The sequence below is a fragment of the Advenella kashmirensis W13003 genome (assembly GCF_000506985.1).
In the GTDB taxonomy this organism is placed as follows: domain Bacteria; phylum Pseudomonadota; class Gammaproteobacteria; order Burkholderiales; family Burkholderiaceae_B; genus Advenella; species Advenella kashmirensis_A.
In genome coordinates, this window is sequence record NZ_KI650979.1 from 1,989,448 (window position 1) to 2,043,621 (window position 54,174).

Annotated in this window: 62 protein-coding genes, 1 tRNA gene and 1 riboswitch; of the genes, 35 read left to right on the forward strand and 28 right to left on the reverse strand. The window is 56.7% G+C overall.

Annotated elements, in window-relative coordinates; genetic code table 11:
• Positions 1-147 precede the first annotated feature (147 nt).
• The 16 genes from W822_RS33025 to tatC all read left to right on the forward strand — a co-directional run bounded on the left by W822_RS33025 (position 148) and on the right by tatC (position 11,418).
• Positions 148-756 (forward strand): MlaC/ttg2D family ABC transporter substrate-binding protein, encoded by a 609-nt coding sequence (locus tag W822_RS33025; RefSeq protein WP_024004901.1) that lies wholly within the window; start codon positions 148-150, stop codon positions 754-756.
• Between the two features lie 67 nt (positions 757-823).
• Positions 824-1,621 (forward strand): ABC transporter ATP-binding protein, encoded by a 798-nt coding sequence (locus tag W822_RS33030; protein ID WP_024004902.1) that lies wholly within the window; start codon positions 824-826, stop codon positions 1,619-1,621.
• On the forward strand, positions 1,621-2,406 hold the full coding sequence (locus W822_RS33035; RefSeq protein WP_031242565.1) for an ABC transporter permease: 786 nt from the start codon (positions 1,621-1,623) through the stop codon (positions 2,404-2,406). Before W822_RS33030 ends, W822_RS33035 begins: the two co-directional genes overlap by 1 nt.
• Positions 2,407-2,408: 2 nt before the next feature.
• Complete coding sequence (locus W822_RS33040; protein ID WP_024004904.1) at positions 2,409-2,651, forward strand: BolA family protein; 243 nt, start codon at positions 2,409-2,411, stop codon at positions 2,649-2,651.
• Positions 2,644-3,900, forward strand: coding sequence for a UDP-N-acetylglucosamine 1-carboxyvinyltransferase (gene murA, locus W822_RS33045; protein WP_024004905.1), 1,257 nt, complete (start codon positions 2,644-2,646; stop codon positions 3,898-3,900). The genes W822_RS33040 and murA overlap by 8 nt, the downstream gene beginning before the upstream one ends.
• Positions 3,901-3,905: 5 nt before the next feature.
• Positions 3,906-4,574: an ATP phosphoribosyltransferase gene (hisG, locus tag W822_RS33050; RefSeq protein ID WP_024004906.1), complete on the forward strand. Its 669-nt coding sequence runs from the start codon at positions 3,906-3,908 to the stop codon at positions 4,572-4,574.
• 9 nt (positions 4,575-4,583) lie between these two features.
• On the forward strand, positions 4,584-5,894 hold the full coding sequence (hisD, locus tag W822_RS33055) for a histidinol dehydrogenase (RefSeq protein ID WP_024004907.1): 1,311 nt from the start codon (positions 4,584-4,586) through the stop codon (positions 5,892-5,894).
• Between the two features lie 9 nt (positions 5,895-5,903).
• Positions 5,904-6,491: an imidazoleglycerol-phosphate dehydratase HisB gene (gene hisB / locus W822_RS33060; protein ID WP_024004908.1), complete on the forward strand. Its 588-nt coding sequence runs from the start codon at positions 5,904-5,906 to the stop codon at positions 6,489-6,491.
• Positions 6,492-6,507: 16 nt separating this feature from the next.
• Positions 6,508-7,191 (forward strand): imidazole glycerol phosphate synthase subunit HisH, encoded by a 684-nt coding sequence (hisH, locus tag W822_RS33065; protein WP_024004909.1) that lies wholly within the window; start codon positions 6,508-6,510, stop codon positions 7,189-7,191.
• Between the two features lie 96 nt (positions 7,192-7,287).
• Positions 7,288-8,040: a 1-(5-phosphoribosyl)-5-[(5-phosphoribosylamino)methylideneamino]imidazole-4-carboxamide isomerase gene (gene hisA, locus W822_RS33070; RefSeq protein WP_024004910.1), complete on the forward strand. Its 753-nt coding sequence runs from the start codon at positions 7,288-7,290 to the stop codon at positions 8,038-8,040.
• Complete coding sequence (gene hisF, locus W822_RS33075; RefSeq protein ID WP_024004911.1) at positions 8,037-8,840, forward strand: imidazole glycerol phosphate synthase subunit HisF; 804 nt, start codon at positions 8,037-8,039, stop codon at positions 8,838-8,840. The genes hisA and hisF overlap by 4 nt, the downstream gene beginning before the upstream one ends.
• Entirely contained in the window at positions 8,837-9,229 is a 393-nt protein-coding gene (gene hisI / locus W822_RS33080) for a phosphoribosyl-AMP cyclohydrolase (protein ID WP_024004912.1), read from the forward strand. Before hisF ends, hisI begins: the two co-directional genes overlap by 4 nt.
• Complete coding sequence (locus W822_RS33085; RefSeq protein WP_024004913.1) at positions 9,226-9,612, forward strand: phosphoribosyl-ATP diphosphatase; 387 nt, start codon at positions 9,226-9,228, stop codon at positions 9,610-9,612. Before hisI ends, W822_RS33085 begins: the two co-directional genes overlap by 4 nt.
• A 90-nt stretch (positions 9,613-9,702) precedes the next feature.
• Positions 9,703-9,981: a Sec-independent protein translocase subunit TatA gene (tatA, locus tag W822_RS33090; protein WP_024004914.1), complete on the forward strand. Its 279-nt coding sequence runs from the start codon at positions 9,703-9,705 to the stop codon at positions 9,979-9,981.
• A 67-nt stretch (positions 9,982-10,048) separates the two neighbouring features.
• Entirely contained in the window at positions 10,049-10,633 is a 585-nt protein-coding gene (tatB, locus tag W822_RS33095) for a Sec-independent protein translocase protein TatB (protein WP_024004915.1), read from the forward strand.
• A complete protein-coding gene (gene tatC, locus W822_RS33100) occupies positions 10,633-11,418 on the forward strand; it encodes a twin-arginine translocase subunit TatC (protein WP_024004916.1) in 786 nt (261 codons plus the stop codon). Before tatB ends, tatC begins: the two co-directional genes overlap by 1 nt.
• 266 nt (positions 11,419-11,684) lie before the next feature.
• Here tatC and W822_RS33105 read toward each other — a convergent pair whose 3' ends face one another.
• Positions 11,685-12,836 carry a S1C family serine protease gene (locus tag W822_RS33105; protein WP_024004917.1) on the reverse strand — a complete coding sequence of 384 codons (1,152 nt, stop codon included), beginning with the start codon at positions 12,834-12,836 and terminating at the stop codon, positions 11,685-11,687.
• Between the two features lie 11 nt (positions 12,837-12,847).
• On the opposite strand from W822_RS33105, the gene W822_RS33110 reads away from it, so the two are divergent.
• Positions 12,848-13,633 carry a Nif3-like dinuclear metal center hexameric protein gene (locus tag W822_RS33110; RefSeq protein WP_024004918.1) on the forward strand — a complete coding sequence of 262 codons (786 nt, stop codon included), beginning with the start codon at positions 12,848-12,850 and terminating at the stop codon, positions 13,631-13,633.
• A gap of 148 nt (positions 13,634-13,781) precedes the next feature.
• On the opposite strand, the gene mscL is transcribed toward W822_RS33110, so the two are convergent.
• A complete protein-coding gene (gene mscL, locus W822_RS33115) occupies positions 13,782-14,237 on the reverse strand; it encodes a large conductance mechanosensitive channel protein MscL (RefSeq protein ID WP_024004919.1) in 456 nt (151 codons plus the stop codon).
• 120 nt (positions 14,238-14,357) lie between these two features.
• Between mscL and petA the strand changes: the two genes are divergently transcribed.
• The 6 genes from petA to W822_RS33145 all read left to right on the forward strand — a co-directional run bounded on the left by petA (position 14,358) and on the right by W822_RS33145 (position 18,822).
• Positions 14,358-14,999: a ubiquinol-cytochrome c reductase iron-sulfur subunit gene (gene petA, locus W822_RS33120; RefSeq protein ID WP_024004920.1), complete on the forward strand. Its 642-nt coding sequence runs from the start codon at positions 14,358-14,360 to the stop codon at positions 14,997-14,999.
• 51 nt (positions 15,000-15,050) lie between these two features.
• Positions 15,051-16,436, forward strand: coding sequence for a cytochrome b (locus tag W822_RS33125; protein ID WP_024004921.1), 1,386 nt, complete (start codon positions 15,051-15,053; stop codon positions 16,434-16,436).
• Between the two features lie 22 nt (positions 16,437-16,458).
• Positions 16,459-17,310, forward strand: a complete 852-nt coding sequence (locus W822_RS33130; RefSeq protein WP_024004922.1) for a cytochrome c1 — start codon at positions 16,459-16,461, stop codon at positions 17,308-17,310.
• Positions 17,311-17,449: 139 nt separating this feature from the next.
• On the forward strand, positions 17,450-18,061 hold the full coding sequence (locus W822_RS33135) for a glutathione S-transferase N-terminal domain-containing protein (protein WP_014749335.1): 612 nt from the start codon (positions 17,450-17,452) through the stop codon (positions 18,059-18,061).
• Between the two features lie 44 nt (positions 18,062-18,105).
• Positions 18,106-18,531 (forward strand): ClpXP protease specificity-enhancing factor, encoded by a 426-nt coding sequence (locus W822_RS33140; protein WP_024004923.1) that lies wholly within the window; start codon positions 18,106-18,108, stop codon positions 18,529-18,531.
• A gap of 215 nt (positions 18,532-18,746) precedes the next feature.
• Positions 18,747-18,822: transfer RNA gene (locus W822_RS33145), tRNA-Thr, on the forward strand.
• A gap of 96 nt (positions 18,823-18,918) precedes the next feature.
• Here W822_RS33145 and W822_RS33150 read toward each other — a convergent pair.
• The gene (locus tag W822_RS33150; protein WP_024004924.1) at positions 18,919-19,497 is read right to left on the reverse strand and encodes a cob(I)yrinic acid a,c-diamide adenosyltransferase; all 579 of its coding nucleotides are present in this window, start codon (positions 19,495-19,497) and stop codon (positions 18,919-18,921) included.
• A gap of 146 nt (positions 19,498-19,643) precedes the next feature.
• On the opposite strand from W822_RS33150, the gene W822_RS33155 reads away from it, so the two are divergent.
• Positions 19,644-19,937 (forward strand): copper-binding protein, encoded by a 294-nt coding sequence (locus W822_RS33155; RefSeq protein ID WP_034280131.1) that lies wholly within the window; start codon positions 19,644-19,646, stop codon positions 19,935-19,937.
• A gap of 137 nt (positions 19,938-20,074) precedes the next feature.
• Here W822_RS33155 and hslU read toward each other — a convergent pair whose 3' ends face one another.
• The 5 genes from hslU to W822_RS33180 form a co-directional block, all read right to left on the reverse strand.
• Positions 20,075-21,406, reverse strand: a complete 1,332-nt coding sequence (gene hslU, locus W822_RS33160) for an ATP-dependent protease ATPase subunit HslU (protein WP_024004926.1) — start codon at positions 21,404-21,406, stop codon at positions 20,075-20,077.
• Between the two features lie 14 nt (positions 21,407-21,420).
• On the reverse strand, positions 21,421-21,954 hold the full coding sequence (gene hslV, locus W822_RS33165) for an ATP-dependent protease subunit HslV (RefSeq protein ID WP_024004927.1): 534 nt from the start codon (positions 21,952-21,954) through the stop codon (positions 21,421-21,423).
• Between the two features lie 72 nt (positions 21,955-22,026).
• Entirely contained in the window at positions 22,027-22,476 is a 450-nt protein-coding gene (dksA, locus tag W822_RS33170; protein WP_024004928.1) for an RNA polymerase-binding protein DksA, read from the reverse strand.
• Positions 22,477-22,578: 102 nt separating this feature from the next.
• Positions 22,579-23,703, reverse strand: coding sequence for a CobW family GTP-binding protein (locus W822_RS33175; RefSeq protein WP_024004929.1), 1,125 nt, complete (start codon positions 23,701-23,703; stop codon positions 22,579-22,581).
• A gap of 235 nt (positions 23,704-23,938) precedes the next feature.
• Complete coding sequence (locus W822_RS33180) at positions 23,939-24,460, reverse strand: Fur family transcriptional regulator (RefSeq protein ID WP_024004930.1); 522 nt, start codon at positions 24,458-24,460, stop codon at positions 23,939-23,941.
• A gap of 158 nt (positions 24,461-24,618) precedes the next feature.
• Here W822_RS33180 and W822_RS33185 point away from each other — a divergent pair, with 158 nt between their 5' ends.
• From W822_RS33185 to W822_RS33195, 3 genes are read left to right on the forward strand one after another with little or no spacing between them, the layout of a single operon-like run.
• Complete coding sequence (locus W822_RS33185) at positions 24,619-24,918, forward strand: hypothetical protein (RefSeq protein WP_024004931.1); 300 nt, start codon at positions 24,619-24,621, stop codon at positions 24,916-24,918.
• 44 nt (positions 24,919-24,962) lie between these two features.
• Positions 24,963-25,739, forward strand: coding sequence for a metal ABC transporter ATP-binding protein (locus tag W822_RS33190; RefSeq protein WP_024004932.1), 777 nt, complete (start codon positions 24,963-24,965; stop codon positions 25,737-25,739).
• A complete protein-coding gene (locus tag W822_RS33195; RefSeq protein WP_031242576.1) occupies positions 25,739-26,596 on the forward strand; it encodes a metal ABC transporter permease in 858 nt (285 codons plus the stop codon). Before W822_RS33190 ends, W822_RS33195 begins: the two co-directional genes overlap by 1 nt.
• A gap of 60 nt (positions 26,597-26,656) precedes the next feature.
• On the opposite strand, the gene xerC is transcribed toward W822_RS33195, so the two are convergent.
• From xerC to W822_RS33215, 4 genes are all read right to left on the reverse strand, one after another.
• Complete coding sequence (xerC, locus tag W822_RS33200; protein WP_024004934.1) at positions 26,657-27,625, reverse strand: tyrosine recombinase XerC; 969 nt, start codon at positions 27,623-27,625, stop codon at positions 26,657-26,659.
• A 53-nt stretch (positions 27,626-27,678) separates the two neighbouring features.
• A complete protein-coding gene (locus W822_RS33205; RefSeq protein ID WP_024004935.1) occupies positions 27,679-28,341 on the reverse strand; it encodes a DUF484 family protein in 663 nt (220 codons plus the stop codon).
• A gap of 13 nt (positions 28,342-28,354) precedes the next feature.
• On the reverse strand, positions 28,355-29,245 hold the full coding sequence (gene dapF / locus W822_RS33210; protein WP_024004936.1) for a diaminopimelate epimerase: 891 nt from the start codon (positions 29,243-29,245) through the stop codon (positions 28,355-28,357).
• A gap of 79 nt (positions 29,246-29,324) precedes the next feature.
• The gene (locus W822_RS33215) at positions 29,325-30,206 is read right to left on the reverse strand and encodes a lysophospholipid acyltransferase family protein (protein WP_024004937.1); all 882 of its coding nucleotides are present in this window, start codon (positions 30,204-30,206) and stop codon (positions 29,325-29,327) included.
• Between the two features lie 551 nt (positions 30,207-30,757).
• Here W822_RS33215 and W822_RS33220 point away from each other — a divergent pair.
• The 5 genes from W822_RS33220 (at position 30,758) to metF (ending at position 36,355) form a co-directional block, all read left to right on the forward strand.
• Complete coding sequence (locus W822_RS33220; RefSeq protein ID WP_301280272.1) at positions 30,758-31,651, forward strand: PhzF family phenazine biosynthesis protein; 894 nt, start codon at positions 30,758-30,760, stop codon at positions 31,649-31,651.
• Positions 31,652-32,231: 580 nt separating this feature from the next.
• On the forward strand, positions 32,232-33,398 hold the full coding sequence (gene metK, locus W822_RS33225) for a methionine adenosyltransferase (RefSeq protein ID WP_024004940.1): 1,167 nt from the start codon (positions 32,232-32,234) through the stop codon (positions 33,396-33,398).
• Between the two features lie 13 nt (positions 33,399-33,411).
• A riboswitch (S-adenosyl-L-homocysteine riboswitch) is annotated at positions 33,412-33,493 on the forward strand.
• Positions 33,494-33,561: 68 nt separating this feature from the next.
• Complete coding sequence (ahcY, locus tag W822_RS33230) at positions 33,562-34,956, forward strand: adenosylhomocysteinase (protein ID WP_437177144.1); 1,395 nt, start codon at positions 33,562-33,564, stop codon at positions 34,954-34,956.
• Positions 34,957-35,172: 216 nt separating this feature from the next.
• On the forward strand, positions 35,173-35,508 hold the full coding sequence (locus W822_RS33235) for a phage holin family protein (protein WP_024004942.1): 336 nt from the start codon (positions 35,173-35,175) through the stop codon (positions 35,506-35,508).
• 4 nt (positions 35,509-35,512) lie between these two features.
• Entirely contained in the window at positions 35,513-36,355 is an 843-nt protein-coding gene (gene metF / locus W822_RS33240) for a methylenetetrahydrofolate reductase [NAD(P)H] (RefSeq protein ID WP_024004943.1), read from the forward strand.
• Positions 36,356-36,410: 55 nt separating this feature from the next.
• On the opposite strand, the gene W822_RS33245 is transcribed toward metF, so the two are convergent.
• A complete protein-coding gene (locus W822_RS33245; protein WP_172642776.1) occupies positions 36,411-37,034 on the reverse strand; it encodes a 5-formyltetrahydrofolate cyclo-ligase in 624 nt (207 codons plus the stop codon).
• Positions 37,035-37,085: 51 nt separating this feature from the next.
• Between W822_RS33245 and W822_RS33250 the strand changes: the two genes are divergently transcribed.
• Entirely contained in the window at positions 37,086-39,155 is a 2,070-nt protein-coding gene (locus W822_RS33250) for a lytic transglycosylase domain-containing protein (RefSeq protein ID WP_024004945.1), read from the forward strand.
• Positions 39,155-40,324 carry a tRNA nucleotidyltransferase/poly(A) polymerase-related protein gene (locus W822_RS33255; protein WP_024004946.1) on the forward strand — a complete coding sequence of 390 codons (1,170 nt, stop codon included), beginning with the start codon at positions 39,155-39,157 and terminating at the stop codon, positions 40,322-40,324. Before W822_RS33250 ends, W822_RS33255 begins: the two co-directional genes overlap by 1 nt.
• Positions 40,325-40,332: 8 nt before the next feature.
• Here W822_RS33255 and W822_RS0123490 read toward each other — a convergent pair whose 3' ends face one another.
• Entirely contained in the window at positions 40,333-40,923 is a 591-nt protein-coding gene (locus W822_RS0123490; RefSeq protein WP_031242582.1) for a UbiX family flavin prenyltransferase, read from the reverse strand.
• Positions 40,924-41,106: 183 nt separating this feature from the next.
• Between W822_RS0123490 and W822_RS0123495 the strand changes: the two genes are divergently transcribed.
• Positions 41,107-41,721 carry a TIGR02444 family protein gene (locus W822_RS0123495; RefSeq protein ID WP_024004947.1) on the forward strand — a complete coding sequence of 205 codons (615 nt, stop codon included), beginning with the start codon at positions 41,107-41,109 and terminating at the stop codon, positions 41,719-41,721.
• Here W822_RS0123495 and W822_RS33260 read toward each other — a convergent pair.
• From W822_RS33260 to rpe, 14 genes are all read right to left on the reverse strand, one after another.
• Positions 41,702-42,073, reverse strand: a complete 372-nt coding sequence (locus tag W822_RS33260; RefSeq protein WP_024004948.1) for a DUF4870 family protein — start codon at positions 42,071-42,073, stop codon at positions 41,702-41,704. The genes W822_RS0123495 and W822_RS33260 overlap by 20 nt on opposite strands.
• Before the next feature lie 152 nt (positions 42,074-42,225).
• Complete coding sequence (locus tag W822_RS33265; protein ID WP_024004949.1) at positions 42,226-42,528, reverse strand: type II toxin-antitoxin system RelE/ParE family toxin; 303 nt, start codon at positions 42,526-42,528, stop codon at positions 42,226-42,228.
• Positions 42,529-42,537: 9 nt separating this feature from the next.
• The gene (locus W822_RS33270; RefSeq protein WP_024004950.1) at positions 42,538-42,792 is read right to left on the reverse strand and encodes a type II toxin-antitoxin system ParD family antitoxin; all 255 of its coding nucleotides are present in this window, start codon (positions 42,790-42,792) and stop codon (positions 42,538-42,540) included.
• Between the two features lie 155 nt (positions 42,793-42,947).
• A complete protein-coding gene (locus W822_RS33275; RefSeq protein WP_024004951.1) occupies positions 42,948-43,217 on the reverse strand; it encodes a hypothetical protein in 270 nt (89 codons plus the stop codon).
• 122 nt (positions 43,218-43,339) lie between these two features.
• The gene (locus W822_RS33280; protein ID WP_024004952.1) at positions 43,340-44,314 is read right to left on the reverse strand and encodes a cation diffusion facilitator family transporter; all 975 of its coding nucleotides are present in this window, start codon (positions 44,312-44,314) and stop codon (positions 43,340-43,342) included.
• Between the two features lie 178 nt (positions 44,315-44,492).
• Positions 44,493-45,770: a class I SAM-dependent methyltransferase gene (locus W822_RS33285; RefSeq protein WP_024004953.1), complete on the reverse strand. Its 1,278-nt coding sequence runs from the start codon at positions 45,768-45,770 to the stop codon at positions 44,493-44,495.
• 40 nt (positions 45,771-45,810) lie between these two features.
• Positions 45,811-47,451: a DEAD/DEAH box helicase gene (locus tag W822_RS33290; RefSeq protein WP_024004954.1), complete on the reverse strand. Its 1,641-nt coding sequence runs from the start codon at positions 47,449-47,451 to the stop codon at positions 45,811-45,813.
• A gap of 452 nt (positions 47,452-47,903) precedes the next feature.
• On the reverse strand, positions 47,904-48,443 hold the full coding sequence (locus W822_RS45820) for an HIT family protein (protein ID WP_024004956.1): 540 nt from the start codon (positions 48,441-48,443) through the stop codon (positions 47,904-47,906).
• 30 nt (positions 48,444-48,473) lie between these two features.
• Entirely contained in the window at positions 48,474-49,268 is a 795-nt protein-coding gene (gene trpC, locus W822_RS33300; protein WP_024004957.1) for an indole-3-glycerol phosphate synthase TrpC, read from the reverse strand.
• Positions 49,265-50,296: an anthranilate phosphoribosyltransferase gene (gene trpD, locus W822_RS33305; protein ID WP_024004958.1), complete on the reverse strand. Its 1,032-nt coding sequence runs from the start codon at positions 50,294-50,296 to the stop codon at positions 49,265-49,267. The genes trpC and trpD overlap by 4 nt, the downstream gene beginning before the upstream one ends.
• A complete protein-coding gene (locus W822_RS33310; protein WP_024004959.1) occupies positions 50,293-50,862 on the reverse strand; it encodes an aminodeoxychorismate/anthranilate synthase component II in 570 nt (189 codons plus the stop codon). The genes trpD and W822_RS33310 overlap by 4 nt, the downstream gene beginning before the upstream one ends.
• 9 nt (positions 50,863-50,871) lie before the next feature.
• Positions 50,872-52,392 carry an anthranilate synthase component I gene (gene trpE / locus W822_RS33315; protein ID WP_024004960.1) on the reverse strand — a complete coding sequence of 507 codons (1,521 nt, stop codon included), beginning with the start codon at positions 52,390-52,392 and terminating at the stop codon, positions 50,872-50,874.
• 316 nt (positions 52,393-52,708) lie between these two features.
• On the reverse strand, positions 52,709-53,401 hold the full coding sequence (locus W822_RS33320; protein WP_024004961.1) for a phosphoglycolate phosphatase: 693 nt from the start codon (positions 53,399-53,401) through the stop codon (positions 52,709-52,711).
• Positions 53,398-54,093 (reverse strand): ribulose-phosphate 3-epimerase, encoded by a 696-nt coding sequence (rpe, locus tag W822_RS33325; protein ID WP_024004962.1) that lies wholly within the window; start codon positions 54,091-54,093, stop codon positions 53,398-53,400. Before rpe ends, W822_RS33320 begins: the two co-directional genes overlap by 4 nt.
• Positions 54,094-54,174 lie beyond the last annotated feature (81 nt).

The window sequence follows — 54,174 nt, forward strand, 5'->3', positions numbered from 1 at the left end:
CCCATTCCTTTCAGGCTGTTTCATTCGGCAGGTTCTTTTACTCTTGCTGACATTTCCCGTGTATTCTCGGAAATACAATGAGTCCATTGGGCAGAAACGGGGGCGTCCGCACTGCCGCGTTACAGATCAGAAAGAAGGAGATCACGTATGAAATTCGCAGGTATTCTCAAGACCAGCCAGGTTGCCATAATGGCCGGCTTCCTTTCGGCTGGTGCCATGCAGGCTGCGGTAGCTGCCCAGGACCCGAATCAGTTCGTCGAAAAAATTGCCAACGACACCTTGCAGGCCGTCAACCAGAACAATGCAGCCAAAAGTGGTGATATCGGCGCCATTAACGGTATTGTGACCCAGTACCTGATGCCGCACATCAATATGGAAAAAACCACCCGCCTGGCCGTCGGTCAGCCCTGGCGCCAGGCGACACCAGAGCAGCGCTCCGCCCTGGTCAACGGTTTCAAGCAGACGCTGCTGCGCACATATAGCGGTGCGTTCCGCAATGTGACGCCCAGCACGACCATCACCATGCAGCCATTCCGTGGCAACGCCAATGCCAGCGATGTGGTTGTGCGCTCCACCATTACGGCCGGCCAGGGTCCGGTTTCTGTGGACTACCGCCTGGAAAAATCCGGCAACGGCTGGAAGATCTACGATCTGAACGTGGAAAATATCTGGCTGATCCAGAATTACCGCAACCAGTTTGCCGGACAGATTTCGCAAGGCGGTATTGATGGGCTGATCAAAGCACTCAATCGCTGATTGCACAGGTGTTTGGGCTATAATCAAATGCTTGCTTCATTGGTGAAGCAAGCATTTTTTTATATTCATGTCAGCCGTCCACGTCCAACATCTCTCCAAAGTCTATCACAGTGCCCACAGCGCCGGCTGGCGGCGTTTTCTGCCATCGCGGGCCCCTGCAGCGCGCGAGCCGTTCCGGGCGCTCAACGATGTCAGTTTCACCGTGCAGGAAGGCGAGTTCTTCGGCCTGCTCGGTCCCAACGGCGCCGGCAAGACTACACTGATTTCCCTGCTGGCCGGGTTGTCTCGGCCTACCCAGGGCACAGCCAGTATTTGCGGTTTCGATGTCGCTACCCAGTACAAAGAGGCGCGCCGTTCGCTGGGCGTTGTGCCGCAGGAACTGGTCTACGACCCGTTTTTCACGGTCCGTGAGACCCTCAGAATTCAATCGGGTTACTTCGGTATTCACCGTAACGACGACTGGATCGACGAAATTCTGTTCAATCTGGGCCTGTCCGATAAGGCCGACGCCAATATGCGGGCCCTGTCCGGCGGTATGAAACGCCGGGTACTGGTGGCCCAGGCGCTGGTGCATCGGCCGCCCGTCATCATTCTGGACGAACCCACTGCGGGCGTTGATGTAGACTTGCGTCGCAGCTTGTGGGACTTTATTGTGCGCCTGAACAAAAGCGGCCACACGATCATGCTGACGACCCACTATCTGGAAGAGGCCGAGGCCCTGTGCAACCGGATCGCGCTGCTCAAGCGCGGCCAGATTATCGCCCTGGATACCACGCAGGCGCTTATGGCCCGCGTAGGCGGACAGGACCTGGAAGAGGCATTTGTGCACATCATGCACAATGGCCTGCAGGAGGTTGCTGCATAATGAACGCCCTGCAAAAAGACATCAAATTCGGTTCGGGCTTTCCGACCCTGCTGTACAAGGAACTGTTGCGCTTCTGGAAGGTCGCTGCCCAGACGGTGGCTGCGCCCGTCATCACGGCCATGCTGTACCTGCTCGTCTTTGCGCATGTGCTGGAAGATCGCGTCAGAATGTACGATGCGGTTCCGTACACCGCGTTTCTGATTCCGGGGCTCATGATGATGAGCATGCTGCAGAACGCGTTCGCCAATCCCTCGTCGTCACTCATACAAAGCCGCATCACCGGTAATCTGGTGTTTGTATTGCTGCCGCCCCTGTCCCATTACGAATTTTTTGCGGCCTATGTGATTGCCGCCGTGCTGCGAGGCTTGTGCGTCGGATTGGGTATCTGGATCGTGGCCTCGTTTTTCGTGCCCATGTGGCCGGCCAGTGTGCTGTGGGTGCTGGTATTCGCGGTGCTGTCCTGTTGCATCCTGGCGGTGCTGGGCATTATTGCCGGTCTGTGGTCGGAAAAGTTCGACCAGCTGGCGGCCTTCCAGAATTTCCTGATCATGCCCGCTACGTTTTTGTCTGGCGTGTTCTACTCCATTCATTCATTGCCGGCTTTCTGGCAATCGGTCTCGCATTGGAACCCCGTTTTCTATATGATTGACGGATTCCGTTACGGCTTTTTCGAAGTATCGGATGTCTCGCCCTGGCACAGTGTTGCCGTGGTTGCGGCGTTTTTTGTGTTGCTCTCTGCCTGTGCCCTGCGGTTGCTGTCGCGGGGATATAAACTCCGGACATAACTATGTTACCTACTCCTCAACAGATTCAGGACTATATCGAATCGCACCTGCCTTGTGAGCATATCGAAGTAAGCGGCGACGGCTCGCATTTCGAGGCGCTGATTGTCAGCGCCGCGTTCGAAGGCAAACGCCTGATTGCCCGGCATCAGGTGGTTTACGCGGCGCTGGGCGACCGGATGAAAGAGGAAATTCACGCGCTTTCCATGAAGACACTGACACCCGACGAGTACCGCAAGCATGGATAAACTGAAAATCATCGGCGGGCGCCGCCTGAACGGGGAGATTACCGTGTCAGGCGCCAAGAATGCGGCATTGCCGATTCTGTGCGCCGCACTGCTGACCAGCGATCCGGTGACCCTGCGCAATGTCCCGCAACTGAATGACATCAGCACTACGCTGCGCCTGCTTGCCGACCTGGGTGTCAAAACCCGGCAGGAAGAGGGCGGCGTTGTCCATTTGCAGGCGGATCAGATCACCAATCTGGAAGCGTCCTATGAACTGGTCAAGACCATGAGGGCGTCCATTCTTGTGCTGGGACCGTTGCTGACCCGCTTCGGTCAGGCCAAGGTCAGTCTGCCGGGCGGATGCTCCATTGGACAGCGGCCGGTGGATCAGCATATCAAGGGTCTGACGGCGCTGGGCGCAGAGATCACGGTGGAACATGGGTTTGTCGTGGCCAATGCCACGCGCCTGCAGGGAGCGCCCATTGTGACCGATATGGTGACGGTAGGCGGAACCGAACAGTTCCTGATGGCTGCGGCGCTGGCCAAGGGACAGACGGTGCTGGAAAATGCCGCCCGCGAACCCGAGGTGGTGGATCTGGCCGAAATGCTGATTTCCATGGGCGCCCGCATATCCGGTCATGGCACGGATCGTATTATTATCGATGGTGTGGACAGCCTGCATGGTACCGATTACACGGTGGTGCCGGATCGGATCGAAGCCGGTTCTTTCCTGTGCGCTGTGGGCGCCACGGGCGGCGACATCATGCTGCGTAATGCGGCACCTGATACCATGGGCGCCACCCTCGACAAACTGATCGATGCCGGCCTGACGATCGAGACCGGCGCCGACTGGATCCGCGCCTCCATGCAGGGTCGGCCCCGGGCAGTGGGTTTCCGGACCCGCGAATACCCCGGATTTCCGACAGACATGCAGGCTCAGCTGCTGGCCATGAATACTGTTGCCGAAGGCACGGCCGTCGTTGCAGAAAATATCTTCGAAAACCGCTACATGCACGTTCCCGAATTAATGCGGATGGGCGCCGATATCGAACTTGACGGCCATACGGCGGTCGTCAACGGCGTCGAGCAACTGATGGGTGCCCAGGTCATGGCGACCGACTTGCGGGCCTCGGCCAGCCTTGTCATTGCCGGCCTGGCGGCCAAGGGCGAAACACTCATCGACCGGATCTATCATCTGGATCGCGGTTACGAAAAAATGGAAGACAAGCTGCAGGCGGTCGGCGCCGATATTCAGCGACTGCGGAGCTGATACATATGACACAGACGACTCAATTGACGATGGCCCTGTCCAAGGGGCGTATTTTTGAAGAAACGCTGCCGCTGCTGGAGCAGGCCGGCATCGTCGTGACCGAGCATCCAGAACAGTCGCGCAAGCTCATTTTGCCCACCAGCCGCGATGATTTGCGGATCCTGATCGTGCGCGCATCGGATGTGCCTACGTATGTCCAATACGGGGCGGCTGATTTCGGTATCGCCGGCAAGGATGTGCTGTACGAATATGGCAAGGAGCATCCCGGCGGCCTCTATCAGCCTATCGATCTGAATATCGCCCGCTGTCGTCTGGCCGTGGCGGTTCGCGATGGTTTTGATTACGAAGCCGCCGTGCGCCAGGGCGCGCGTTTGCGCGTGGCGACCAAGTACGTCAATGTGGCGCGCGAGCATTTTGCCCGCAAGGGTGTCTATGTTGATATCATTAAGCTTTATGGCTCCATGGAGCTGGCACCGCTGGTGGGGCTGGCCGATGCCATCGTCGATGTGGTTTCAACCGGCGGTACCCTGCGTGCCAATGGCCTGGTACCGGTCGAAGACGTGATGCCTGTGTCTTCCCGGCTGATTGTCAACCAGGCAGCACTCAAGACGCGTGCCGCTGTACTGCAACCCATCCTGGATGCCTTTGAGCGTGCGACGCCCACGCAGGAATAAATTCACACCATGAAACCTGTCATTAACCGACTGGACGCCCGCGACGACGGGTTCCCCGCGACGCTGCGCCGGCTGCTGGCCTTCGAGGCCGGCGAGGATGCGCATATTGAGCAGGCTGTGGCCGGGATTCTGCAGAACGTGCGCGAGCGCGGCGATGCGGCCGTACTTGAATACACCGCCGAATTTGATCGTTTGCAGGCGGCCACCATGCAGGACCTGGAGATCACGCCTGACGAATGCGCGGCTGCGCTGTCGGCATTGGAGCCTGCACGCCGCACTGCCCTGGAGGCCGCCGCCCATCGCGTGCGCATCTACCATGAGCGGCAGCGTACCGAATCCTGGCAATACGAAGAGGCTGACGGCACAGTGCTGGGTCAGAAAATCACCCCCATGGATCGCGTGGGCCTGTACGTGCCGGGCGGCAAGGCGGCCTATCCGTCGTCCGTGCTGATGAACGCGATTCCGGCCAAAGTGGCTGGCGTGGCCGAAGTCATCATGGTGACACCCACGCCCGACGGCGTACGCAATCCTTTGGTACTGGCCGCTGCGGCTGTCGCCGGTGTTGATCGCGTGGTGGCGATCGGTGGCGCGCAGGCGGTGGGTGCGCTGGCCTATGGCACTGAGAGCATCGCCGCCGTCGATAAAATTGTCGGGCCTGGCAATGCCTATGTGGCTGCGGCCAAGCGCAGGGTCTTCGGTACGGTCGGTATCGATATGGTGGCCGGCCCCAGTGAAATTCTGATCATCTGTGATGGCTCAACGCCAGCCGACTGGATTGCCATGGACCTGTTTTCACAGGCCGAACACGACGAACTGGCCCAGGCTATTCTGCTGTGTCCCGATGCGGATTTTCTGGAGCAGGTACAAGCCTCGATCGAGCGCCTGCTGCCGACCATGCCGCGCGCCGACATTCTCAGAAAGAGTCTGGCCGATCGCGGTGCGCTGATCCATGTACGTGATCTGGATGAAGCGGTCGCCATTGCCAACGATATTGCACCCGAGCATCTGGAAATTTCAACTGAAAACGCCTCCGAACTGGCTGCGCAAATCCGGCATGCCGGGGCGATTTTCCTGGGGCGTTTTTCCTCCGAGGCACTGGGTGACTATTGCGCCGGGCCCAATCATGTGCTGCCGACGGCGCGCACGGCCCGTTTTTCCTCACCGCTTGGTGTTTACGATTTTCAGAAACGCAGCAGTATTATCCAGGTGTCCCGTGCAGGAGCGATTACACTAGGGGCGATTGCTGCCGAACTGGCGGATGGCGAAGGCCTTCCGGCGCACGCACAAAGTGCGCGTTACCGCCTGAACTCCAAGACCTGACAACGAGCTATGCGAACCGCTGACATTACCCGAAATACCAACGAAACCCGTATTGCGGTTTCCCTGAACCTGGATGGCACTGGCAAACAGTCCATTGATACCGGTGTACCGTTTCTGGACCATATGATTGACCAGATTGCGCGTCACGGCCTGATTGATCTTGATGTCAAATGTGATGGCGACGTGCACATTGATGACCATCATACGGTGGAAGATGTAGGCATCGCGCTGGGGCAGGCCATCGCCAAGGCCGTCGGCGACAAAAAGGGCATTACCCGCTACGGGCATTCCTATGTCCCGCTGGACGAAGCCCTGTCGCGCGTCGTCATTGATTTTTCCGGTCGTCCCGGCCTGGAATATCATATCCCATTTACGCGTTCACATGTCGGGCGTTTTGACGTAGATCTGACCCAGGAGTTTTTCCAGGGATTCGTCAACCATGCGCTGGTCACACTGCATATCGATAATTTACGTGGCACCAATTCGCACCACCAGGCCGAAACGGTTTTCAAGGCCTTCGGACGGGCGTTGCGCATGGCGCTTACCCTTGATCCACGCAGCGAAGGCATGATTCCTTCTACCAAAGGCGTGCTGTAATGCCTGGAATGCGTTTATGAGCAGCAAAATTGCCATTGTCGATTACGGAATGGGGAATCTGCATTCGGTAGAACGTGCATTGCGTCATGCGGCCGGCGAGGCCGATGTTTATCTGGCTTCCGATGTCGCGGCAATTGAAAAAGCCGACCGTATCGTTTTCCCCGGCCAGGGCGCGATGCCCGATTGCATGCGCAATCTGCAGCGCTCGGGTCTGCTGGAGGCGGTGCTGCGCGCCGCAGACAGCAAACCTCTGCTGGGCGTGTGCGTGGGCGAACAGATGCTGATGCAGCGCAGTGAAGAAGGCGATGTGCCGTGCCTGGGTATTTTCCCTGGCACGGTGCGCAAATTTGCCGGTCCGCAATTTGCCGTGAACCTGCAGGAGCAGTCCGATACGGCGATGGCCGTTGTGCAGCACGAGGCGCGACCACTCAAAGTGCCACATATGGGCTGGAGCCGCGTCAAGCAGGCCCGGCCGCACGCGTTATGGGAGGGTATTCCCGATAATGCGTATTTTTATTTCGTGCATAGTTACTATGTGGAGCCGATGGACGCGACGTTGTCGGTCGGGGAAACCCTGTACGGCGTCAACTTTACCTGTGCGGTTGCGCGCGAAAATATCTTTGCGGTACAGTTTCATCCGGAGAAAAGTGCTGAAATCGGCTTGCGTCTTTACCGGAATTTTGTAAACTGGAATATCTGACCACAAGGTCTTGGCAGTTGGGTGAACATTGAAAGCACGCCAGCGCGTTCAATGTTTCAATATTAATGCAATTTTTATTTTGATAATCTGACCGTTATGCTGCTCATACCAGCCATTGATTTAAAGGACGGACGCTGTGTCCGCCTGCGCCAGGGCGATTTGAAGGACGCCACCATTTTTTCCGAAGATCCGGTCACTGTTGCGGAGCAATGGTTTGATCAGGGCGCCAGGCGACTGCATCTGGTCGATCTGAACGGCGCGGTTGCCGGCAAACCCAAAAACGAAGACGTGATAAAAGCGATTGTACGGGCGGTCGGCGACGACATTCCGGTACAGATCGGCGGTGGCATCCGTGACCTGGACACTATCGAACGTTATCTGGATTTCGGCATTGAGTACATTATTATCGGAACAGCAGCCGTCAAGGACCCCGGTTTTCTGCAGGACGCCTGCAGTGCTTTTCCCGGCAATATCATCGTCGGCCTGGACGCCAAAGACGGCAAAGTCGCCACCGATGGCTGGAGCAAGCTGACCCGGCATGACGTGCTGGACCTGGGGCGCAAATTTGAAGACTACGGCGTCGAATCCATTATTTATACCGATATCGGGCGCGATGGCATGCTGACCGGCGTTAACGTCGAAGCGACCGTACGACTGGCGCAACACGTGAAAATTCCGGTCATTGCCTCGGGCGGCGTCACCAATCTGGGTGATATCGAAGCCTTGTGTGCGGTCGAGCAGGAAGGCGTTGAAGGCGTTATTCTGGGACGCAGCATTTACGAAGGCACGCTGGACTTTCAGTCAGCACAGGATCTGGCAGACGAACTGAACGGGGACGACGAGGAGTGACGCAATCAACGGCGCCCGTACACACCCTGACCACCCGGGTCATCCCCTGCCTTGATGTGACTGCGGGTCGCGTAGTCAAGGGTGTCAATTTTGTCGAGTTGCGCGATGCCGGCGATCCGGTGGAAATCGCCCGGCGTTACAACGAACAGGGAGCCGATGAACTCACTTTTCTGGATATCACGGCGACCAGCGATGGCAAAGATTTGACGCTATCGATGATTGAACAGGTTGCTTCCGAAGTATTCATTCCGCTTACGGTGGGCGGCGGTGTTCGCGCCCTGGCTGATGTGCAGCGCCTCCTGAATGCAGGAGCCGACAAGGTCTCCATCAATAGCGCCGCGGTGAACGAGCCCGAGCTGGTGCGCGCCTGTGCCGATTATTATGGCTCGCAGTGTATCGTGGTGGCGGTTGATGCACGGCGCGTTTCGGCGCCCGGAGAGGCGCTGCGCTGGGAGGTTTTTACTCACGGCGGACGCAAGCCAACCGGCATTGATGCGGTGGCCTGGGCCGTGCGCATGGCCCGTTATGGCGCCGGCGAACTTCTGATTACCAGCATGGACCAGGACGGCACGCAGGCCGGGTTCGACCTGCAGCTGACTCGCACCATTTCCGATGCCGTGGCCGTGCCCGTGATCGCCTCCGGCGGGGTGGGCAATCTGCAGCATTTGTGCGACGGCGTCAACGAAGGGCGCGCCAGTGCGGTACTGGCCGCCAGCATTTTCCATTATGGCGACTACAGTATCGCGCAGGCCAAAGCCTATATGGCTGAGCACGGCATACAGGTCAGGAATACACAATGAACTGGATAGACGAAGTGGTATTTGACGCGGACGGTCTGGTCCCGGCGATCGCGCAGGATGGGCAAAGCGGCCGTATCCTGATGGTTGCCTGGATGAACCGCGAGGCGCTGCAGGAAACCGTTGATACGCACAGGGCCGTTTACTGGTCCCGTTCGCGCAAGCGCCTGTGGCGCAAGGGCGAAGAGTCGGGCAACACCCAGCAGGTGAGCGCGGTACGGCTCGATTGCGATGGCGATGTGATCCTGCTGACTGTCGAGCAGGCTGGTGGTGTAGCCTGCCATACCGGACGTGAAAGCTGTTTTTTTCGGGAATTGGCGCAGGCAGACGGGCTGGCCGAATGGAAAGTGACCGATGCGGTCCTGAAAGATCCGGAGACCATGTACAAATGACACAGGATACGTCACCCGAACGGTCATCGGCCACCATTCTGGCGCGTCTTGCCGATGTGCTGGAAACACGCACACCGGCGGCCGGCGGTGATCCGCAATCGTCATACACGGCCAAATTGCTGGCGCGCGGGCCTGATGCCTTTTTGAAAAAAATCGGCGAAGAAGCGACAGAACTGGTGATGGCCGCCAAAGATGGCGTGCCCGAACGCATTGTCTCTGAAACAGCAGACTTGTGGTTTCATTGCCTTGTCACACTGACCCATTATGGTTTGCGTCCGGAGGCCGTTCTGGCTGAACTGGCGCGTCGCGAAGGGTTGTCGGGTCTTGAAGAAAAAGCCGCCAGACCGCCCGAAAATGACACGACCTCCGCTCACAAGGCATGACTGATATCATAGTCATGATATTTCCCTATTGAATCATCAATTAATTGGTATAGTATGCGTATTCACGCAAACTGATTTCAGGAGTAAAACATGGGCAGTTTAAGTATCTGGCACTGGTTGATCGTACTGGTCATCATTGCCCTCATTTTCGGTACCAAAAAGCTGCGCAACGTGGGTGAAGATCTGGGTGGCGCCGTCAAAGGGTTTAAAAAAGGCATCAAGGATGCCAATGAAGAGGTCGACGCTTCCAAAGAGCAGGATCCGCTTAACCGCAAAGTCGCCGACACTCCGAATCCCACACGTCCCGACACGGTCGTTCGTCCTGATCAGGACACGATTGACGTCCAGGCGCGCGACAAATCCGAGTAACCCTGGCGTGCCTCCGGTTGGGACAGCCTGTGGCCTGTTCCGCCGATTTTCTTGAAAAGTTGCAAGCATGTTTGGTCTAAGTTTCGGAGAGCTGTTCATCATTGGTGTGGTGGGGCTGATTGTGATCGGTCCCGAACGCCTGCCGACGGTCGCCCGTACGCTGGGTCATCTGGTTGGCCGGGCGCAGCGCTATGTCAGTGACGTTAAAAGCGACATACAGCGTGAAATGGATATCCAGGAAATTGCAAAAATAAAAGACGAAATGCAATCGGCCGTCAGCGACGTCAAGTCGTCTGTGGAAGATACGGCGAGCGCCTTGCGCAACCCCGTCAATGCGCTTCGGGATGATCTGGAGCGAACCGGCCAGTCTGTGCGCGACAGCGTCAGCGGCGAAACGGCGACTTCACAGCCGGATGCCGTGCAAGTGCCGGCAGCTGCAGAGGCTGGTTCGACACCAGCAGAAGCTGACCCAAAACCGACAGTGAAACCGGCTGAGCCTGATCTGCCGCCTGCAGAATCTGTTTCGCAGCCCACAGAATCGGCTCCGAAATCAGCCGAGTCTGCTTCGAGCCTTGCCGGGGGTCCCGCTGCGAAACCTGCCGAGACTGATCGCCCAGCATCTGTTCCTACCCGTTCTGATAATCACAGCTGATGGCCAATCCCATTCTTCCTCCCGATCACGAGCAGGAAAGCCTGCCCGAGGACAGTTTCTTTTCTCATTTGATTGAGCTGCGTTCCCGCCTGATCAAGGCGCTGTTGTGCGTGATCGCGATTTTTGCCGTGCTGTGCATTTACCCTGGCACCGGGGCGGTTTATGATTTTGTCGCAAAGCCGATGATCGACTCGCTGCCTGCTGGCAACCGGATGATTGCAACTGGGGTGATTACGCCGTTCCTGGTGCCGCTGAAGGTCACGCTATTGCTGGCCTTTATGATCGGTTTGCCTTATGTGCTGTATCAGGCGTGGGCGTTCATTGCACCGGGCTTGTATCGTCACGAAAAACAGCTGGCCATGCCGCTGGTGCTCTCCAGTACGCTGCTGTTTTTCTTTGGCATGGCCTTTTGCTATTACGTCGTTTTCCATACGGTTTTCCATTTCATCGCGATGGTTTCGCCCGAGTCTATTAATTTTGCACCGGATATCGAAGCCTACCTGGGCTTTGTCATGACCATGTTCCTGGCATTTGGCGTGACCTTTGAGGTACCTATCGTTGTGGTGGTGCTTGTCAGCACCGGCATTGTTGCCGCAGATAAACTCAAGGCGATGCGCGGCTACGTGATTGTGGGGGCCTTTGTGGTGGCGGCGATCGTCACGCCTCCCGACGTCATGTCCCAGCTGCTGCTGGCCATTCCTCTCTGCCTGTTGTTTGAATTGGGCCTGTTTGCCGCGCGTTTTGTGAAGGTGCGTAATCTGGACCGGGAAGAGCCGCAGGAATAATTTTCTGAAGGTGCACAATCTGGAGCAGGACGAGCCATGGAGCCGGAAGATTAAAACAGGGCGGGTCGACCTTTGCAGGTCGCTGTGCTGATGTCCGGCTGCGGCGGGCATCTTTTTCAGTGCTCATCCGTTGTTTTGTGCCAGCTACACCACACCACATCACACCGCATCGCATCACGCCGACCGACCTAACCCAAGTCAGGCCATGTTGGGTCAGGATAGGACAAGACAACGGGCAGGCGTGTCATTATTGTTGATGTGCCCACTCAGTTGGTACGTGTCTGTTGCGGACGTTTTCCCAGAGTCACAATAAAGTCGTGAGTCTTGCCGCCGCGCAGGACGGTGAAGGTCACTTTGGACTGCGGCGCAAATTCGGCAATTTTATTCAGCAAATGATCGGTGCCGGCGATATCCTCGCCATTGGCCGAGAGCAGGATGTCACCGACCAGCAGACCCGCCTGTCCGGCCGGCCCGTTCGGAGCCAGTGTGGCAATGATCACGCCGTTGGTGTTTTTCAGATTGAAGGCCCGGGCCAGGTCGGTGGTGATATCCTGTGGTTCAATCCCCAGCCAGCCACGCGAGACGCTGCCGGTCTTGATGATTTCGTTCATGATGCGCATGGCGGTATCGGCGGGCGTGGCAAAGCCGATACCCAGGGAGCCGCCATCGGCCGATTCGGTGTAAATAGCGGTGTTGATACCGATCAGGTCACCGCGCGAATTGATCAATGCACCACCCGAATTGCCCGGGTTAATGGCGGCATCGGTCTGGATAAAATTCTCATAGGTGTTGATGCCCAATCCGGTGCGTCCCAGCGCTGAGACAATGCCCATGGTGGTGGTCTGGCCCACGCCGAAGGGATTGCCGATGGCCAGGACAATGTCGCCGATGCGCGGTGTATTTCCAGCGTTGTAATGAATGACCGGCAGGTCAGGCAGCTCCGCTTTCAGGACGGCCAGATCGGTATCGGGGTCGGAGCCAATCAGCTTGGCGGGGGCCTTGCGCCCGTCAGACAGGCCTATTTCAATGGAGTCGGCCGCCTCAATGACATGATAGTTGGTCAGGATATACCCTTTGTCCGAGGCAATCACACCCGAACCCAGGTTGGTGGGCCCCATTGTGTTCTGATCCTTGTTATCCTTGATGAACGGCTTGAGCGCGGGCACATCGGGCAGGTTCTTGAACGGCGATTCGATATTCTTGGTTGTGTAAATATTCACGACCGATGGGGTAGCCGCCGCGACAGCGGCAGCAAAGCTTAGGCTGTCGCTGGCCGTCACCGATGTGGTGACGGGCGCGACGCGGCCATCATTCCTGGTGGCGGGCGTCAGCCAGCCCGGGCGCAATGTTGTAATAGTAAATACCAGCGCCAGGCAGACAGTAACTGCCTGAGATAACAGTAACCAGAAACGATACATAGGAAGACGTGGTGAATAAGATTCTTGTACAGGATTTGCTGAGCTGGCTTGACCTGCAATTAAAACCAGCCCTCTTTCAGGATTATGCACCAAACGGGCTGCAGCTGCAGGGGAAGCCGGAAATAAAAAAGGTGATTACAGGTGTGACGGCATCGGCACGCTTGCTGGAAATCGCCGCAGAGCGGGACGCCGACGCGGTGCTGGTTCATCACGGATGGTTCTGGAAGGGTGAAAACCCCTGTATTGTCGGCAGCAAATTCGAACGGGTGGCGTTGGCAATAAGACACGGATTGAACGTGATTGGCTATCATCTGCCGCTGGATGCGCACCCGCAATGGGGCAACAATGCTCAACTGGCAAGGGTCCTGGGCCTGGTCCCCGATCGTGTCGACGATGGCAGCGGCCTGCCATCCGTGTTCGGCAGGGGCGGTCTGATCTGGTCCGGGCAATTGCCGCCGCAAGTGCAGACACTGTCCGATCTGGGCCATACAATCGAAGCGGTGATGGGGCGCAAGCCGTTGCTTATTGGCAACACGGACCGGCCCTTAAGGCGTATTGCCTGGTGTACTGGTGGCGCACAGGGCATGTTCGAAGAAGCCATTGACCGTGGCGTTGATGTTTACCTGACCGGCGAGGCGTCCGAGCAGGTCTACCATCAGGCGGTGGAATCGGGCGTCGCCTATGTGGGCGCAGGTCATCATGCGACTGAACGCTACGGCGTGCAGGCCCTGGGCGAAGCCATCGCGCAGCAGTTCGGTGTGAATGTGGAGTTTGTGGATATCGACAATCCGGTATAGGTCTCGCCTGCCTTGCTGCGTCATTGGCGGCAGGATGTCGCGCTTTTTCCTGGCGATGGCAAAAAAAAACAACATCGGCATCGGCGGATGTTGTTTTTTTACCATGTCATAGCGGACCGACGGCTGCAGGCGGCCGGCAAGGGAGACATCAAACCGTTGGTTTCTGGCGCAGCAGATCGCGGATTTCCCTGAGCAGGGCGACGTCGGCAGGATCGGCCTCGGCGGCTTGCTCTTTTTCTTTTTCAAACGTAGCGCGTGCTTTGGAGATCGCCTTGACCAGGCAGAAGATGACCAGCGCCAGCAGAAGAAAATTGATGAAGATCGTGAGGAAGTTGCCGTAGGCAAGCAGGTTGGCACCGGCTTTGCTCATGGCTTCGTAAGTGCGGGGGCCTGCATAGCCGTCCGGTTCAGACAATACGATGAATTTATTGGCAAAATCGACGGACCCTCCCAGGATGAAATTGACTATAGGCATGATCACGTCTTTGACGATGGAGTCAATAATTTTCCCGAACGCCGCGCCAATAATGACACCAACGGCCAGATCAATCATGTTACCTTTGATTGCAAACTCTTTGAACTCGTTTATAAAACCTTTACTCATGATTACGTCCTTTTTTCCACGCCCGGCACGGGCACCGGTATATAATAAACGGTTGCCAAATTATGTACACATAAAATATAGTAAATTTTAGTACCTTGAGTGTATCAACAAGGATGGATAATGAGTCAGGATTCAATACAGTATGACAATCAGGAGCCGGCATCACCAGCGGTGCTGCCTTCTGATCCGCAAAGACGCATGTGGCTGGGTACAGCCTGTGCAGTGGGTGGTGTAGCTGGAGTGGCAACTGCCGTTCCGTTTGTTGCGTCAATGAACCCGTCCGATCGGGCCAAGGCAGCGGGGGCTCCCGTCGAAATTTCCCTCAACGGTATCGCACCAGGTACCATGATCACCGCAGAGTGGCAGGGTAAACCGGTTTGGGTTATTCATCGCACACAGGCCATGATCGACGGCCTGACCAAAAATGACTCGCATCTGGCTGACCCCAAATCCGAACGTCCTGACTATACTCCTGATTTTGCCAAGAACGAAGGCCGTTCACGCAAACCTGAATGGTTCATCTGTGTTGGTATCTGTACTCACTTAGGCTGTTCTCCTTCGCCCCGTTTCGCCATCGGCGGTTCCGAGGGCATGGGCTCCGACTGGGAAGGCGGCTTTCTGTGCCCCTGCCATGGTTCCCATTTTGATCTGGCCGGCCGGGTATTCAAGAATCAGCCCGCGCCTGACAATCTTCTCATTCCCCCTTATTACTTCGTCGACGATAACACCGTTATGGTTGGCCTGGAAAAAGCGGAAGGCTGATCCAAATGATCCGTCTGATCTCTTGCCTAGTTAGAAAAGGAGCCCTGTAAAATGGCTGGCGAAAAAGTTGTAGAAACGACAGGATTGTTGGGTTGGGTGGATCGACGCTTCCCACTGACAACTCTGTGGAAGGCCCATCTGTCCGAATATTACGCACCCAAGAACTTCAACTTCTGGTATTTCTTCGGTTCATTGGCATTGCTGGTACTGGTCATTCAGATTGTGACCGGTATTTTCATGGTCATGCACTATAAGCCCGATGCCGCGCTGGCGTTTGCATCGGTTGAATACATCATGCGCGAAGTGCCTTATGGCTGGATTATCCGCTATATGCACTCGACCGGCGCCTCCATGTTCTTCGTGGTGGTCTACCTGCACATGTTGCGTGGCCTGTTCTATGGTTCATACCGCAAGCCACGCGAGCTGGTCTGGATCTTCGGCGTGGCCATTTTCCTCTGTCTGATGGCGGAAGCCTTCTTCGGCTATCTGCTGCCATGGGGTCAAATGTCGTTCTGGGGTGCCCAGGTTATTGTGAACCTGTTCTCAGCCATTCCTTATGTCGGTCCTGACCTGTCTATCTGGATTCGTGGCGATTTCGTTGTCTCTGACGCAACGCTCAACCGCTTTTTCGCTTTCCACGTGATCGCCATCCCGCTGGTGCTGATCGGCCTGGTCGCCGCTCACCTGATTGCGCTGCATGAAGTCGGATCGAACAACCCCGACGGTGTCGAGATCAAGGAAAAGAAAGACGCCAACGGTCGTCCGCTGGACGGCATTCCGTTCCATCCTTACTATTCCGTGCACGACCTAATGGGCGTGGTCGGTTTCCTTATCGTGTTTGCCGCAATCATGTTCTTTGCGCCGACCATGGGTGGTTACTTCCTGGAAGCGAACAACTTCGTGCCGGCTGATGCATTCAAAACACCGCCGCACATTGCGCCTGTCTGGTATTTCACGCCGTTCTATTCCATGCTGCGCGCCACGACCGACGAGTTCACCTGGGTCTTGGTTGCCCTGGCGCTCATTTTTGCGGTCGGCCTGTTGTTCAGCAAGAATCTGAAAGGCATCTGGAAAATCATTTTCCCTGTTATCCTGGTGCTGCTTGCTGTTGCCCTGCGTGTCTACGATGCCAAGTTCTGGGGTGTGGTCATCATGGGCGGTACCGTGGTCATTCTGGGTTTCCTGCCGTGGCTCGATCAGTCACCGGTCAAGTCCATCCGCTATCGTCCGGACTGGCACAAGCTGGTATATGCCGTATTCCTGATCGACTTCGTGATCCTGGGTATCATTGGTACCAAAGCGCCAAGTCCTGTTCTGAATATTATTTCTCAAGTGGGTACACTGATTTACTTGGCTTTCTTCCTGTTCATGCCAATCTGGAGCCGGCTGGGCACGTTCAAGAAAGTCCCCGATCGTGTGACCTTCCATCCCCACTAAGTTGAAAAATACAGGAACGAACATGTTTAAAAAGTTATTAGGCGCATTGTTACTGGCCGTCACGTTTGCCACTCCTGTCCTGGCCGCCGAAGGCGGCATGGAGTGGGATCGTGCGCCCGACCGTGTCAATCATCTGGCTTCACTGCAAAATGGTGCGAAGCTTTTCGTCAACTACTGTCTGAACTGTCACAGTGCCAGTTCCATGCGCTACAACAAGCTCACGGAACTGGGCCTGACCGAAGAGCAGATCAAGGAAAACCTCCTGTTTACAGGCGACAAGGTCGGCGAGCTCATGCATGTTGCCATGAGTCCTGCCGATGCCAAGGCCTGGTTTGGTGCAGCGCCGCCCGATCTGTCAGTCATCGCGCGTGCCAAGGCGGAAAACATGGGTATGAATGGTACAGACTATATCTATACGTACCTGCGTACCTTCTATCGTGATACTTCCCGTCCGCTGGGCTGGAATAACCTGGTGTTCCCGAACGTCGGTATGCCGCACGCTCTCTGGACGCTGCAAGGTCCGCGCGAGCTGACCACCGTCGATATCCACCCGGTTGAAAAAGACGGCAAGCAGGAATGGCACAAAATCACCACGAAAGTGGACTCCGAAGGCTTCAAGTCTGTTGTCAGCGAAGAGCCACTGCCTGAGTACCATGGCAGCGCATCGTCTCACTCGACATTGGCCTATCTGAATCCGGCCAATCAGGCCGAATACGATAATGACGTTGCCGACCTGACTGCGTTTCTGGGGTGGATGTCAGAACCTGAACAACTGCTTCGCAAGAAGCTGGGTGTCTGGGTTCTGCTGTTCCTCGGGCTGTTTTTTGTCGTAGCCTGGAGGCTGAACGCGTCTTACTGGAAACACGTCAAGTAAGCGTTACCGGCAGCAGACGGACCGCCCCGAAGCGTTCCCTTTGCTGCCGATATCAGAACCACTGTGATTCGGGTCAGTGCTTGTTGTATGATGGCACTGACCTTTTCTTTTTATATTTTTTTGCGGGAGACTGCACGCCATGATGGTGCTTTATTCTGGAACCACGTGTCCATTTTCTCAACGCTGCCGTTTCGTTCTGTACGAAAAGGGCATGGACTTTGAGGTTCGTGATATTGACCTGTTCAACAAGCCCGAGGATATCTCGGTCATGAACCCCTACGGTCGCGTGCCCATCCTGGTTGAGCGCGACCTGATTCTGTACGAATCCAATATTATCAATGAGTACATTGATGAGCGTTTCCCGCATCCGCAACTGATGCCGGCCGATCCGGTCATGCGCGCCCGTACCCGCCTGTTCCTGCACAATTTCGAGAAAGAGCTGTTTGTGCACGTGGGCGTGCTGGAAGATCGTTCTGCCCGCTCCGACGAGAAGAAGCTGGAAAATGCCCGTCGCATGATCCGCGATCGTCTGTCGCAACTGGCGCCGTTGCTGATCAAGAACCGCTACATGCTGGGCGAAGAGTTCTCCATGCTTGACGTGACGATGGCGCCGCTGCTGTGGCGTCTGGATCATTACGGTATTGAGTTGCCCAAAAACGCAGCGCCGATCCAGAAATACGCCGAACGCATCTTCTCGCGTCCGGCTTATATCGAGGCATTGACGCCATCTGAAAAGGTTATGCGCCGCTGATGCGCGACCGGGTAACAGCATCGCCACAGTCAAAAGGAAAGTGAATGGAAAAGCCATCTACCAAACCGTATCTGTTGCGTGCCTGGCATGAGTGGTGTACCGATGCCGGTTACACCCCTCACCTGGTCGTTCATGTAGATGCCGCCTGCCAGATTCCCCGTGAGTTCGTTCGCGATGAGCGCATTACGTTGAACGTGGGCGCCATGGCGACCAATCGGCTGGTCATGGGCAATGACTGGATCGAGTTCCAGGCGCGATTTGGCGGGGTGTCTCGTCAGATTTCCGTGCCGGTAGCCCGGGTCGAGGCAATTTACGCCCGTGAGACCCAGGAAGGGATGCAGTTCGAAGTCGAAGAATATGATCTGGCCGACAGCGCTGCTGCAGATGCTCATGATGGGCCTGCGCCTGACGACGACCCGCCACCGCCCGGGCCAAAGGAAAAAGCACCCTGGCTGAAGGTGGTGAAGTAGCAGTCGCGAAATAGTAGCAACGATGGCAGTGCAGAAATAGCAGTGCAGAAATAGGGGCGCCGGACTTGTCTGCCCCTTTTTCTTGTCTGGACGCTGCCTGAAGACCTCCGATGTAGCGGTTTTGCTGCAAAAACCAGACAGGAGCAGCGCTTTTTTGCGCGTGGCATCCTTAAAACTGGACTTTTGCAGTCAGGTTCACCTATAATCTTTCTTTCGCCGGTTTAGCTCAGTTGGTAGAGCAGCTGATTTGTAATCAGAAGGTCGAGGGTTCAACTCCTTTAACCGGCACCAGAATTCAAACGCCCCGTCTGTCATCCATACTCTTGGTATGGTGAGAGCGGGGCTTTTGTTTGGACGCCTGGTGGATATTCTTTGGGCGCTTTTTGCTCAGGGCTCTGACTGAGTATCGCTTGCGGTTTTGGCAGCGGCCTGCCAGAAAATATCGCTTTGTCCGGCATGCTGGTTCAGTTTGCGGGCGAGCACAAAGAGGCAGTCCGATAGCCGGTTCAGATAGTGGCGAGCTACGTCGCTGACCGGTTCAACGGCATTGAGCGCCACCACACTGCGTTCGGCCCGACGACACACGCTGCGGCACACATGGGCCTGTGCGGCCGGCGCACAACCCCCAGGCAAAATGAATTCACGCAACGCAGGCAGGGTCGCATTGTGAGCGTGCACAGCCTCTTCCAGCGTGGCCACATGCGGTTGCGCCAGCGCCGTATAGCCCGGCACACTGAGTTCTGCTCCCAGGTCGAACAAGCGGTGCTGCACCTGTTGCAGCAGTTGAGCGATATCCTGCGGCAGGGCCGCTGTCGCCACGAGCAGCCCAATCTGGCTGTTGAGTTCGTCCACGTCACCGATGGCCTGGATGCGCTCACTGTTTTTGGATACGCGGGAGCCATCGCCCAGACCCGTCGTGCCGTCGTCGCCGGTTTTAGTGATAATTGAAGTCAGTCTGTCGGTCATTAGGCTGGTCAAGGTTTGTTTTGTTGCAACAGCAGCTATGATACCGGCACTTGAAGCGCCGTGTAACCGCTGTGACCATATCTTTGTATTGTGTGCCGTCTTTTGTCCTAAAATGAAGCTCAATAGACGAGTTTATGGAGGTGCGCGTGAAAAAATCAATTGCGGCTGTGATATTGGGACTGGCTGCTGCCGTGGCGGTGACCGGTGTTGCTCAGGCTCAGGAAACCGGGCGTGGCAGCGGAGAGGTGCGGCGCATTCAACCGGATCAAGGGAAAATTGCCATCAAACAGGGCGCCATCAGTGACTTGAAGCTGCCCGCCATGACGCTGTCCTATCGTATTGATGCCAGCCTGCTAAAGAATATCAAGCCTGGCGATTCCGTCAGCTTTACCGCTGAGCGGGTGGGCAAGGAATATGTGATCAAGGAAATCAGTAATTAGCCAGGCTCGTACAGTGGATGTCGTACCGGGCGCGCCGTGACGGGCTGGCATGTAGACTTGTAGCTTATACCGACGTGGCGTGTAAAAAAAGGAGCGAGAATGTTTTCTCGCTCCTTTTGTTTTGACTGCGTTAATGCTTACAGCACGTAACGCGCCAGATCCTGGCTGCTGGCGGCTTCTTCCAGTTTGCTGTTGACATATTCAGCGTCAATCTGCACGACCTTGCCGCTGCTGGTCGTGGCGTCGAATGACAGGTCTTCCAGCAGTTTTTCCATCACGGTATACAAGCGACGTGCGCCGATATTCTCGGTGCGTTCGTTCACGTCGAACGCCAATTCGGCCAGGCGATGGATGCCCTCGGTGGTAAATTCCAGCACGACATCTTCGGTGGCCATCAGCGCGGTGTACTGTTTGGTCAGCGAGGCATCGGTATCGGACAGAATACGTACGAAATCGTCTGTGGTCAGTGAATCGAGCTCAACGCGGATGGGAAAGCGTCCCTGCAGTTCGGGAATCAGATCCGACGGGCGCGACAGGTGAAATGCGCCTGACGCAATGAACAGAATGTGATCCGTGCGCACCATGCCGTATTTGGTATTAACGGTCGTACCTTCTACCAATGGCAACAGATCGCGCTGGACACCCTGACGGGAGACATCGCCGCCGCCGTGTTCCTGGCGGGTGGCGATTTTGTCAATTTCGTCCAGAAAGACGATGCCCTGCTGTTCGGCATTTTTTACTGCAGCAGTACGGATTTCCTCTTCATTGACGCGTTTGGCTGCCTCTTCATCGACCAGCAGTTTGAAGGCATTCTTTACGGTCATTTTCGTGGCTTTTTTCTTATCACGACTCAGGCCGGCAAACATGCCCTTGAGCTGCTCGGTCATGTCCTCCATGCCGGGAGGCGCCATGATCTCCATATGCGGCATGGGCTGATTGACATCAATTTCGATTTCGGTGTCATCCAGCTGGCCTTCACGCAACTTTTTGCGGAAAGTCTGTCTGGCGGTATTTTCCTGGCGCAACGGTTCGCCATTGCTATCGCGCGGTGGGGCGATCAGCACATCAAGAATGCGATCTTCAGCAGCATCTTCGGCCTGGGTGCGCACGCGGCGTGTTTCAAGCTCCCGGGTCTGTTTGATCGAGATCTCGACCAGGTCGCGGATAATGGTGTCCACATCGCGGCCGACGTAGCCCACTTCGGTAAACTTGGTCGCTTCGATCTTGATGAAAGGCGCGTTGGCCAGTTTGGCCAGGCGCCGGGCGATCTCGGTTTTACCCACACCGGTAGGGCCGATCATCAGAATATTCTTGGGGTGGATTTCATGGCGCAGGGGCTCAGGCACCTGCTGGCGACGCCAGCGGTTGCGCAGGGCAACCGCGACGGATTTTTTTGCCTTGTTCTGACCGACAATGTTCTTGTCCAGTTCAGAGACGATTTCTTTTGGGGTCATGACACTCGCTGACATACTGATCTTTCCGGTTAGAGAGTTTCAACAATGTGGTTGCTGTTTGTGTAAATACACAGGTCGCCCGCGATTTCCAGCGACTTCTTGACGATGGTTTCGGGAGGCAGGTCGGTGTTCTGCAGCAGTGCCAGCGCGGCAGACTGCGCGTAGGCGCCGCCGGAGCCGATGGCGGCGATGCCGTTCTCGGGTTCCAGCACATCGCCGTTGCCGGTCAGAATAAGGGTGTGTTCGCTGTCTGCGACGATCAGCATGGCCTCCAGGCGGCGTAGCACGCGATCGGTACGCCAGTCGCGTGTGAGTTCGACGGCGGCGCGCATCAGGTTGCCCTGATGTTTTTCGAGCTTGGCCTCGAAGCGTTCCTGAAGGGTAAATGCGTCGGCGGTGGCGCCAGCGAAGCCGGCCAGAATTTTGTCGTGGTACAAGCGGCGGATTTTACGTGCCGTGCCTTTGATGACAATATTGCCCAGAGTGACCTGACCATCGCCGCCGAGCGCGACCTGATTGCCGCGCCGGACGCAGACGATGGTAGTAGCGTGAAATTGTTCCATAGAGCCTTCCTGTAGTTTCCCTAGGTAGATAAGGGCAGTACAGGAAGATTTCAAGGAATGGGTCTGACTTTATTAATCTCCGTACATTTTCTGGCGCTTTTCACGCCGTTCCTGCGCTTCCAGCGACAGGGTGGCAGTGGGGCGGGCCAGCAGGCGACGCAGGCCGATAGGCTCACCGGTTTCTTCGCACCAGCCATAGTCACGCGAATCGATATGGGCTAGCGACTGCTGGACTTTTTTCAGCAACTTGCGTTCGCGATCGCGTGTGCGCAATTCCAGGGCATGCTCTTCTTCAATCGTGGCACGATCGGCCGGATCGGGTACGAACTGGGTTTCTCGCAGATTCTCGGTTGTGACCCCTGCATTATTGATGATTTCGTCTTCCAGACGCTTTAAGCGGTCGCGGAAAAACGCCAGTTGCTCATCGTTCATGTAGTCAGATTCGGGCATGGCGAGCAGTTGCTCTTCGGTCAGAAGAGGGGCGTCCGTAGTTGCATCTGTTTTTTTAGCTGCCTTAGCCATAAAACACTCCAATATATCACGTCAATAATGTTGAACAAAAGCGCAGCATATAACTGAAACAGACTGGTTAAACGCCACGCAATATGATGCTTTCAGTGCCCTTTATTTTTGTACCAGGCACTGGTTCAGCCCGTTAAGGATGACATCTTTGGGCAGCTTGCGTCCGATAAACACCATGGTGTTAGAAGGTTTTTCCTTCGCTCCCCACGGTTTGCCGGGTTCTGCGCCCATCAGCATATGTACACCCTGAAAAATCATGCGCTGACGCATGCCTTTCATATAAAGAATGCCTTTGTAACGATACAGGTCTGGACCGAATACCTGGACGACGCCGCTCAGAAATTCCTCGAGGCGTTCGGGAATGAACGGTTTGTCAGACTTGAACACAAAGGCGCCGATTTCGTCGTCGTGGTGAGCATGATGATGATCGTGGTGATCATGGCCGTGATGGTGTCCATCATGTCCATGGTCGTGACCGTGATCATGCCCATGGTCGTGACCATGTCCGTGATCGTGATCGTGATCGTGGGCCGCGTCGGGGTGCTCTTCCTTCAGAAATTCCGGATCAATGTCCAGAATGGTGTTCAGGTTGAAGCCGCTGACGTCCAGCACCTTGTTGATCTCAACCTCACCAAAATGCACCGGCAGAATTTCTGCGCGCGGGTTCATGCGAATCAGGCGATGGCGCAATGCCTCGTATTCCTGATCGGTAACCAGGTCTTTTTTGGACACCAGGATCCGGTCGGCAAATCCAACCTGTTTCTGTGCTTCCGGCTGGGTGTCTAGCGTGTCCATGCCGTGCTTGGCATCGACTACGGCAATCACGGCATCCAGGCGATAGAAAGCCGCCACGCTGTCGTCCATGAAGAAGGTCTGGCAGACAGGCCCTGGGTTGGCAACGCCGGTGGTTTCAATAATCACGCGCTCGAAACTGAGTTCGCCGCTCTGACGGCGGTTTTTCAGGTCGGTCAGGGTGTTGAGCAGGTCGCCGCGAATGGTGCAGCAGACGCAGCCGTTGGACAGCTCGATAATCTGCTCGTCGCTATCCTGCACCAGGAGTTCGTTGTCGATGCTTTCCGGCCCGAATTCGTTTTCAATGACGGCGATGCGATTGCCGTGGTGTTCGGTCAGAATACGTTTCAGAAGTGTCGTTTTGCCTGCCCCCAGAAAGCCCGTGAGGACAGTGACAGGGATCATTTTATCTGCTTGTGCTTGCGTTTGTGTCATAGCGTTCAAACGTCTTACCGGCAACAGAAACCGGCCGGTTCCAAAAAGACGTTTCTTAAGTCAATCGCAGGATTACATCATAGCTTTGCGAATGTGGCAAACGTTAATTGCCCGGCGTTGAAAATAAACGCATTTACTGGGGATAAACCCTAAGATCTTGATTTGTGTCATGAAATTTTCACTACTGTGTGTCTGCGCACGAAGGGTGGCGGCACCATCGTGGTGCGCCGGCTGTTCAGGGTGCGGATGCGCTTTTCTGGCTGCAATCCTGGCATATGGCGCGCAATTCCGTTTCGCTGGTGGTCTGGATAAAGCCGGCGGCCTGAATCATGTCGTGTAACTGATGACTGATCAGCGGGGCGCTCAGTTCAGCGACCTTTCCGCAGCGCGTACAAACGATCAGCAGGTCGTGGTGATGACCCGAGACGTCCTGGCATGCCGTCCAGGCATTAACGGCATCAAGCCGGTGGATCAGGCCTTCTTCGACCAGGAAGTCCAGCGCGCGGTAGACGGTCGGGGGCTTGGCCTGCGGGTAAAGCTGCTTCATGGCTTCGAGCAGCTCGTATGCTTTCAGGCTGCGGCCCGCCTCCAGCAACAGGGTCAGCACATGCTGGCGAATGGGCGTCAGGCGCGTGCCGCGCTGTTCGCAATGGCGAATGGCTTCCAGCAACTGATAGCCGACCGAGTGGCTATGGGCGGCGTGGTGGTGGGGTTGCTCCTGGGGCGGGCCCGAATCAGGGGGGGTTCTGGAAGTCATAGTCACGGCTGATGGTTGTTGAGGTAACAGTTGGAATGATACCTTATCCGGGAATAAGGACATGGCCTGGATATTTTAGGACATCGGGTTCCCGATTTGTATATAATGATATAACATATCATTTCAACCTCTTGCTTCCTCCATCGAACCCGATCGCTATGCAGAATGTATCCTTGTCTCCGGTCATGAAGCGCGTCTGCCCTACGGTAGCGTCGTCTTTCGTCAGTCATGCAGCCGTGTTGCCGAACGCTGCCGATCCGGTTTCGGCTTCTTCGGCCCGTCATCAGAATCAAGTTCACGCTGTCGGCTCGGCCTTGTCTTGCGACATGAACGAGACGACGTACACGGTTTTTCTGGCGTCCGTGTTAGCCAGGCTGGCGCCTGTGCTGGGATTGCTGCTGATGCTGTGGGGGAGCATTGCCTGGTCCGCAGGCTGGCTGGGGGCGCTGGGCGGCTGAGCTGCTGACCCGTACGCCGCGACATCATCATTTTTGCCGATCCTATGCCTATTCACCCCGTATCCGCCGAAGCGTCGGGTCTGAGCGCCGCCGATGCGGCGACAACTGGCGGGCGGCCTGTCATCCAGCTCGATGATGTGACCGTCGGCTGGAACGGGGTAACGGCCCTGTCCGGCGTCACAGGCTCTTTCGCCGAAGGGTCGCTGACTGCCATTCTGGGCCCTAACGGCGCCGGCAAGTCCACCTTGCTCAAAACGGTGACAGGGCAGCTGACTGCGCGTACGGGTCAGGTAACGATTCACCCGCCATTCGAGGGCGGTATTTCCCTGCTGCCGCAAATCAGCGACATTGATCGCAGTTTTCCGATTACCACTCACGACCTTGTCTCCATGGGCGCCTGGCGCCGGGTGGGGGCGTTCAGGCGCTATGATAAAGCGGAGCGGCAACGCATTCGCGATGCGCTGGCCACGGTGGGGTTGACGGACAAGGCGCGTGATCTGATTTCCGGGCTGTCCGGCGGACAAATGCAGCGCGCGCTGTTTGCCCGGCTTATTGTGTGCGACGCGCCGGTCATGATTCTGGACGAACCCTTTACGGCAGTCGATGAAGGTACCTGTGAGCTGTTGCTGCAAATTCTGCTGGGGTGGCATCGGGAAGGTCGTACCGTGCTTGTGGTTTTGCATGATGCTGCATTGGTGCGCCGCTGTTTTCCACAAACGCTGCTGCTGGCGCGGCAGGTGGTGGCCTGGGGACCGACGGCGGCGGTGCTCACCGATGCCAATCTGGAACAGGCCCGATCTCTGGCGCTGGGGGGATTCTGATGCTGGAGGCGCTCAACGCGGCCCTGCTCGCGCCATTCACTGAATTTACGTTTATGAGCCGGGCCTTGTTCGGGTCAATTTTCGTGTCGCTCGCGGCTGGGCCGCTTGGCGTGTTTCTGATTTTGCGTCGGATGAGCCTGATGGCCGATTCGATGTCGCATGCCATTTTGCCCGGGGTGGCGTTGGCCTTTCTGGTGGCTGGCGTCTCCATGACCGCCATGTTGATCGGCGGCCTGGCGACCGGCTTGCTGGTCGCCGTGCTCGCGGGTATCGTGGCCCGCTCCACCGGACTCAAGGAAGACGCCAGTTTCGCCGCTTTCTATCTGATTTCGCTGGGACTTGGGGTATTGTTGATTTCCCTGAAAGGCTCCAATCTGGATCTGTTGCATGTGCTTTTTGGTACGGTCCTGGGACTGGATGACGGGCATCTGGTTTTTATCATGTGTGTTTCCAGCGTGACATTGATTGCATTGGCATTAATGTATCGGCCCCTGATCATCGAATGTCTGGATCCTGCGTTTCTAAAAATGGAAGGGGGGGGAGGATCGCTCGTCCACGCCGGATTTCTGATTCTGCTGGTCGTCAATCTGGTGGCTGGCTATCAGGTGATGGGGACGCTACTAGTGGTGGGGATGATGATGCTGCCCGCTGCGGCAGCGCGATTCTGGGGGCGTACGCTGGGATGGCAATTGTTGCTGGCGGTCTCCATGGGCGTGCTGTCGTCCTATGCCGGGCTGGTGCTTTCCTATCACTTCAGTCTGCCGGCATCCAGCGCGATTATCCTGTCTGCCGGCGCGCTCTATATTCTGTCGCTGCTATGTGGCCCGCATCACGGCCTGCTGCGGCAGCGTCGTTAAGATCGCTAAACCGTCTAGACCCTCAATACCATTAAGACCGCCAGGCTGAGCGCAATACTGCTATTTCTTTTCTTCCGGATCGTCCAGCTTAGCACGCGGGTGGGCCTTGTCGTACACCTCGGCCAGATGCTGGAAATCGAGTCGTGTATAAATCTGGGTCGTTGAAATGTTGGCGTGTCCCAGCATTTCCTGGACTGCGCGCAGATCCTGGGCAGATTGCAGAACGTGGCTGGCAAAGCTGTGGCGCAAAACGTGCGGATGAACCTGGGCAGGCACACCACTGCGCATGCTGAGTTTTTTCAATTGCAACTGGACAACACGGTGGGCAATGCGGCGACCGCGCGCGCCCAGAAAAACGGCGGCCTGATCCTCCACGCTGCTGGCGGCGGGCAGCAGTTTGTGCCGCACGGCCAGCCATTGCGTGAGGGCTGTGATGGCGCTGCGCCCGAGGGGCACGCTGCGGGTTTTACCGCCCTTGCCGGTTACCGAGACTTCTCCTTCGCCAAGATCGAGCCAGCTGACGGATTCGTAACCGTCTTTGCGGGTGTAGCGGATATCCAGGCTGACCAGTTCGGCCAGACGCAAGCCACTGCCATAGAGCACTTCGAACATGGCCTGGTCGCGCAGGTCAGCCGGTTCCCTGCTCGTGACGACGGTCGGATGATCCAGCAGGGCCTGGGTCTGTTCAACAGACAGGGCCTTGGGCAGGGAGCGCGGGATTTTCGGCGTCTTGACATCCACTGTCGGATTGATTTTTGCGTCGGTCTGGGGAATCCACCATTGATAGAAACCGCGCCAGGCCGACAGGATGCGCGCCAGGCTGCGTGGGCCGTAGTCTTGCGCGTGCAGCCGTGCAATCGCGTGGCGGATCTGCGCATTGCTCAGCGCTTCGGCAGCAATGTCCGGGTAGAAATTCAGTAGCAGGACCAGATCACGCCGATAGGCAGACAGGGTGTGGCTGGCGTAACGCTGGTTCGTTTGCAGATAGGCCAGCCATTTTTCCATTGGTTCGGAAAGCGTGCGTGCCATGGTGTTTTTCCTGTGATAACGGGCCGGACCGAAGAGCGATCGCGCCGCCGGGTTCAGGCCGCCGAATGAAGCCGGCTGAGGCTGGCGCTGGCCAGTTTACCGAGGATTTCAAGGAAAATAGTGCCCATGTCCGGCTTGAAGTGCTCGGTTCCCTCTGCGGCAAAGACCAGTACGCCGATATTGCGGTTGTCATGTGTCAATGGCACCATGGCGACAGAGCCGGGCTTGCTGTCGAACCAGCTATGCGCAGGCAGATAGCCTTCCTGGCCGCAATATGGCTTTTGCAGCCCGCCGACATAAGCCTGCAGCATGTCATCGCTGCTCAGAAAGCGTTCGTCTTTCAGGGCAGGCAGATTCCACAGGCGCAGAGCCACTTCCAGCATATCGAATTCCTGGCGCAGTCCATCGACAACCCGTTGCGGCAGGCGCTGGGCATCGGGTTCGGCCAGCATGCGTGTGCACCAGAGCGTCACATGGTCGCTGATGGCTTCATTGGAGTTGGCGTTATGCATGAGTTCGGACAGCTTCCACTCCAGCTCTTTATTGCGGGTGCGCAGTGTGAGGATCTGGCGTTCGCCCAGGGATAGTGTCTGGCGTGCATGCGGATGTGGTACCGTCAGGGTAGCGAAAATGTCGGCATGTTCGTCAAAAAAGGCAGGGTTATCCTGCAGGAATTGGGCGACGGTTTCTGCTGTCAGTGTGGCAACTTCAGACATGAATGCGTTCCTTTTATAAAGCGGTGCCGGCGCGATATTGCGCGACCAGGCGGTCAATATTGATTTCACTTGAAAATACCGTGACGGCCGGGCCGCGCATGGCGATTTGCCCGTGTCCGTCCCAGGCGATGGCCAGTTGCCCGCCACGGGTATGTACCGTGACCGGCGATTGCAGCCGACCCCGCCGGATACCGGCGACGACGGCCGCGCAGGCGCCCGTACCGCAGGCCAGGGTCTCACCCGCGCCGCGTTCGTACACCCGCAGTTTAATGGTGTGGGGGTCCAGGATTTGCATGAATCCGGCATTGATGCGCTGGGCAAACCGTGGATGCGATTCGATAAGCGGGCCCTGCACGGCTACCGGCGCCGTGGCCACATCGTCAACAATCTGCACGGCGTGCGGATTGGAGATGGCGACCAGCGACAGCGAAACTGTATCGCCGTTGGCCAGCGGCAACGACCAGAGCGTATCGTCATGGTCCTGCGCAGAAGCAAGATCGGTGGTGTCAAAGGCCACCGCTTCAGGATCAAAGCGGGTTTGCCCCATATTAACCGTGACCGTCGCGTCGTCTGCTTCTTCAAGCGTGATGAGGCCAGTGGCGATTTCCGCCTTCAGTGGATTGCGAGAGGACAGTTTTTGCTCGTGCACAAAACGCACAAAGCATCGGGCCCCGTTTCCGCAATGCTCCACTTCGCTGCCGTCGGCATTGAAGATGCGGTATTTGAAATCGGCCTCGGGATGGCTTGGGGTTTCAACCAGCAGGATCTGGTCTGCGCCGATACCGAATTGGCGGTGCGCCAATGCCCGGGCGCGCTCAGGTGTCATCTCAATAGATTGACGCACGCCGTCCAGGACAACAAAGTCGTTGCCGGCACCGTGCATTTTCGAGAAAGACCAGTTCATTGCGTGTTTTCCTGATTAAGCAGCCAAATTCAGCCTTATTATCACCGATCCTGGGTGACAGCACCATGGCGGGGACCGTTCAATAAATTTTCTTTTCCCCGACGGGGCGGGTTTTGAAGCGTCGATGCACCCAGTAGTATTGCGGTGGATCGGCGCGAACCCATTCTTCGAGCTGCTGATTGCAAAAACGCGTGGCCTGCTCCAGATCCATCTCTCCGGGAAAGTCAGCGAAGGCGGGTAGCACTTGAGTGTGATAGTGTCCTGTTTTGTGATCCCAGCGTGTCACGATCGGAATGACATCGGCTTTCCAGGCGCGGGCGATTTGTGCGGTGGCGGGCAGGGTGGCGGCAGGCACGCCAAAAAAAGGGACGAAAAGGGCGCCGTCGCGGCCAAAGTCCATGTCGGGCAGGTAGTATACCGGCGTGCCCTGGCGCAATTGCCGAATCAGTCCGCGGATACCTTCCTTGCGGGAAATCTGGGTGACCTGATTGAAGCGCCCGCGGCCTTTGAGCATGATCGCATCCACTTGCGGATCCGAGGCCGGAGTGTACATGGTGGCCGATTTGACCAGCCGCATGGACAGGATGGAAGCGGCGGCATCGAGTCCGACAAAATGTGGCGCGAACATCAGCGTGGCACGCTCCGAGTCAATGCTGTTCTGGATGTGTTCATAGCCGCTCAGGTGCACTATGCGCCGAATCTTGTCTTCGGAGCCGTACCACAGCACGGCGCGATCAATCATGGTTTGCGCCAGGGCGCGGAAATGTTCGCGCAGCCATTGCTCCCGTCTGGCTTCGGATTCATCGGGAAAGCACAGTGCCAGATTGGTACTGACGATGAAACGGCGCCGCTTCATTAGCCGGCGCATCAAAAACGCGCAGACGCTTCCCAACCCCAGTCGCAGGCTGTCTGGTAATAGGTTAATGAGGCGAAAAAGAAAAATGAGTAATGCGGATTTCATGACGTTGAATACTTGGCGTACCCCGTCGGGCACGGGAAAAGCGGAGCAGGCAGACCGTCCAAGGGCGCGAATCGTTCGATTGTAATAGTATTTGCTGCAAGTCGTGAAGCTGGGGCTTGCGTATGGAAGGATTGGGGCGGCGCTACCTCAATTTATGCGAACAGGCTGACCCCTCGGTTTTCCGAAATTGACAAACTATGGGTAGACTAAGTAAATTAGCATCTGAACCGACGCGGTGGTGGGCGTCGGTCCCTGATTAGTAGGCTGGCGCCATAAACGCCAGCATCAATACGATCAGGATAAGTAGAACTACGATGCGCATCATCGTAACCTCCCTATCAGATTGGCCCGGCTTCGGTCGGGCCTTTTTACCGTCTGCTGCCCATCAGCAAAATGGCAAAGGCCCCAGGCCCTTGCCACCCTGTTATTGTCAAAAAATCGGGTAATGTGGGTATTTGGTTGAGATGCTTCTGTCCGTACCGTGTTGTACGAGGCTTACCCGTTACTTATTTGTGACTATGGATTCTCGTTTAGCTAATTTGCAAGAAAAGATGCCACACCCTGCGGGCGGGCTCTGTCATGCATTCAGCATTGAGGGACGCATGGGAAACCCGGCACTTGTGCTTGTCTCTGGTGGGCAAGATAACAACGTGGATGATGTTTTTTGTGCCAGGTTATCCGCTGATTTTGGTTACGAAGTGACATGGGTGCAGCAGATGCAGTCGTCGTCGCCATTTGCATTGCGGTATTTCAATGCGGGTGCAGAGATCGGTTTTTGCGGTCATGGCACGCTGGCAGCGGCAGCGTGGCTGGCGCGTTTTCGCGGCACCCCGTCGCCCATATCGTTTCTGGCTTCTGGACAGACGGTAACTGTGGAACAGACAGGACCGGATTACTGGGCTTATAGACAGGCAGCATTTGATTTTGATCCGATCTCTGATGCTAGCGTGGCCTGCGACCTTCTGGAGGCACTCAGGTTGCAAGGGGTTGGAGCGCCAGAGGCGCACGCAATTGCAGTCTTTAGAACGCAGGGGGCATTAAGAAACAAGCTGGTGGTTGCGTTCGCTGATCATCATCAATTGGCTGACATCCATATTCGCGCCGCGTTGCGAGACAGTCTGTGTGACCGGCTCCAACTGACGGGTGTCTATGCTTTTGCCCGGGTTTCTGAAGGGCCAGAGGTTGATCTGTTGGCCAGGCACTTTCCGATTCATGCGTCTGATCAGGAGGATATGGCAACCGCGGCGATTGCGCCCTCCGTTGCGCGGCATGTTGTGAGCGGCGCAGGAACCTCGACTGGTGTCGTTCGTATTTTTCAAGGCGGAAAACAGTGTGATCAGGCATTGCTTGTCGTATCACAGAGTGAGGCGTCTGATGTCTGGCACGTCGGGGGGCAAGTGTCTACCCCTCGGTTTTCCGAAATTGACAAACTATGGGTAGACTAAGTAAATTAGCATCTGAACCGACGCGGTGGTGGGCGCCGGTCCCTGATTAGTAGGCTGGCGCCATAAACGCCAGCATCAATACGATCAGGATAAGCAGAACTACGATCTTGCTCATCGTAACCTCCCTATCAGATTAGGCCCGGCTTCGGTTGGGCCTTTTTACCGTCTGCTGCCTGTCAGCGAAATGGCAAAGGCAACAAGGCCTGTGCCACCCCGCTATTGTCAAAAAATCCAGATAATGTGGGTGGTTGGTTGAGATGCTTCTATCCGCCCCGTCATCTACGCAAAACCAGCGCCGGCCCGATGCCGCTGTTCGCGGGCAAAGCGCATCAACAGGCTTTTATCTACCGCCATCAGGGTTTTTCAGGCTTAACCAATCAAATTGTCATAAAATGATTTCAGGTCGCTGAGTTAACCGACAACTTGCGGGGCGACGACCGGGAAAAAGCGGGCCAGCCATGGCAGGCCCTGTTTCCGGACCTATTCCGCTAAAGCGTCGCGCCAGTAAATACCCTTTCCGGTGCTGCGCGTTCTTTTTGAGAATGTCGGTTTTGTTTTGACACTATTCATTGGACGCAACATGGCCCACAACGATTTTCTTTTTACTTCCGAATCTGTCTCCGAAGGTCATCCCGACAAAGTCGCCGACCAGATTTCCGACGCCATTCTCGATGCCCTGCTTGAGCAGGATCCCAATTCGCGCGTTGCCGCCGAAACGCTGTGCAACACAGGCCTGGTTGTTCTGGCCGGTGAAATCAGCACCAAGGCCAATATCGACTACATCCAGATTGCGCGCGACACCATCAAGCGTATCGGCTACGACAACACCGATTACGGTATTGACTACAAGGGTTGCGCCGTCCTGGTGGCATACGACAAACAGTCTCCAGACATCGCCCAGGGCGTTGACCGCAGTGAAGACGAGATCCTCAACCAGGGTGCGGGCGACCAGGGACTGATGTTCGGTTTTGCCTGCGACGAAACCCCCGATCTCATGCCGGCGCCGATCTGGTATGCGCATCGCCTGGTGCAGCGTCAGAGCGAGCTGCGCAAGGATGGCCGCCTGCCATGGTTGCGTCCCGATGCCAAATCCCAGGTAACCTTCCGGTACGTGGATGGCAAGCCGGCCGAAGTCAATACTGTGGTGCTGTCTACCCAGCACGCACCCGATATTTCCCAGGCCTCGATCCGCGAAGCAGTGATTGAAGACATCATCAAGCCGACCTTTGCCGAAGGCCTGATCACACCCAAAACCAAGTTCCTGATCAACCCGACGGGCAAATTCATTATCGGCGGACCACAGGGCGATTGCGGCCTGACTGGTCGCAAGATCATTGTAGACACCTATGGTGGCGCATGCCCGCATGGTGGTGGCGCCTTCTCGGGCAAGGATCCGTCCAAGGTGGACCGGTCTGCAGCCTACGCTGCCCGCTATGTCGCCAAGAATATTGTGGCCGCCGGCCTGGCGCGCCAGTGCCAGATCCAGGTCAGCTACGCCATCGGTGTTGCCGAGCCGATCAATATCACCGTGTACACGGAAGGCACCGGCGTCATTTCCGATGACGAGATCGCCAAACTGGTTCGCGAGCATTTCGATCTGCGTCCGCGCGGGATTGTGCAAATGCTGGATCTGTTGCGCCCGATCTACGGCAAATCCGCTGCCTATGGTCACTTTGGCCGCTCCGAGCCCGAATTCAGCTGGGAAGCCGTTGACAAGGCGGCCGATCTGAAAAAGGCGATTGCTTAAGGTATAATCATCGTGTTCTGAGGGGCGTTGCGACATGACCGAAGTGTCATGCCAGGCTCAGGATACGATCAGGTAACAAACCGCGCTCATCATATACTGCGTTGCTGGTCTATGGTGAGGTGCACTCACAATCGGCATCGCAGTATGTTTCAGGATGAATACTATGACTGCTGATTACAAAATTGCCGATATTGCACTGGCCGACTGGGGCCGGCGCGAACTGTCCATTGCCGAAACCGAAATGCCGGGCCTGATGGCCACGCGCGAAGAGTTCGCCAAATCCCAACCGCTTAAAGGCGCCCGCATTGCCGGCAGCCTGCACATGACCATTCAAACCGGTGTGCTGATCGAAACGCTCACGGCACTGGGCGCAGAAGTGCGCTGGGCCTCATGCAATATTTTTTCCACCCAGGACCATGCTGCTGCGGCCATTGCGGCCAGCGGCGTACCCGTTTTCGCCATCAAGGGCGAAACGCTCACGGATTACTGGGAATACACACATCGCATTTTCGACTGGCCGGGTGAACAGGCCAATATGATTCTGGACGATGGCGGCGACGCTACGACCCTGCTGCATCTGGGCGCCAAGGCAGAAAAAGATATCTCCGTGCTCGACAATCCGGGCAGCGAAGAGGAAACTGTATTGTTCGCCGCGATTCGCGAGCGTCTGGCCAAAGATGCGACTTGGTATTCCACCCGCCTGGCCAATATTATCGGCGTGACCGAAGAAACCACGACCGGCGTGCATCGCCTGTACCAAATGGCGCAGAAGGGCGAATTACAGGTTCCCGCCATCAACGTCAATGACTCCGTGACCAAATCCAAATTCGACAACCTGTACGGCTGCCGCGAATCGCTGGTCGACGGTATCAAGCGGGCGACCGATGTGATGGTCGCCGGCAAGATCGCCGTGGTCGCCGGTTTCGGTGATGTCGGCAAGGGTTGCGCACAGGCGCTGGCGGCCCTGCGTGCGCAGGTCTGGGTGACCGAGATCGATCCGATTTGCGCCTTGCAGGCGTCCATGGAAGGCTTCAAAGTCGTCACAATGGAAGAGGCCGCAGACAAGGCTGATATTTTCGTCACCGCTACCGGCAACTACCACGTGATCACGCGCGAGCACATGGAGCGCATGAAGAACGAAGCCATCGTCTGCAATATCGGTCACTTCGATAATGAGATCGATGTGGCGGCGGTTGAAGATTTGCAATGGGAAGAGATCAAGCCCCAGGTGGATCACATTATTTTCCCTGACGGCAAACGGATCATTCTGCTGGCCAAGGGCCGTCTGGTGAATCTGGGATGCGCAACAGGCCATCCTTCATTCGTGATGTCTGCTTCATTTACCAACCAGACCATCGCCCAGATCGAGCTGTTCACTCGCACAGCCGAGTACAAGAAAGGTCAGGTGTATGTTCTGCCCAAACATCTTGATGAAAAAGTGGCGCGGCTGCACCTGAAGAAGCTGGGTGTGAACCTGTCGGAATTGTCACAGAAGCAGGCTGACTACATCGGCGTGCCGGCGCAGGGACCCTTCAAGCCCGATCACTATCGTTATTGATGGAAGACGTGTGCGTTGCAACGTGACGCACACGCCGTGTCCGGCAAAAGTGTGAATGGGGAGCACCGTAAGGCGCCTCCCCCTAAAAATTGGGCCACTCTTTTTGACTGTCATGTGAAGCAGGATATGCAAAGAGGGAGGCGCAAGCGGCGTGAAGGCAAGTTGCACGCTGTCTCGTGTTAGTGTTCTTATCAGGAAATTTAAAGGAGAAGAGATATGACGTTGCTATTAACCTGGGTCCTGCAGGCGCTGGCCCTTATGATTGTTGCCTATATTTTGCCGGGCATTACCGTAACCAGTTTCGTCTCTGCACTGATCGCAGCGGTGATACTGGGTCTGGTCAACGCGGTGGTTTATCCCATTCTGGCGATCCTGACCTTGCCGATTACTATTGTGACGTTAGGACTTTTCCTGCTGGTGCTCAACGTACTGATGTTCTGGCTGGCCGGATCGGTGTTCAACGGTTTCAAAGTTGACGGATTCTGGTGGGCCGTGATTGGCGCGGTACTGTATTCCATCATTTCCGCCATTTTGCTGAGTATTCTGAATTAACAATATGAGTTCTTTTTCTGACGAGGCGTTCAGCCTGGAGTTTTTCCCGCCGCGCGATCAGGTATCGCGCGAGCGGCTGGTCGGCACTGCCAAGCAGTTGCTGGCAATGCACCCTCGTTATGTCAGCGTGACGTTCGGGGCCGGTGGCTCAACGCGCGATGGCACGGCCGAGACCGTGTCCATGTTCTCGCAACTGGGATGCGAAGCCGCTCCGCACCTGTCCTGCATCGGCGCCAGCCGTGAAAGTCTGGTGCAGCTGCTGGACCAATATAAGGCGCGAGGCATTCGCCGGATCGTTGCCTTGCGCGGCGATTTGCCATCAGGCATGGGCAACAACGATTCTGATTACCGGTATGCGTCTGATCTGGTCCGCCTGATTCGGGAGCATGCCGGAGACTGGTTCCATATCGAAGTGGGCGCTTATCCCGAAATGCATCCGCAGGCCGACAGTCCCGAACAGGATCTGGATCACTTTGTGACTAAGGTCAGCGCCGGTGCAAACAGCGCGATTACGCAGTATTTTTTCAATGCAGATGCGTATTTTGACTTTGTCGATCGCGCCGTTCAGCGCGGCGTGACGATTCCGATTGTGCCGGGTATCATGCCTATTACCAACAGCACGCAGTTGCTTCGGTTTTCCCAAATGTGCGGCGCCGAAGTGCCGCGCTGGATCCGGCTGCGTCTGGCGCAGTTCGGGGATGACAAGGCCTCTATCCGCGCGTTTGGCGCCGAGGTTGTGACGCAATTGTGTCAGAAGCTTATTGACGGCGGTGTGCCGGGAATTCACTTCTATACATTGAATAACGCCGAAGCCACGCTGTCGGTCTGGAAAAATCTGCGTTATTGACCACAGGAAAAACAGCGCTGCAATGCGTCATGCAACTGCGATGATGCATTGACGTCTACTGACCCGTTGTCGCGGCGGGGATAACCCATCCGCGTGGGGTGACCACGGCATCCAGTGCGATGTCGTGGGCCGCTGCTTGGTAAGGTCCGTCAATCAATCCCTCATCCCAGCCAATGCCGACCTTCAGGGCGTGATGTCCCTGCTGGTTCAGCGCGTGCAGGGTGCGATCATAATATCCTTTTCCATATCCCAGGCGGTGTCCATCCGGCGTATAACCCAGGGTCGGCACAAGAATCAGCGTCGGTAGCGTGGCGGCCGTGTCGACATCCGGTTCAGGGATATTGAAGGCGCCGCGTCGCAAGGGTGTTTCAGGCGACCAGGCATAAAAATGCAGAGGCGCATCCCGCTGCTCAATGACCGGCAGACTGATCGGGTGTCCCATTGTGTGCAAATCATGCAGCAGCGAAATCAGATCCGGTTCGCCCCGAATGGGCCAGAAACCGGCAATTGCGCTGCCAGGCGGCGGGCATGACAGCAGATGATCTTGACGCGGACTTCCCAGCCAGTCCAAAATGTGCTGTTTTATTTGTACACTAAGCATCTGACGACGCGAGTCGGACATGGCCAGACGGGCGGCCAGCAGAGAGTGACGCAACGTAGGAATATCGGCGGATGTCATAACCTGTGCAAACTGAATGTGGTACAAAACACGACTATAACAGGACAGCATATGCAACAGCACTCACAAGCAACCGGCGCAGTCAAACGGGGGATACCAGGTCAATTGCGCCGACGGTCAGCGCAGGCCTTGTGGGGCATGCTGGGATCGGGTGTGCTGTTGGCCGGATGTGCTGAATCGGTGCAGAACGCGCCGGCCAGCCGTCCCATGTCGATGCCGCAGGGCGTGGCGATGGCCAGTTCCGCCGTGGTGTACGGTCAGGCTCCCCGTCCTGTGCCACAAGAAGCACGTGCAGCGGTGGTGGCGGCCAGAAGCGCCATGCAGAGCCGGCAATGGGATGCGTTACCCGGTTATGCGGCGCAGGCTCAGGGCGATCACGAACTGGGCAGCTACCCCATGTACTGGTACCTGCGACAAATGTTGAATGACCCCGCCCAGCCCGTGCCTACCCAGCAGATTTACACCTTTCTGCAGCAGAACAAAAATCCCTACCTTGAAAACCGCCTCAAATCGGACTGGATCCTGGCATCGGCCAAACAAGGTGATTTTGATACCATCAGGCGTATCGGCAGCGTTGCCAGCCGGACCTCGGAAGTCGATTGCGCGATTTTGCAGGCGCGCTTCCTGGGTAACGGGCAGGTCAGCGCTGCACAGGCGCTGGCCGTCTTCAAACCGGGCGATGCCTGCTGGAGCATGTTGCAGCAGTTGACGGCCGCGAAAGTTGTGACTTATGAACATCTGGAACCTTTGCTGCGGGATGCCGTTGAGTATGACAGCAAGGCGAGCGCCCGACGCTACGCAGCACTGGCGTTTTCGCCGGCCGGATTGTCTTCCTACGACGCCATCATGGCCAATCCGATGGGCTGGCTGGCCGGGCAAAGCGGTTCGGCCGATGGCGAGCTGCAGGAGTTGCGTGCGCTGGCTTTCAGCCGATTGGCGCGGCAGGATCGGGATGGGGGCTCGGTCTATCTGGAACAACAGGGGGGGGCGCTGCTGAGCGAGCGCAACCGCCAATGGGCATGGACGCAGTTCGGCCTGATTGCGGCGCTTAATCTGGAGGCGCGGGCCGACGGCTGGTATCGCAAGGCCGGTCAGGGCTTTCGTCTGAGTGATTACAATCATGCCTGGCGAACCCGCATGGCGTTGCGCCAACCTACGATCGACTGGAAGTGGGTTGAACAGACGATCCGCATGATGGGTGCCGAACAGCAGAAAGAGCCGGTGTGGGTTTACTGGTACGCACGTGCGCGTGCGGCACAGGGTGATATGGGCGGTGCGACCAGCGCCTGGCAGTCTATTTTGTACGACCATGGATTCTACGGTCAACTGGCGACCGAGGCATTGGGCCGGAAAATTTCTGTGCCGCCCCAGCCTGCCGAACCGACTGCCGCTGAAATCAATAAAGCCATGACACATGAAGGCCTGCAGCGCGCGATTGCGCTCTTTCGCCTGGGCTGGCGTCCGGAAGCCGTGGGTGAATGGGGCTTTGCCATCAGGGGCATGAATGACCGCGAGCTCATGGCGGCCGCTGAATGGGCCTTGCGCGAGCAGGTGTACGATCGCACCATTAATACGTCCATGCTGACCAAAAATGACTTCAATTTCCGTCAGCGCTATCTTGCGCCATTCGAAGGGCGCGTCAGTCAGCAGGCGCGCGCGGTTGGCGTGGATCCGGCATGGGTATACGGCCTGATCCGCCAGGAGTCGCGATTTGTGACCGTCGCTCGCTCGTCGGTCGGTGCGGCCGGCCTGATGCAGGTGATGCCGGGCACGGCGCAACTGGTCGCCCGCAAGCTGGGACTGAGCTATTCGGCCGCCAGTGCGCATGATTTCGATACCAATACATTGCTGGGAACGTCTTATTTGAAAATGACGCTGGATGATCTGGATGGCTCGCAGGTGCTGGCGACCGCCGGCTATAACGCGGGACCCAACCGGGCCCGGCGCTGGCGTGATTCGCTCACCCAGCCGCTGGAGGGTGCCATTTTTGCAGAAACCATTCCGTTTACGGAAACCCGACTGTATGTGAAACATGTCATATCCAATGCCACCTGGTATGCGGCTTCGTTTACCGGGCAATCGCAGTCGATTGTGGACCGGCTGGGCAAGGTGATGCCCTGATGGCAGCGACGGATGGCCTTGACGTATATGTGGTCGGCGGCGCGGTGCGCGACGAGTTGCTGGGTCTGCCGCAAGGCGATCGGGACTGGGTCGTTGTAGGCGCCAGCCCGCAAGAGATGATTCGGCGCGGTTTTGTGCCGGTAGGAGGCGATTTCCCGGTTTTTCTGCACCCGCAGACCAAAGAGGAATATGCGCTGGCGCGTACCGAGAGAAAAGCGGGGCGCGGTTATAAAGGCTTTACTTTTCATACGGGTACCGATGTCACGCTTGAAGAAGACCTGAAGCGACGCGACTTGACTATCAATGCGATGGCACGCCGGCCCGATGGCACGCTGGTGGATCCGTTGCGTGGGCGGGACGATCTGGAACGTCGTGTTTTCAGGCACGCCAGCGACGCGTTTGTCGAAGATCCGGTGCGCATTCTGCGCCTGGCACGGTTTGCGGCGCGCTTTACCGACTTCACCCTGGCGGGCGATACGCTTGCCTTGTGTCGCGATATGGTACGCAATGGCGAGGTCGATGCCCTGGTGCCCGAGCGTGTCTGGAAGGAAGTGTCGCGTGGACTCATGAGCGAGAAGCCCTCGCGTATGTTTTCCATCCTGCATGAAACAACGGCGTTGCCGGTAATTCTGCCGCAATTGCAATGGAATAATGAAGTGGCACAGGCGACTGATCTGTCTGCAGCAAGAATTCTGCCCCTGGCTGCCCGCTATGCGGCGCTGCTCTCGCAAACCCCCGGGCATGCGGCGCTGAGCAGGCATTTGAAAGTGCCCGCCGATTGTGCCGACTATGCGCGGCTGACACAGGTATTATCCGACAGGTTCGATATGCTGCCGCTGCCGCCCAGTGCGAGCGCACAGGCGCATTTGCTGCGCCGGGCAGCGTATGTGCAGGAAACCCTCGAGGCCACTGACAGCCTGCGCAAGCCGGCGAGATTTCGCGGTCTGCTGGAAGTCGTGCTGTGCACGCGGCACTCCGTGGCAGAAAACCTGGATGCAGAAATTTCACGGATCGAGGCCTGGACGCAAATTCTGGATTGCTATTTGCAGGTCGATGCCGCAGCGGTGGCCCGGCAGGCAGGCACGGCGGCCCAGGATATCAAGACGGCGGTGCGAAAGGCGCGACTGGATGCGATTGTTGCCTGCCTGGAGCAGATGCCTGAGCGGTGATCGCCGGGTTACGAAGCGCCCATCCCTTCCCAGCGAGCCACGGCGCCGGTTTCAATGTCGAAAAGATCAAGCGCGCGCCCCACACTATGATCGACCATGGCCTGGATGCTGTCCGGGCGGGCATAAAATGCCGGAACCGGCGGCATGACAATGGCCCCCATTTCCGTGACGGACACCATGCTGCGTAAATGTCCCAGATGCAGCGGTGTCTCGCGTACCATGAGGACAAGTTTGCGTCGCTCTTTCAGAACCACATCGGCAGCGCGGGTAAGCAGGGATGAGGTCACGCCGCTGGCAATTTCCGATAGCGTGCGGATGGAGCAGGGCGCGATCAGCATACCGCAGGTTTTAAAGGACCCGCTGGAGATGACTGCGCCCACGTCCTGAATGCCATGCACGACAGTGGCGCGGCTGGCCAGATCGGCCGGTTGCAATTGCAATTCCTGGGACAGCGTGAGACTGGCCGAGCGGCTCATGACCAGATGCGTTTGTACGCCGGCCTGCTTGAGCAGTTCCAGTGCGCGCATACCATAAATGGCACCCGAGGCGCCGGTAATGCCGACGACGATGCGTGTAGGGGTCGAAGCTGAAATGGGCATGGACAGGGTGCGGTTCCAGTAAGCATGATTGGCAAACGGCGGACAGTACGGGTGCGCCTCGCAGGATCAGGTCAGCGACGCCGACCCTGGGCTATTATACCGCGCTCGCAGGACAGGCTCGTGGCGCGATTTCAACCGTGATTGGAGATTTTTAACAAATGAAAGTTGGGATGGAGAGCAGGGATGTGTGACGAACATGCAAATGCCGATCACTGGCGCTTTTCGCTGGCAGTTTATCGCCAGGAAGGGGTGCCTGCGCATTGCCTGCAATTGCAGCACCGGCTGGGGCTGGATGTCAATGTCCTGTTGCTGATGTTTTGGGCTGCCCGCTTGTGGGGTGTCGCCCCCGATGCGGCACAGATCGCGCAGGCCGATGAGACGATACGCGCGTGGCGCGACGAGGTCGTGCAGCCCTTGCGTCAATTGCGCACCCGGCTCAAAAGCGGGCCGCCACCGGCCCCTGACCCGCAGACAGATGCGCTCAGGGATAGTGTAAAGCGGCTGGAGCTCGATGCTGAGCGCGTAGAGCAGGACAGGCTTGCGCAATGGGTGGCTGCCCGGACTGCAGTGCAGGCCGCCCAACGGGCCTCCGAGATAGAAGAGACGCGTGCGCTACAGAGCGACGCCAGTGTGGCGCTGCTGGAGCAGACCGCAGTGCGCGTGGTGGCGTTCTATGAGGCGCAGGCTACGACGGCTTTACTGCAGGGCGATGCACTGCCGGATGACCCGTGGCTGCCGCTGCAGCATGCGCATGCCATCGTAATGGCTGCCGCCCGCGTCAGAACCAGGAGGTTGTAGAGACACCCTGGCCGTCATTCAGTTTAATTGCGCCCATGACAATCCGGTAGATATACCAGATCGTGACGGCAATCAACAGCACCCAGCCGATCAGAATAATCAGCAGCAGAAACCCCACAATCGCACCGATCAGGCTGATCCAGAACGTCCGGATCAGATATTGCATATGATCGTAATAGATGGTGCCAGTGAACTCGCCGCGCTTGGCATAAGCCATGATCACGCCCACGACGGCAAACAGGCCCGTGAACAGGCCCAGGGCGTACATGGCGTAGGTAATCCACGTGAAGTTTCGGGCAGTGTTGTCTGGCGCTGGAACGGGTGCTGGATTCTGGGTGGAGTCTTCGTTCATCGCAATATCCCCTGAGCGTTAAGATCAGGCTTTACTTTAGTACAGATTGCGATATTAATAAACTAATATTGATTTTGTGATATCAATAAATTGGTATTGATGTAGTCCTGCAAGCGGTCGTGTCTTTGCAAGGCATGTTGCTTGTAATCGGCCTAGGTTGCTGATTTGCGGAACAAAGCCTGAATGTCTCTTGCTCCGTGCAAAATACGAACAATCAGTATATCTGCATCACGAGGTTGAAAGAAAATCACATAGTTGCCATGCGGGCAGGATCTTGATTCCTCTGCTATTTCTGGGCGCAAACGGTAAGCGCTTGGCGTGGTAGCGATTTTATGACACTGCATGCGTATCTCGGCGATGAAGCTGACGGCGCGGCGGGGGCTTTCCTGCGCGATATAGTCACCGATAGACTCCAGATCGGCTTCTGCTGCCGCTGAAAAACGGACCTTCTTCATGGCTCGGGATCAAGACTGAATGCTTCGATATTTTTCTTCGAGCCGGTTCAGGACATCGTCTGCGTTTTTTTCTTCTCCGCTTTCCATGCCCTTTTGGATAGAAGCACGAAGCTCGGCCAGCTTCAGGTCATTTTCACGATCCTGGTCTTCCAGCAGTCGCAGGCCGGCGCGCACGACTTCGCTGGCGTTGTTGTAACGCCCAGATGCGATTTGCTGGCGAATGAATGTCTCGAAATGACTGTTTAATGCAATACTCGTGGGCATGGTAAATATTATTAACTATTAATAGTATTTATTATATTTGCAAAAAAAGAGGAGGGCAAGCGGTAGTCAGATTGAGGCAGTCAGACTAAAGGTAAAGTGAATTTTTAATCGGTATTATTGTCCTGTTCCTTTTTACGACGGGCTTACCCACGCCCTCAACGTTTGAGCGCCTCATCCAACAATTGGCCGATAATCTCATTGGTGCTGACCTGTTGCTGCGCCGCCCGCTCGCGGATGATGCTGATGACATCCTGCTTCAGTTTGACCGGAAACGAAACCAGGCCCTGGGCCTGATCCTGCTTGCGCTGGGCCCGGCGATCAAGGCTCGCCTCGGCTGACGAGCCAAAGCGTCCCGGTATGCCTTCAAGTTTCATTTTTCCCACTGTTTTAAGGGCTTTGGCTTTTTCAAGGTCGGTTTTTTTCATTGTTCAATTCCATAATGATGCAAATAAGCGTGTGCAGTTGCCCTTGCCGATCGGACGCCAGCAACGAGGCGCTGGGACGTGCTGTCCCGCGCCCGTGCTGAGTCCGGATGGTAAAAGAGCGGTTAGTTGTCAATATACCCCGGATCATCGTCAGGCGTATGTTCTTCGTAATGTTCATGTGCCTGTGGCTTGATGAATAGCGTGGAGACTTCGGGGTGAGCCTTGCGGATTTTGTTTTCAAGGGCGATCACGATGGCTTCGAGCTCTGGTACGCGCAGGTCATCGGTAAATTCCAAACTCATGGCCACGGTGATTTCCTGCGGCGCTGTCTGAACGGTGATCAGGCCATTGACCTGGGATACGCCGGCAGTGCCTTCGGCCAGAGTGAGAATGGAATCTCGGATATGCGGATTGGCGGCCTCTCCGATCAGCAACCCCTTGGTTTCCCGTGCCACCAGTAATGCGGTGAGCGCCAGGGTAATGCCGATCAGCACCGACGCCACGCCGTCAATGACCGGATTGTCCAGCGCAACGGACAGATACACACCGACAAAGGCAATCAGCAGGCCGAGCATGGCCGCTGAGTCTTCCAGCAAGACAATGAACGTCGGAGGATCCTTGCTATGGACGATCATGCGGAACAGTTCGGAATAGGGGCGGTTGCCTCTGAATTTTCTGAGCGTGAATACCCAGGAAAATCCCTCGAACAGTGCGGCCAGCGCCAGGACGATATAGGTCACATGAGGCGATTCGACCGGGTGAGGAGTCTGGATATGGATAATGCCTTCGTAAACGGAGACTCCTGCGCCAAACGTGAGAATCAGCAGGCCGACGACAAAGCTCCAGAAATAGACTTCGCGACCGTAACCAATGGGGTGCTTGCGGTCCGGGCGATTGCGGCTGCGGTGCACACCGTACAGCAGTAAGACTTCGTTGATAGAGTCTACGACAGAGTGCACGCCTTCGCTGAGCATGGCCGAGCTGCCGGTGACGGCCGCTGCGATGAATTTGCTGATAGCCACCAGAATATTGCCGGCCAGGGCAATATAAATGACCATATTTGAAGAATTGTCCTGTCGCGGCGCACTTCGGGTCATCAGCGTTTCCTGAATGTTACGGGCATTTGGTCGGCGTTCCCTGCTGCCGATAAAATATCACAAACACAATATACCATCAGCCGGCGGCAGATTTCTGTTGTTCTTTTGCGATGTGGTATCGATCACCTTTTGCCGGAGTCGGACCAAACACAATGTCGATCCGCTTTCAAATGATGATTTAAAGGCGATGACGACGGTCTCCGGTCGCAAAGCCGAGCAGATCCAGATCGACCTGTTTGCCGATGGCCAGCACTTTGAATAGTTCTCCCATTTCCGCTTCCGACAGCAGTTTTTGTACGGGTCCGATCTGGCGAGCGTAGTTCGCTGTATCGCTGGCGTCCAGTTCACCCAGCATCTGAAGCAGGCCGCAATTGAGCAGGAAACGAGCCTGGGAGGTATAACCCAGCACTTCCAGTCCACCGGCCAGCGCAGCGTCAGCCATGGCGGTAAAGTCAACGTGGGCCGTAATGTCCTGAATGCCCGGATACAGCAGTGGATGACTGTGCGCGTGATGCAGCAGGTGGCACATGAGCGTGCCCTGGCTGCGTTGTGGGTGGTAATACTCGTGTGCGGGAAAGCCGTAATCGATGAGCAGAGCCACACCGCGTGCCAGCCATTGTCCCATGCCGGTTACCCAGGATTCGGCCTGCAGATTGATTTCGGAACGATAGCCGGGCAGGGCCGGCATGCGGGCGCGGACGGCCTGATCCAGAGCCGGGCTTGCCGGGACACGCAGAAACTCAAATCCGGACGCGGGCGGGTCGTCGGCACTGTCAGCGCCCGATAGGGGCGAATGACGGCTATCCTCCGGCAATGCCTCGTTATCCTGATCCTTATCGTCCCGGTTGACGACATGAAGTTCATACACATTTTCATCTTCGCCCCATTCGAACAGCGAGACGGGCATGGCATCGAGCACTTCGTTGGCGATGACGCAACCTTCAAAGGCTTGCGGCAGGCTGTCCAGCCATTGCACGTGGTTGGCGAATGGCGCAAGTCGCCGCTGTTGCCGTTGCGCAAGATCCGGTGAGACATCCAGAATGAAATAGCGAAGATCCGGGAAGTCGGGCAGCAGGGCGTGCAACAAATGCTCGGCCAGTGCGCCGGAACCGGCGCCGAACTCCAGAATGTGGGGCGTGCCAAGAGATGAAAGAATGGGACTGATTTGCCGGGCCAGCGCGCGGCCGAACCAGGGGGTCAGCTGCGGTGCCGTGACAAAATCACCCTGCAGGGCAGCGCCTGCGACGGCAGAGGGGTCGCCGAATTTGAGGGGAGCGCCGGCATAGTAGCCGGCCAGTGGGTCATACAATGCGGCGTGCATCCAGCGCGAAAAGGGCAGCCCCTGGGGGCCGGCTTCATTAATAAGCCCGGCAAGCTGCTGCCGGGCGTTTTCGCTATAGCGCTGCGCTGCTTCCTGAATTTGGGGCAGCGCAGGGGCGACTGGGTTTGCACGCATATCTTTCCAACTAGACTTCGGGAAAGTGCATTATAAAGGCTTACACCCAGGCGCGTGATGAACCGGGTTTCTTTTTATTGCGTGAGAAACCGGGCTTGTCGGAACGGCCGGCGCGATCGCCACGAAAGCCGTCGCCGTCGGAGCGGGTGCTTGGACGTGGCTTGCGCGATGGTGCCGGTGCAAATTCCGTGCGGGGTTTACGAGGCGCTGCATATGTCTCGGATTTGACGAAACCACTTTTTTCAGACCGTGGACGATCAGAAGAAAACGGGTTGCGCGACAGAGAGCTGGCCGCGCGGTCAATCAGTGATTCACGTGGTGCATCGTAGGATTTGGCCGGACGGGCGCGTTCAGAACGGTCATCGGCAAAGCGGCTGTTTTCGCGGGCGCCATAAGAAGGTGCGCTGCCGCCCTTGCGGTGGCTGAAGCCACTGCGAGCGTGGTCTTTCTCACGTGAATAACCGCCTGGGCGACCAGAGCGTGAACCACCGGGTTTGCCGCCGCGACCCTTGCCGCCGGCGCCACGACCGCTTTCGGCAGACTTGACAGGCTCCAGGCCGGGAATGACTTCGGCGGGCATGGGCTGGCCGGTGAACTGTTCGATGCGGCGGATTTTATGACGTTCGCCGTGTGTTGCCAGTGTGAAAGCCTGACCATTGCGACCGGCACGACCGGTGCGGCCGATACGGTGAACGTAGTCTTCGGCCTGCATCGGCAGATCAAAGTTGATGGCGTGGCTGATGCCCTGGACATCAATGCCGCGGGCGGCGACGTCGGTGGCGACCAGGACGCGCAGACGGCCTTTTTGCAGCATGCCCAGGGTGCGGGTACGCTGACGCTGATTCATATCACCGTGCAGGGCAGAGGCGGCAAAGCCTTCATCTTCCAGGCGTTCGGCAAGCGCATCTGCGCCGCGTTTGGTAGAGGTAAAGACGATGGCCTGATCCATGGAGGCGTCGCGCAACAGGTGGCCCAGCAGGCGCAATTTATGGCCGCTGTCGTCTGCGTAAAGCAGTGTCTGGGTAATGTTGGCGTGTTTCTGTTTCTGGCTGGCAATGTCGATGCGCTGAGGATTGTTCAGCATCTCTGCGGCCATCCGGGCAACCGTGCCTTCGAATGTGGCTGAAAACATCAGGGTCTGGCGATCGCCTGGCGTCTGTGCGACGATGCTTTCGATATCGTCAATGAAACCCATGTCCAGCATGCGGTCGGCTTCGTCCAGCACCAGCGTGTGAACGCGAGACAGATTGACCCGGCGGGCATTCAGGTGATCGATCAGACGGCCAGGTGTGGCGACCAGTACGTCGACACGGCGGGACAGGGCCTTGATCTGGGCGCCGTAAGGCATGCCGCCAACCACAGTTGCAATACGCAGGTCATTAATGCCGGCGCCGTATGATTTGGTAGCTTCGGCCACTTGCAGAGCCAGCTCGCGGGTGGGGGTCAGAACCAATACCTGAACGCCCACGCCCTTGTTGCCAGGCATGCCGGCAATGCGGTGCAGAGAAGGCAGCATGAATGCCGCTGTTTTGCCGCTACCGGTCTGTGCAGACACAATCAGATCGTGGCCTTCGAGGGCTTTAGGGATTGCTGCGGTTTGCACAGGCGTGGGTTCGGAGAAGCCGGCTTTATTAAGCGCAGCAAGAAGGACGGGAGCAAGACCCAGTGTATCAAATGACATTTGTAATCCTAATTAGGTGTCAGGCAAGCCTGTTCATCAGCAGGACAGAAGGCAGTTGATTCTGGTTTTGACCGCCGGGCGATTGCAACAATACACCGGCTGCCCGATGGGTAACGCCATCGGCAAACAGGATGAACAGACAATTCTGTCACGCAGCAAAGTCTTGCAGAGATGCACCATGCATTATCTGCGCTTTACTGATCTGGATGAACAAACGAATGGGAAATAGCCAGACGAATCGTTGATCGGAGCATCGAGCCGACCGGATCAACCGTTGCATGACAGAGGAAAATACGCATGCGGGTCTGGAGGTAGGAGCGATGGCGGCTTTTGATTAATAAGCCAGGCAGCGAAAATACATTCAATTCGCTGCAAAGAATATGATTATATAAGTATTTTCCCTAGAATGCAAGAATTATTCGTGCAAGCCGGCTTGTGGTGTCGCAGCGACGTCAGAGGTCAGCGATTTTGAGCAGGGTTTGTTCAACGTCGGCCTGATCGGGCAGCGTGCCGTCCGTGTCGCCAAAAAGCGGCAAAAACGTCTCGCCGATTGCCTGATGATAGGCCGGTAACTGCTGCGCGACGTGCGCAACGCGGCTGACACAATCCCGGGCCTCGTCGCTGTCAGGCACACAGGCTTCCTCACGGGGCATGCCCCAGACCGGGTTCGGAAAATGCCGGTCGTCGGCAAAACGGGGAATGATGTGCCAGTGCAAATGCGGCACCATGTTGCCAAATTGCGCCAGGTTAATTTTTGCGGGCTGAAAATGGCGGCGTTGCAGGGCTTCGACCAGATAGACTGCGCTCATCAGGCCATGACGTTCGGCCTGATTCAGATCAGTCATTTCCTGGACATGGCGATTCAGTATCACCCGCGTAAATGCGGGGTAGTCAGGGTCCTGTGCATTGATCACGCGCAGGAAAGCGTTGCGGTACAGCACCGTTTCGCCATGACCGTTGCATAGGGGGCAATCAGCGTTGGCCGGCATCATCAATTGCTCCGGTAAACAACATCATGCGCCTTAAGCATTCACAATAAACGATTCGAGCGCAACGCCCGGATCGGTTTCACGCATGAACGCCTCGCCTATCAGAAAGCCGTATACATCATTGTCGTGCATGCGGCGTACATCGTCCTGCGAATGGATACCACTCTCGGTGATCACAACGCGACCATGGGGAATATGCGGCAGCAGATCGAGCGTGGTTTGCAGTGAGGTCTCGAAGGTTCGCAGGTTGCGGTTGTTGATGCCGATCAGCGACGATTTCATGTCAAGTGCAATATCCAGCTCGGCACGGTCATGCACTTCAATGAGGACATCCATATCCAGTTCATGAGCGACCGTTTCCATTTCCAGTAACTGATCGGCAGGCAGGGCAGCCACAATCAATAGGATGCAGTCGGCGCCCAGCGCACGGGCATTGATGATCTGATAGGGATCAATCATGAAGTCCTTGCGCAGCACCGGCAGCGGGCAGGCGGCACGCGCCTGGCGCAGATAGTCGCTGGAACCCTGAAAAAACTGTACATCGGTCAGCACCGACAGGCAGGTCGCGCCATGCGCGGCATACGTGTGAGCAATTTCAGCGGGATTGAAATCGGGCCGGATCACACCTTTGGAAGGCGAGGCCTTTTTTACTTCGGCAATCACCGCTGTTTTTTTCTGCTTGATTTTGTCGCGCAGGGCATTGGCAAAACCACGAACGTCCTTGCGCGCCTGGGCTTCGCGCAGCAAATCGGCTTCGCTGCGAAACTGGCGCTGCATGGCCACTTCTTCTTTTTTGACGCTGAGAATCTGTTCGAGAATATCGTTCATGAGGTGAACTTCCTGGTATAGGCACGGAATGTCTCTAATTTATCACGTGCGGCGCCGGATTTGATCAGTTCGCGTGCTTTATTGATCCCTTCCTGCATGGTCGCCGCCTGGTTGCCTGCGTAAATGGCCAGACCTGCGTTCAGCACGACAATGTCCCTGGCCGTGCCTTCTTCGTTGTTCAGGGCGCTCATGACCAGGTCACGCGACTCTTCACGGTTGCTGACGGTGATATTGCGGATGGAAACCATCTGCATGCCGAAGTCTTCCGGGTGGATTTCGTATTCGCTGACTTTGCCGTCCTTGAGTTCGCCCACCAATGTGGCTGCCCCCAGCGAGGCTTCATCCAGGTTGTCTTTGCCATGAACAATCAACACATGTTTGGAGCCCAGTTGCTGCAATACCCGTACCTGGATGCCGACCAGGTCGGGGTGAAAGACGCCCATCAACTGATTGCCGGCGTTGGCAGGATTGGTGAGGGGGCCCAGGATATTGAAAATAGTGCGTACCGCGAGCATTTTCCGTATCTCTGCCACGTTCTTCATGCTGCCATGGTGAGCCGGTGCAAACATAAAGCCAATGCCTGTCTGCTCCACGCACTCGGCCACCTGTTCGGGCGAGAGCATGACGTTGATGCCCAGGGCCTCCAGTACATCGGCGCTGCCCGAGGACGAGGACGAACTGCGGTTGCCATGCTTGGCAATGCGCACGCCCCCGGCCGCTGCAACAAACATGGCGGTGGTGGAAATGTTGAAGGTGTGACTGGCATCGCCGCCGGTGCCGCACATGTCCAGCAGATTCTCCGGGTTACTGATATTAACCGGCGTGGCAAACTCGCGCATGACAGTGGCGGCCGCAGTAATTTCGCCGATGGTTTCTTTTTTGACGCGCAGTCCCATCAACAGGGCGCTGGCGATGGGGGCAGGCACTTCACCGCGCATCAGCTGGCGCATCAAAAACAACATTTCGTCGTGGAAAATTTCGCGATGCTCAATGCAGCGCGTCAGGGCTTCTGAGTAGGAAATGGTCATGACTGAATGTCCAGAAAGTTTTGCAACAGAGCATGACCGTGTTCGCTAAGGATGGATTCAGGGTGATACTGAACGCCGTAGACAGGCAGACTGGTATGCTCCACGGCCATGATTTCGCCATCGGCTGTTTCAGCGGTCACGCGCAGGCAGTCTGGCAGCGAAGCGCGTTCGATGGCCAGGGAGTGATAGCGAATCACGGTGTGGGGGGAGGGCAGGCCGCGGAACAGAGGCGATCCGTCATGCGTGATCTCTGAGGTTTTTCCGTGCATGATCTGTTTGGCACGGATAATTTTGCCACCAAAGGCGGCGCCGATAGACTGATGTCCCAGGCATACGCCCAGTACCGGGATTTTGCCGGCAAAGTGTTTGATCAGTTCCACGGACACGCCGGCTTCGGCAGGCGAGCATGGACCGGGGGAAACGCACAGGCGTGCGGGGTTGAGCGCCGCAATTTCCTGGACCGTCATCTGGTCGTTGCGCACCACGTGCACATCCTGGCCGAGTTCGCCGAAATATTGCACCAGATTGTAGGTAAACGAATCGTAATTATCGAGCATGAGCAGCATGACAGTTCCTCAGATGGGTTGGTCCAGACCGTATTGCACTTGTTCGGCGGCGCGCAGCACGGCGCGGGCCTTGGCCTCGGTTTCCTGCCATTCTTTTTCGGGGTCGGAGTCGGCCACAATGCCGGCCGCGGCCTGGACATAAAGCATGCCGTTTTTGATGACGCCTGTACGGATGGCGATGGCCACATCCATGGTGCCGTTGTAGCTCAGATAGCCTGCCGCACCGCCGTAGATGCCGCGACGCACGGGTTCCAGTTCGTCGATGAGTTCCATGGCGCGCACCTTGGGTGCGCCGGTCAGGGTGCCGGCCGGAAAGCTGGCACGCAGTACGTCTATGGCGTCCATGCCGGGTTTCAGGATGCCTTTCACATTGGAGACCAGGTGCATCACATGGGAATAGCGTTCAATGGCCATCTGGTCAGTCACTTCGACCGAGCCGATTTCCGCCACGCGTCCGACGTCGTTGCGTGCCAGATCGATCAGCATGACATGCTCGGCAATTTCCTTTGGATCGGCCTTCAGTTCAGTAGCCAGTGCTGCATCTTCTTCCGGCGTTTCACCGCGCTTGCGCGTGCCTGCAAGAGGACGAATGGTAATGGCGGTTTTCTCCTGTGCGTTCTCGGTGAACGTTTCCTGGCGCACCAGAATTTCGGGCGATGAACCCACAACATGGAAGTCGCCGAAGTTCCAGAAGTACATGTAGGGAGAAGGGTTCAGAGAGCGCAGGGCCCGGTACAACGAGAGGGGTGAATCGCGGAACGGTTTGGCAATGACTTGACCGACCTGCACCTGCATCAGATCGCCGGCAGCGATGTATTCCTTGGCTTTGAGCACTGCCTTCAGATAGTCTTCTTTTTTGAAGTCGCGGATTTCCGATGTTTGCAGGCTGGGCAGGCTGTATGGAATTTCTACCGGGTGGCGCAGGCGGGCGCGCAGTTCGAGCAGGCGTTTCTGGGCTTTGCTGTAGCTCTCGGGTTCGTTGGGGTCTGCGTAGATCATGAGGTAGGTGCGGCCGATGACGTTATCGACAATGACCAGTTCGTCGACCTGCATCAGCATGATGTCGGGCACGCCTTCCTTCTGTCCGTGGGGGTAGGGCTTCACGTTGGGGCCCAGAGACGGTTCGATGTGGCGGATGGTGTCGTAACCGAAATAGCCTGCCAGGCCGCCCGCGAAGCGGGGAATGCCGGGGCGCAGCGCCACCTTGATGCGTTTTTTGAATTCCTGGATGAAGGTAAGCGGGTCGCCGTGATAGGTTTCAGTCACTTCGCCGTGCGTCAGCACTTCGGTCAGCTCGCCGGTGGCGCGAATCACGGTTTTGGCCGGCAGGCCGATGAAGGAATAGCGGCCAAACTGTTCGCCACCGACTACCGATTCGAGCAGGCAGGTCATGCGACCGGCTTCTTTGCCTGTGTGGGCCAGCTTCAGATAGATGCCCAAGGTGGTATCAAGATCGGCGTAGGTTTCCTTGATGATCGGGATGCGGTTAAAGCCTTGCGCCGCCAGCGCGTTAAATTCAATTTCAGTCATCATAAAGGTCTCTGGGTGTGTTTTCCTGAATGACCGGGCAGATACAAAAATACCCGGTCCTGTTTAAGGGATTACCGGGTATGGTGTGAACTGACTACGAATTACGGATGCAAGTAGGATGCGGCATCCGGAACAGTCTAATGAGTGACACTCCCGGCAAGCGAACGCCACCAGCGCCAATACATGGCGACCAGGGCAGAGCGGGTATAAAGGGAGTATGCGGTCATTAGGTAAAGAAATCAGCGTCTATAAATTCTACAAGCCAGACTTATAAAAAAGCGTTTGCACGACGACGGGTACAGCAGCAATTCATTCATCAGGCCGGGTCGATGGCTGCATTATGGCGTTCAATCCACTCTGCCGCTTCGACAACAGACTCTACTATATCATTGACTTTCAGGTTTTGTACACTGTTTCCTTCGTTGTAACCATAAGGCACAACCAGAACCGGCATGCCGGCGGCCTGGGCGGCAAGCGCGTCGTTGATGGAGTCGCCAATGAAAATACAGTCGGCAGGTTCGGCATTCAACAGCGAGCAGGCATGCAACACCGGACCCGGGTCGGGCTTTTTGGTGGGGCAGGTATCGCCGGACACCACCGCATCAAAAAAGGAACGCAAGCCGGTTTGAATCAACAGTTGCTCGGTAAATACACTGGGTTTATTGGTGACCACGGCCAGGCGGATACCCGCGGTTTTCATGGCCTTGAGCCCGTCGATCACGCCTTCGAATACAGTGGCATGGTCACCGTTGACCTGGTGATAGGCATCGACGAAATGCTCGCGGGCAACGATGAAAGCCTCGTCGGTGACTGATGCATCATTATCGCCGCCGGTCATGGCACGGCGCACAAGATGATCGATGCCTTTGCCCACAAACTGGGCGATCAGTTCCTGATGCAGCGGCGGCAGGCCGAGTTTGATACGCATGGCGTTGGCCGCGCGCGCCAGATCGGGAATGGAATCGACCAGCGTGCCATCAAGGTCGAGCAGGGCTGCCTGAATACTCATGAACGGTGCACTCCGGCAATTTGCTCGCGCATGGCGGCGATGACGCCTGCGTAGTCTTTCTGCCCGAAAATGGCCGATCCGGCTACGAAGGTGTCGGCGCCGGCTTCGTGGATCTGCGCAATATTGTCTGTTTTGACACCGCCATCCACTTCAAGAAGAATGGTGCTATCCGTTTTTTCCTGCCACGCATCAATACGCAGGCGGGTGGCGCGCAGCTTGTCCAGTGTGGAAGGAATGAATGATTGTCCGCCGAAGCCCGGATTGACTGACATCAGCAGGATCAGATCGATGCGGTCCATGACGTGATCCAGGACGGACAGGGGTGTTGCCGGATTGAGAACCAGCCCGGCCTTGCAGCCATGGTCGCGGATCAGCGACAGCGAACGGTCCACATGACGCGAAGCTTCGGGGTGAAACGAAATGATGTTTGCGCCGGCCTGGGCAAACTGGGGGATCAGATCATCGACAGGTTCGCACATGAGATGCACGTCGATAGGGGCGTCGGTACAGGGACGAATAGCCTTGCACACCATGGGGCCGATGGTCAGGTTGGGCACATAGTGATTGTCCATGACATCGAAATGAATCCAGTCGGCACCGGCGCTGATGACATTTCTGACCTCTTCGCCCAGACGGGCAAAATCAGCGGACAGAATGCTGGGGGCGATGCGGGTAACGGGTTGTAATTCCATGACGGCGTTTTTCTCCTGTAACCGGGCGCACGAAGTACAATGAGGCTCTATTATTCCATACAAACTCGTTCAGCTTTCCGG

Excerpts from the sequence above, each read along its gene's own strand:
- hisG (WP_024004906.1), top strand. The coding sequence starts at position 3,906 with ATGACACAGACGACTCAATTGACGATGGCCCTGTCCAAGGGGCGTATT.
- trpE (WP_024004960.1), bottom strand. The coding sequence starts at position 52,392 with ATGACTGAAATTGAATTTAACGCGCTGGCGGCGCAAGGCTTTAACCGC.
- W822_RS33290 (WP_024004954.1), bottom strand. The coding sequence starts at position 47,451 with ATGTCATTTGATACACTGGGTCTTGCTCCCGTCCTTCTTGCTGCGCTT.
- W822_RS33105 (WP_024004917.1), bottom strand. The coding sequence starts at position 12,836 with ATGTATCGTTTCTGGTTACTGTTATCTCAGGCAGTTACTGTCTGCCTG.
- tatA (WP_024004914.1), top strand. The coding sequence starts at position 9,703 with ATGGGCAGTTTAAGTATCTGGCACTGGTTGATCGTACTGGTCATCATT.
- W822_RS33260 (WP_024004948.1), bottom strand. The coding sequence starts at position 42,073 with ATGAACGAAGACTCCACCCAGAATCCAGCACCCGTTCCAGCGCCAGAC.
- hisI (WP_024004912.1), top strand. The coding sequence starts at position 8,837 with ATGAACTGGATAGACGAAGTGGTATTTGACGCGGACGGTCTGGTCCCG.
- W822_RS33140 (WP_024004923.1), top strand. The coding sequence starts at position 18,106 with ATGGAAAAGCCATCTACCAAACCGTATCTGTTGCGTGCCTGGCATGAG.
- murA (WP_024004905.1), top strand. The coding sequence starts at position 2,644 with ATGGATAAACTGAAAATCATCGGCGGGCGCCGCCTGAACGGGGAGATT.
- rpe (WP_024004962.1), bottom strand. The coding sequence starts at position 54,093 with ATGGAATTACAACCCGTTACCCGCATCGCCCCCAGCATTCTGTCCGCT.
- hslU (WP_024004926.1), bottom strand. The coding sequence starts at position 21,406 with ATGTCAGCGAGTGTCATGACCCCAAAAGAAATCGTCTCTGAACTGGAC.
- W822_RS33270 (WP_024004950.1), bottom strand. The coding sequence starts at position 42,792 with ATGCCCACGAGTATTGCATTAAACAGTCATTTCGAGACATTCATTCGC.
- mscL (WP_024004919.1), bottom strand. The coding sequence starts at position 14,237 with ATGAGTAAAGGTTTTATAAACGAGTTCAAAGAGTTTGCAATCAAAGGT.
- W822_RS33035 (WP_031242565.1), top strand. The coding sequence starts at position 1,621 with ATGAACGCCCTGCAAAAAGACATCAAATTCGGTTCGGGCTTTCCGACC.
- hisA (WP_024004910.1), top strand. The coding sequence starts at position 7,288 with ATGCTGCTCATACCAGCCATTGATTTAAAGGACGGACGCTGTGTCCGC.
- W822_RS33235 (WP_024004942.1), top strand. The coding sequence starts at position 35,173 with ATGACGTTGCTATTAACCTGGGTCCTGCAGGCGCTGGCCCTTATGATT.
- W822_RS33030 (WP_024004902.1), top strand. The coding sequence starts at position 824 with ATGTCAGCCGTCCACGTCCAACATCTCTCCAAAGTCTATCACAGTGCC.
- W822_RS33180 (WP_024004930.1), bottom strand. The coding sequence starts at position 24,460 with ATGACTTCCAGAACCCCCCCTGATTCGGGCCCGCCCCAGGAGCAACCC.
- hisD (WP_024004907.1), top strand. The coding sequence starts at position 4,584 with ATGAAACCTGTCATTAACCGACTGGACGCCCGCGACGACGGGTTCCCC.
- dksA (WP_024004928.1), bottom strand. The coding sequence starts at position 22,476 with ATGGCTAAGGCAGCTAAAAAAACAGATGCAACTACGGACGCCCCTCTT.
- W822_RS33135 (WP_014749335.1), top strand. The coding sequence starts at position 17,450 with ATGATGGTGCTTTATTCTGGAACCACGTGTCCATTTTCTCAACGCTGC.
- metF (WP_024004943.1), top strand. The coding sequence starts at position 35,513 with ATGAGTTCTTTTTCTGACGAGGCGTTCAGCCTGGAGTTTTTCCCGCCG.
- metK (WP_024004940.1), top strand. The coding sequence starts at position 32,232 with ATGGCCCACAACGATTTTCTTTTTACTTCCGAATCTGTCTCCGAAGGT.
- tatB (WP_024004915.1), top strand. The coding sequence starts at position 10,049 with ATGTTTGGTCTAAGTTTCGGAGAGCTGTTCATCATTGGTGTGGTGGGG.
- W822_RS0123490 (WP_031242582.1), bottom strand. The coding sequence starts at position 40,923 with ATGCCCATTTCAGCTTCGACCCCTACACGCATCGTCGTCGGCATTACC.
- W822_RS33280 (WP_024004952.1), bottom strand. The coding sequence starts at position 44,314 with ATGACCCGAAGTGCGCCGCGACAGGACAATTCTTCAAATATGGTCATT.
- W822_RS0123495 (WP_024004947.1), top strand. The coding sequence starts at position 41,107 with ATGTGTGACGAACATGCAAATGCCGATCACTGGCGCTTTTCGCTGGCA.
- W822_RS33025 (WP_024004901.1), top strand. The coding sequence starts at position 148 with ATGAAATTCGCAGGTATTCTCAAGACCAGCCAGGTTGCCATAATGGCC.
- W822_RS33185 (WP_024004931.1), top strand. The coding sequence starts at position 24,619 with ATGCAGAATGTATCCTTGTCTCCGGTCATGAAGCGCGTCTGCCCTACG.
- W822_RS33085 (WP_024004913.1), top strand. The coding sequence starts at position 9,226 with ATGACACAGGATACGTCACCCGAACGGTCATCGGCCACCATTCTGGCG.
- hisH (WP_024004909.1), top strand. The coding sequence starts at position 6,508 with ATGAGCAGCAAAATTGCCATTGTCGATTACGGAATGGGGAATCTGCAT.
- W822_RS33195 (WP_031242576.1), top strand. The coding sequence starts at position 25,739 with ATGCTGGAGGCGCTCAACGCGGCCCTGCTCGCGCCATTCACTGAATTT.
- dapF (WP_024004936.1), bottom strand. The coding sequence starts at position 29,245 with ATGAACTGGTCTTTCTCGAAAATGCACGGTGCCGGCAACGACTTTGTT.
- xerC (WP_024004934.1), bottom strand. The coding sequence starts at position 27,625 with ATGGCACGCACGCTTTCCGAACCAATGGAAAAATGGCTGGCCTATCTG.
- W822_RS33245 (WP_172642776.1), bottom strand. The coding sequence starts at position 37,034 with ATGACATCCGCCGATATTCCTACGTTGCGTCACTCTCTGCTGGCCGCC.
- W822_RS33220 (WP_301280272.1), top strand. The coding sequence starts at position 30,758 with ATGCCACACCCTGCGGGCGGGCTCTGTCATGCATTCAGCATTGAGGGA.
- hisB (WP_024004908.1), top strand. The coding sequence starts at position 5,904 with ATGCGAACCGCTGACATTACCCGAAATACCAACGAAACCCGTATTGCG.
- W822_RS33255 (WP_024004946.1), top strand. The coding sequence starts at position 39,155 with ATGGCAGCGACGGATGGCCTTGACGTATATGTGGTCGGCGGCGCGGTG.
- W822_RS33320 (WP_024004961.1), bottom strand. The coding sequence starts at position 53,401 with ATGAGTATTCAGGCAGCCCTGCTCGACCTTGATGGCACGCTGGTCGAT.
- W822_RS33310 (WP_024004959.1), bottom strand. The coding sequence starts at position 50,862 with ATGCTGCTCATGCTCGATAATTACGATTCGTTTACCTACAATCTGGTG.
- W822_RS33275 (WP_024004951.1), bottom strand. The coding sequence starts at position 43,217 with ATGAAAAAAACCGACCTTGAAAAAGCCAAAGCCCTTAAAACAGTGGGA.
- W822_RS45820 (WP_024004956.1), bottom strand. The coding sequence starts at position 48,443 with ATGATGCCGGCCAACGCTGATTGCCCCCTATGCAACGGTCATGGCGAA.
- W822_RS33150 (WP_024004924.1), bottom strand. The coding sequence starts at position 19,497 with ATGACCGACAGACTGACTTCAATTATCACTAAAACCGGCGACGACGGC.
- W822_RS33265 (WP_024004949.1), bottom strand. The coding sequence starts at position 42,528 with ATGAAGAAGGTCCGTTTTTCAGCGGCAGCAGAAGCCGATCTGGAGTCT.
- W822_RS33250 (WP_024004945.1), top strand. The coding sequence starts at position 37,086 with ATGCAACAGCACTCACAAGCAACCGGCGCAGTCAAACGGGGGATACCA.
- petA (WP_024004920.1), top strand. The coding sequence starts at position 14,358 with ATGAGTCAGGATTCAATACAGTATGACAATCAGGAGCCGGCATCACCA.
- W822_RS33205 (WP_024004935.1), bottom strand. The coding sequence starts at position 28,341 with ATGTCTGAAGTTGCCACACTGACAGCAGAAACCGTCGCCCAATTCCTG.
- W822_RS33040 (WP_024004904.1), top strand. The coding sequence starts at position 2,409 with ATGTTACCTACTCCTCAACAGATTCAGGACTATATCGAATCGCACCTG.
- trpC (WP_024004957.1), bottom strand. The coding sequence starts at position 49,268 with ATGAACGATATTCTCGAACAGATTCTCAGCGTCAAAAAAGAAGAAGTG.
- ahcY (WP_437177144.1), top strand. The coding sequence starts at position 33,562 with ATGACTGCTGATTACAAAATTGCCGATATTGCACTGGCCGACTGGGGC.
- W822_RS33175 (WP_024004929.1), bottom strand. The coding sequence starts at position 23,703 with ATGACACAAACGCAAGCACAAGCAGATAAAATGATCCCTGTCACTGTC.
- tatC (WP_024004916.1), top strand. The coding sequence starts at position 10,633 with ATGGCCAATCCCATTCTTCCTCCCGATCACGAGCAGGAAAGCCTGCCC.
- W822_RS33215 (WP_024004937.1), bottom strand. The coding sequence starts at position 30,206 with ATGAAATCCGCATTACTCATTTTTCTTTTTCGCCTCATTAACCTATTA.
- trpD (WP_024004958.1), bottom strand. The coding sequence starts at position 50,296 with ATGACCATTTCCTACTCAGAAGCCCTGACGCGCTGCATTGAGCATCGC.
- W822_RS33190 (WP_024004932.1), top strand. The coding sequence starts at position 24,963 with ATGCCTATTCACCCCGTATCCGCCGAAGCGTCGGGTCTGAGCGCCGCC.
- W822_RS33285 (WP_024004953.1), bottom strand. The coding sequence starts at position 45,770 with ATGCGTGCAAACCCAGTCGCCCCTGCGCTGCCCCAAATTCAGGAAGCA.
- W822_RS33130 (WP_024004922.1), top strand. The coding sequence starts at position 16,459 with ATGTTTAAAAAGTTATTAGGCGCATTGTTACTGGCCGTCACGTTTGCC.
- W822_RS33125 (WP_024004921.1), top strand. The coding sequence starts at position 15,051 with ATGGCTGGCGAAAAAGTTGTAGAAACGACAGGATTGTTGGGTTGGGTG.
- hslV (WP_024004927.1), bottom strand. The coding sequence starts at position 21,954 with ATGGAACAATTTCACGCTACTACCATCGTCTGCGTCCGGCGCGGCAAT.